Genomic DNA, 57,671 nt, shown 5'->3' with positions numbered 1-57,671 from the left:
TAATTTTTCCGTATATGAATATCCCATTTTCCCTTTGTAAATACCCCTTAGAGATAAATTCTCTTCCTCTGCTACCACATATTTTTCTAACTTACCTTCATATATGTTAAAATCTATGGATGAATCCTTATTGATATAGACTTCTACTTCCTCAATATTATACGCTTTAGCTTTTTCAAATAATATCTCTATTAATTTATCTCTATCCATATCTATTCTTCCCTCCCACCAACAGTCATGGTCTTAACCCTAAGGGTAGGCTGTCCTGCACCAATGAATAATGCTCCACTACCTGCATAACAATATCCTTGTCCTATTTCGAGATTATTTCCTACCATATCTACATCCTGAAGTATTTTATTGCCATTTCCTATTAGAGTTGCTCCCTTAACAGGTTTAGTTATTTTACCATTTTTAATTAAATATGCTTCTGATAAAGAGAAGTTAAAATCACCTGTAGCTGGGTTTACGGAACCTGCAGAAAGATATTTGGCAAATAATCCTTTTTCCGTATTTCCAATTATTTCTTCCTTTGTACTAGTACCCTTATCTATATAAGTATTAGTCATGCGTGACGTAGGAGCAAATCTATAGCTTTGTCTTCTTCCTGAAGCTGTAGGGTTCATATTCATTCGTCTAGCATTTAATTTATCTATCATATATCCCTTTAGGATACCATTTTCAATAAGGATATTTTTCTGTGTTCTCATACCTTCATCATCTACTCCAAGGGAACCCCAAGAGTTGACTATTGAACCATCATCTATTAAAGTAACTACATCAGAAGCTATCTTTTCTCCTATTCTATCTGAAAAAACTGAAAGCCCCTTAGCTACAGATGAAGCCTCTAAGCTATGTCCACAGGCCTCGTGAAACATTAGTCCACCAAATCCATTATCTACAACAACTGGCATATTTCCAGCAGGACAATAATCAGCCATTGCCATGATCTTAGCATTTCTAGCTGCTTCCCTTGCATAATCTTCTATACTAATCTTGTCATAGAATTCAGTACCCATTAAAGCACCAGGTCCAATATATCCAGTTTCTATTTGTCCGTTATGTTCAGCTGCGGCAATAATTAACATTCTTGTTCTTACTCTTTTATCTTCTACATAGACACCTTCTGTATTGGCTATAAGTACGTTTTGCTCTTGATCTAAGTAATTTACCGTCATTTGAGTTATTTTCTCATCATAATCCATTCCAGCTTGGTATGCCCTCTTTGTAAATTCCATTTTCTTAGATAAATCAACTTCAGAAGGAAGATTTATATAGGGATGATTTACTGAATCAATAGCTTTATCCAAGTTTAATACAGTCTCTTTTTTATCACCTTTAAAGGATTTTGTTATTCTTCTTGTAATATTTATAAGATTTTCCTTAGATAAATCGTTGGTATATCCATATACAGAACTTAACCCCTTAAAGACTCTAATACCTATACCAAAGTCTCTTCCACTCATACCTCTTTCAATATTACCACCAAGAGTGGCAATTTCTGTAGAAAAGTTATCTTCCATAAATACTTCACAGAAATCACCACCACATGATAGTGCTTCAAAAAATATATCTTCAATTATTGATCTATTTAACATCAAATTCCCCCTTTCTAATATAAGTGACAGGCAACAAAATGGTTCTTTTCCACCTCTTTTAATACAGGGGTTTCCTTGTGACAGATATCTTTTGCATAGGCACATCTCTTAACAAATTTACATCCAGGTTGCGGATTAATAGGTGAAGGTACTTCTCCTTCTAGTTTTATCCTATTTCTTGTTTCCTCTGCACTAGGGTCTGCCACTGGTATAGCAGATATTAGTGCCTTTGTATATGGATGTAATGGATTGTCATATAAGGCATCATTACTTGCTAATTCTGCCATGGAACCTAAATACATTACCCCTACTCTATCTGATATATGTTTTACCATGGAAAGGTCATGGGATATAAACAAATAAGTTAAACCCATTTCCCTCTGTAATTTTATAAGAAGATTTACTATTTGAGCTTGGATAGATACATCAAGGGCAGAAATAGGCTCATCACACATAATAAACTGTGGTTCTACTGCTAGAGCCCTTGCTATACCTATTCTTTGTCTTTGTCCTCCTGATAGTTCGTGGGGGAACCTAGAACCATGTTCAGGATTTAAGCCTACCTTCTTTAGCAAATCATGTATTCTTTCTTGTCTTTCTTTATTACTTAATTTTAAATGGACATCCATACCTTCATCTATAATATCACCTATGGTCATTCTAGGGTCTAAGGAAGCATATGGGTCTTGGAATATAATTTGTGCATTTTTCTTAAACTCAAGTTTTTCTGCTCTGTTCATTTTATGAACATCTTTTCCATTAAATAAAACTTGACCTGATGTGGCTGGATAAATACCTAAAATTGTTCTACCACAAGTAGTTTTTCCACATCCAGACTCACCAACTAAACCTAAAGTTTCACCTTTTTTTATATTAAAGCTTACATTATCTACAGCTTTAAGAGTTGCATTTTTTCCTACTTGAAAATATTTTTTCAACTCTACTACTTCTATGAAATTATCCTTACTCATTTTTTCCACCTCCTAAGTTCCTTACTCTGTCTACTTTAGGAGCATCTGGGTGCTGCAGCCAGCAATTTACTTTATGTGTACCTGAAAGACTAGTTTCTTCTGGTCTCATTTCCTTACATATTTCCATTGCATGCTCACATCTTGAAGCAAATGGACAACCTGGTAATGGAAGAATTAAATCTGGTGGTGTACCACCTAAGGAGTAAAGCTCTTCCTTACTCTTTGTATCTACACTTGGTACAGAGCTAAGTAGTGCCCAAGTATATGGATGCTGGCTATTATAGAAGATTTCTTCCTTAGTTCCAGTTTCCACAATATTTCCTGCATACATAACCTGAATTCTATCTGCAAAGTTTGCAACAACTCCAAGGTCATGAGTTACAAGAATAATGGCAGTACCAAATTTATCTTTTAATTCCTTTAATAAATCCATAATCTGAGCTTGAATAGTTACATCAAGGGCAGTAGTTGGCTCGTCTGCAATAAGCACTCTAGGATTACAAGATAAAGCTATGGCTATCATAACCCTTTGTCTCATGCCACCTGATAGTTCGTGGGGATATTGATTTATTCTTTCTTCTGCATTTGGAATATTTACTAATTTAAGAAGTTTTATTCCCTCTGCTTCCGCCTCTTTCTTACTAATCTTTTTATGAATCTGTAAAGTTTCCATTATTTGCTTACCTACTGTCATAGTAGGGTTTAAAGATGTCATAGGGTCTTGGAATATCATGGCTACTTCTTCCCCTCTATAGGAAAGTAGTCTCTTTTTATCCATTTCTACAACATTTTCACCATCAAATAAAATCTGTGAACCTTTTTTTATTTCCGCTGGTGGAGTTTTTAATAGTCTTAGAATAGCCTTTGCTGTAACAGTTTTTCCACAACCTGATTCTCCAACAATGGCTAATGTTTCTCCCTTGTGAACGTCAAAACTAATACCTCTAACAGCCTTTACCTCCCCTGCGTAGGTATGAAATGATATATTTAAGTCTTTAATTTCTAGTACCTTTTCCATTTTTCTCCCTCCTATTGTCTTAGTTTAGGATCTAGAGCATCTCTAAGTCCATCACCTAGTAATGTAAATGACAACATGGTTAAAGCAATCATAAGAGCCGGGAAAAACAATTGATGAGGATAAAATATAAAGTTTTGCTGTGCAGCTGATGCTAAAGCACCCCATGAAGTTGCCGGTGGCTGAGGTCCAAGTCCAAGATAGGATAGGAATGACTCAGCAAAGATATACCCTGGAATATCAAAGGTAATAGATACTATAACTATACCTAATGAATTTGGGATTAAATGCTTTTTGATTATTTTCCAAGGACTAACCCCTAATGCTTCTGCTGCCATAATATATTCTTGTTGTTTTATTTGTAGCATCTGTCCTCTAACAAGTCTTGCCATACCGCACCAACCAGTTAAAGTTAAAGTTAAAAGTAGAGTTCCTATATCTCTCGATTCTGTAACTATAGAAATTATAATAACTATTATTAAATATGGAATAGAAGTTAAAACCTCAACTATTCTCATCATAATATTATCTACTTTTCCACCAAAGTATGCAGCAAAAGCACCATAAATACTTCCCACTATTGTAGAAATAAATGCACCTACAATACCTATTATCATAGATGTTCTACCTGCTTGCCATACTCTTGAGAAAACATCACGTCCTAATTCATCTGTACCAAACCAGTGCTCACTATTTGGCTTTAGGTTAATCTTTGATGAATCTATTTCTTCATATTTGAAGCCATTTATATGTGGTCCTATTACAGTCATTATACATATGGTTAAAGTAATTACAATGGCTAACATTGCAACCTTATTAGTTTTAAGTCTTCTCCAAGCATCTTGCCAATAGCCAACTCTAGGACGTGCCATGGCTTCATTTGAAGATGGATCTATACCAATTTTTTTAAATTTATCTTTTGAAATGCCTTCCATTTTGGAGCCTCCTATTTGCTATTTTTTGAAACCCTAATTCTAGGGTCTGCAACACCGTAAAGTAAGTCTACTGCTAATTGAGCTACTACAAATAATGCTGCATAGAAAACTGTAGTTCCAATAATCATAGTATAATCCCTATCATTAATGGAAGTAATATAATATGAACCTAATCCTGGAATACCAAATATCCTTTCAATAACAAAAGAACCTGTAAAAATTCCAGCAATCTGTGGTCCAAGTATAGTAATAACTGGAAGTATTGCATTTCTAAGCACGTGTTTTCTTACAACGTTAAATGGACTAACACCTTTAGCTTGAGCTGTAAGAATATAATCTTGGTTTATAACTTCTAGTACATTGGAACGCATATATCTTCCATAAGTAGCTATGGAACCAAAGCACATAGCTATTGTAGGAAGAATAGTATGTTTAAATTTACCCCATCCAGTAGTTGGTAAGAGCTCAAACTTAACTGATAATGTATATTGCAAAAGTGCAGCAATAATAAATACGGGAACAGTAATACCTAAAATAGCTATAAACATAACTAAATAATCTGGCCATTTATTCCTATTTAAGGCAGCTATTATTCCAAGGGTAATACCAATTACAATACCTAAGCTAATTGCTTGCATACCTAATCTACCTGATACCTTTGCATTTGTTAGTACAGTTTCTGTAACTAATCTACCTGGATATCTTAGAGACTCACCTAAATCTCCCTTTGTAATTAGATTTTTCATAAATGTTCCATATTGAACTATAACAGGTTTATCCAATCCATACTTTTGATAGTAATTTAACTTAATTTGTTCTGGCAAATTCTTAGCCATATGAGCTAAGGGATCTCCTGGTATACTATGCATCAAGAAAAAAGTGATAGTTACAACTATCCATAAAGTAAGAAGCATATATCCAATTCTTTTCATTATATACTTACCCATAATCTTCCTCCTTTGCTTATTTAGCAATATAGCAGTCTATAGATATATCTATAAACTGCTATATAAATTTAACTATCTACCTTGAGTAAAGCTATATTTATATCCTTGAGTACCAAATGGAGTAACTCCTAAATCATGAACATATTTATATCTAAATACATTTTGTCTTGGATATACTACTGGAGCTACTGCTGCTTCTTCATATAATAATATATTTTCTGCTTCTTTAAAGTACTCTAAACGTTTAGCATTATCCATCTCTGAAGAAGCTAAAGTTATAAGTTCATCAAATCTTTCATTTACCCAGCCAGTACCTATAGCTGGTGCATCTGATTTAAATAAGCTTAGCATATTAATTGGGTCATTGAAATCTGCTCCCCACTGCATATAACCAATTTGGAAATCTCCCTTTTGTACATTACTATCAAATACTGGCCATTCCATTTGCTCTACTTGGAAATTAATTCCCAATGTTTTAATATAAGTTTGTTGTAAATATTCTCCATAAGTTCTGAACCATTGATCAGTTCCACCTAAAGAAATCTTTACTGTTAATTTAGATGGATCTGTATCCATTCCTAATTCTTCTAGACCTTTGATTAAAAGTTCCTTTGGATCTTTGTTTTCATCAGCTAATTTCTTAATTGGTGATTCTGCCACTTGTCTATATTCGTTATCACCTATATTTATACTTGGTGGTACCCAACCATAAGCTGGAGCAGGTACTCCATAGAATACAGTATTAGCTAATTCTTCTCTATTTAAAGCTATTGTAAAAGCTTTTCTTATATTAGCATTTTTAAATACCTTATCTTGAGTATTGAAGAACATGAAGTTAATACTTGGATTAATTATTTCTATATGATTTAAGTCCTCATCCTTCATAAACTTTTCTTTCCATTCTCCCTTATTAGCCGTTGCTGAATCAAAAGAACCATTTGCTAGGGAGTTATAAATAGCATTTTCGTCTGAAATAACTTTCAGATTTATATTTTGTAATTTAACAGTATCTTTATCCCAATAGTTATCATTTTTAGTTAAAATCAATTCACTATTGTGAACCCAAGTCGTTAAAGTAAATGGTCCATTATATACTAAAGTATCAAGTTCTGAACCATATTTATCACCATTAGCTTCAACTATATCTTGTCTTTGAGGGAACATTACTCTTTGATAAGTTAATTGCTCAAAATATGGAGTTGCTGACTCTAAAGTTATTTCAAGAGTATTATCATCTAAAGATTTTACTCCAAGTTCATCAACTGTAAGCTCCCCATTATTTACCTTTGACGCATTTTTAATTGGCATCAAAATCCACGCATAAGGTGATGCTGTTTCTTTAGCTATTGATCTTTTTATACCATATTCATAGTCTTGGGCTCTTACTTTAACTCCATCTGACCATGTATTTTCTCTAATTTTAAATGTCCATACAGTACCATCTTCACTATGTTCCCAGCTTTCTGCTCCCGCTGGTGCTAGGAAGTTATCTTGGTTCTCATCTTCTTCTAATCTAGTAAGTGGCTCTAATATATTATTAAGTACTGCATTTGAATACATATCGGAACCTTTAGAAGAGTCTAAAGTACTTGGTTCTGCTACTAAATAAAGATTTAGATATTGTTCCTTATCAATAGTTGCTTCACCATCATTTTGATTACCTTCTGTTACTGGTACTTCACTGTTTTCTTTTTTTCCACAGCCTGCTACACTAAGTAAAATTAACATTAATGCAAGTGATAATGCTAAAAACTTTTTGCTTCTCATCTGTGAATCCTCCTTTTGTTATTAAGTATATTAATTTTATAATTTCAGTATAGCATATTTTTAACACAAGTCAATGAATTGTCTAACACTATGTTAGAAATTTTTCTAACATAGTCTGTTATAAGTATTGAATAATTTTTTTGTATAATGTATCATTAACTTAATACTATTATTAGGAGGATAAAATATGGAATCTAATCTCCTTTGTGAAATTCAGTACAATAAGGCAGTAGAGTTCATTACAGCAGTTCTAAAGTATAGGAACAATAAATTACAACAGGTTCATTGGAACACTCCAGAGCTTAAAAGAGATATTGCCAAAGAAATTATGGACTTTTCTCCAAATGAAAAGGTGAAGGAATGGTTAAAATATGTTGACACTAATATTTCCCCATTTTTACGAAATGATATTATATTTATAACGGATGAAATCTATAAATTATTAGACATTTGTTTTCATGTGGTTTTAATGAAAGATATAAAAGAGCCTTTAGAATTAATAGAAGCTTTAACATCCATCGACACATCCACTATGGTAAAAATAGCCTATAAATATTATGAACTTGATGTTCCATTAGACAATGAGGAGAAATTAAAGCTTGCTTTAACTGAAAACTATTCCGACAAAATAGCCTCCTCTTTTTTACACTTTAAAAATCATCCAAATGAATACAAGAACAGAGCAAGAAAAGTACTCTTAAACTTTTACAAAGAATTTTATAAACCCTTTGAAGAGACAGTTTACAGTTATATGGAAAAAAGATGGGATTTCCACAATGAGGTCTTTAAAAAGAACCCTATCTATTTTATAAATACTATAGGAATGGGTGATTATTCTAAAGCAATTGAACTTCATAATAAAGTAGTTATATATATGAGTTTTTTTATTGATGTAGGATTATTTTATTTTACCTATGAAGATACCTTAGTTATGTACTGTGGTCAAACCATTGAGCATAGATTTGAATCTAGAAAAACATTAGATACTTATAAGGCATTATTTAAAGCATTGTCTGATGAGAAAAGAATTGAAATCTTAAAAATGACATCTAAAAGACCATGGTATAATAAAGAACTAGCAGATTATTTTAATCTCACTACTGCTACCCTTTCTTATCATTTAAATCTATTGTTAGACTTAGAAATACTAAATTTTGAACCTAGTATTGTAAATAACAGATACTACTATACAACAAATAAAGAAAACCTTAAAAAACTATTTGAAGCAGCTTTAAAAGATTTGTTAGAATAAATAACTTCAGTTTTTGGTGCCAGGCAGTTTTTGGTGCCAGGCACCAAAAACTGAAGTTATTTTGTCTCCTATATCTTAAACTTACTGATAAGAACCTGAAGTTCTTCTGCAATATGTGCTAATCCTTGACTAGCATTTGAAACTTCTTCAATAGCTGCTGCTTGCTCTTCCATAGAGGCTGAAGCTTCCTCTGTCCCTGCTGCATTTTCTTCAGCAATAGATGATAAGTTTTGCATTAAATTTACTAAAGTATTTTTATTTTCCTGCATAGTTTCTACTGATTTAGTAATCTTGTCAATTACATCTCCCGTAATTTCTATAGAAGATGCTATCATTTGGAATTTTCGTTCTGTCTGTTTAACACTTGCTGATTGGGATTCTGTAATCTCTTTTGCTTCTTCTATACTCTCTACTGCATCTTGAGACTTTATCTTCAATTCTTGGATAACTTCTTTAATTTCATTTGTAAAGTTATTAGACTGTTCTGCAAGTTTTCTAATCTCCTCTGCAACAACTGCAAATCCTCTACCATGTTCTCCTGCCCTAGCAGCTTCAATAGCTGCATTCAGTGCCAACAAATTAGTCTGTTCAGCTATACTTTGAATCATAGTACTAGCACTGTCTATCTTTTCTGCACTTTCATTATTACCTAAGATAATATTATAAACATTTTCTGTTGTTTCATTGGTTCTTTTAGTTTTTTCTATTAATTCTTTAAGTATAAGAAAGCCTTCATCCTTTTCTTTATTGATTTCTTCTGCTGCCGCATTTAACTCCATAGTATAATTCCCATTTTGTTCTAATAATCTTCCCAATACCTCTACATTAGATGCAGAAGTTTCTGTTTCTTGTGCTTGCTCTCCAGCTCCTCTTGCAATTTCTTCAATAGTCCTTGCCACTTCCTCTGAAGCAATTCCCGTTTCTTGAGCTGTTGCTGTTAGTTCCTCTGCTGTTGCAGATACTGTCTGAGATGCTTGAGTAATATTGGATAAAAGCTCTACTATATTCTGTTGCATTATATTCAATGCCTCAGCAGCAACTCCAATCTCATCTTTTCTCATTGAATATTTATTTACATTATTATTTTCATCAAATGAAAAATCATATTTAGATAATCTTTCTAAAGTCTTTGTAACATCAATGATTGGTTTTGAAATAGTTCCACTAACAAAATAAGTAATAATGGCACCAATGGCAATTCCAATTAAGGATAATAAAGCTAACTGTTTTTTCATAATATTTACTTCGCTTAATATCTCCTCTGCTTTAATACCTATTACCATAATCCATGGAGTGCCTTCAATAGGGGCAAAGCCTACTATTTTTTCCACTCCCGTAAAAGTTTTATATTCTCCACTACCTATTTCCCTCATTAGCATCTTATTTGCTGTAAGTTCTGCTAATTCCTTGTTTTCATCACCATGTTCTATAAAGTTAAATTGTTCAATAACCAAGTCTATATCTTCATCTGCTACAACTGTTCCCTCATTATTGATTATATAGCCGCCACCTGTTTCCAAATATTTAATTTCATCTGTAGCTTTACTTAATCCAAGGGCGTCCATTACTCCCACTAATACCCCAGTTTGTTTACCTTCTAAATAAACTGGCGATGCAAATACAACAACTGGCTGACCCGTATCCTTACTCATAATAACATCAGATACTATACTTTCACCTTTCATTGCTCTTGTAAAATAGTCTCTGTCACTAATACTATATTTTGTACCTTTGCTATTTAATTCACTGCCATTTCCATCTCTGTCTGCAAAAACAAAGCTAATATAACCTGTTCTCTCGGCTTCCTTTTCCCAAAATGAAATTCTTCTCTCTAAAGAGATTTCTTCATCAAATATTATTGGATTCTGTGCAAGACCTTGAATATATTCAATTTCCTCATCCATCTTTACTTTTATGTATTTCGCATTTACCTCTGCTATATTTCTTAAACTATGATGAGCATTTTCTATTAAATTATCACTCATTGTTTTTATTGATATAAATCCTAACCCTATTGTTAGTATAAATATAATTGATGTAAATATAATTACTAATCTTGATTTTATTGATTTCATCCTATTGCCTCCTATTCTGTAATTTAATTTAAGTTTTGATTTAATGGTTGTCTTTTTATTGTATTAAATCAAGATGAATCTGTATAAAACCTTACTATAATAGTATCGACAACTTTTTCTTTTACTTTATATAATAATTTCCAATAATATATTCTTTACTATTTAAATATGTATTTATATGGTAAAATAGTAATACATATAATCAGGAGGTGCCTATCTTGTTAAATTGGCTAGATAGATATGATAATAGATATGCAAGGTTTTTAAAGGAACTTTTATTTCGAATGAAAGATGACAGTGTAACTGCAATAGGTGCACAGTTATCATATTTTTTAGTATTATCTGCTTTTCCGTTTCTTATTTTTTTTCTAAATATATTAAGCTATACACCTATTGCTAGGGAAGATGTATTACATAGTATAATAGTATTATTGCCATTAGATACCCAAAGATTAATTTCTACTTTACTAATTGAAACAATAGTAACCAGTAATGAAACATTGCTTTCCTTAAGTGCTATAACTGGTATCTGGGCTGCATCAAAAGGTATCATGGCACTTATTCGAGTTCTAAATAAGGCTTATGATGTAGAAGAAACTAGATCTTATCTTGAATTAAGAGGAATAGCCATATTATTTACCATAGCATTATTAGTTTTACTTGTTATGGTACTTCTTACTTTAGTTTTTGGTGAAGTTTTAGGTAATAGACTATTTGATTTCCTTGGTATTACCCAAACATTTATCTCTTTTTGGAAATACTTTAGGGTTATTATATCTCTATGTTCTATGATTTTTATATTTACTTTATTATATAGATTTGTCCCTTCTATCAAAAATAGTAATAAAATTAGTCTTAAACATTCATTACCTGGTGCAATATTTACATCTCTAGGATGGATAATTACATCCACTATATTTTCTTATTATGTAAATAATTTTGGTAACTATGGGAAAACCTATGGCAGTTTAGGCGGTATAATAGTTCTACTAATATGGCTTTATATAAGTAGCATAATTATAATTATGGGCGGAGAAATAAATGCCACATTAAAATTTTTAGATAATTAATAAAAAACTATTAAATCTATTTCTTAGGGTATGGCACAAAGTGCATTATCTGAACTGTCTAATATGCTTACAGCCAATGCCAGCATTGAATTTTCTAATATGAATATTAATATGAATATTTCAACTCCAACTCTTATGTATGGAGAAAATATCAGAACAGCCTTCAACACATCTAAAGTTTTATGCGTAGAGATTTTAGTAGATAATATACCAATAGAAGTAATTATATCAATCAATTAAGATAAAGGGGCATAGATTTATCCCCTTTATCTTAATATTTTAAAACCTCCCTATCAATATGTTCTATTGCTCAATTATTCTTTCTTATTTACTATTCCTAATATAATAATCAATAAAATCCTCTATTGAAACAATTCCTACAACAACATCATTATCTAATACTGGTAAAGCTATAATATCATGGTTTCTCAATCGCTTAGCTACCTCTAATATATCTTCTTCTACATGAGCTTTTATAACCTTTTTAATCATTACCCATTCTACAGGACAACTTTCATAATGTCCTGGTTCCATTAAAAAACGATAAATATCTGCCTTAACTATTATTCCCATTAAGTGATTTCCTTCATCAACAATAGGTGTACCATTTACATTTTCATTTTTCATTATTTCTAATACCCTACTGATAGTATCACTAGGTTTAACCGATATTACCGGTGATTTCATTATCTCTCTAACTTTCATAGTCTTATCCTCCTTTCAAATTTTATTATTTGATATTTACCCATTTATTCTATTATTCTTCTTCCATGTACTATTTTCTAAGGAATATTATCTATACCTAGACTCCTTTTATCTAATATAAAAATCATTGGGTAGTTAATTTTTTCCAGAATATGTCGATAAATATAGTAGAGGTGATGATGATGAAAATTGAAAATACACAACCAACTAAGCCTATAGTTCAATCTGAAAAAGTAAAGCCTGTGGAAAAAACTCAGGTAAAATCTGAAGTAAAAGAAACTCCAGCAGCAATTTATGAAAAGACAGAAAATAAGACATCTCATGTTTACGATAAAAATACAATTACTAAATTAAAAAGAGATAGCCAAGAGGCTCATGCTCAATTAATCCGACTAGTACAAGAAATGCTTAGACGCCAAGGAAAGACCATTGACCTACTAGGTAAAGATGACATTGTAGAAGTAGATGAAACTGCAAGATTAGAAGCACAAGAGTTAATTGGACCTAATGGCTCTCTTGGTGCAGAAGCAGTAAGTCAAAGATTGGTAGATTTTGCAATAGCATTATCAGGTGGAGATAAGTCAAAAGCAGATACCCTTAAATCTGCCATAGAACAAGGCTTTAAGGAAGCAGAGAAAATTTTAGGAGAACTACCTGAAATATCAAAGGAAACCTATAAATTAACTATGGAGAAATTTGACGCTTGGGTAAATGAAGAGTAATAGTATATAATAAAGGGACAGATTTTCCGTTTCATAATTTCAACGGAAAACCTGTCCCTTTATTTCAATTTTTATAAAATACATTATATCCTTTATATGTCATATATACATCTGCCTTGCTTGCGATTTCATAGGGAGCGTGTACACTTAGTAGAGGTACTCCACAGTCTACTACTTCCATTCCATATTTTGCAAGGATATAGGCAATAGTTCCTCCGCCGCCTTGGTCAACCTTACCTAACTCTCCCATTTGCCATACTATATTGTTATCATTGAATATCTTTCTAATTTTACCTAGATATTCAGAGTTAGCATCATTACTTCCACCTTTTCCCCTAACACCAGTATATTTTACTAAGGTTATTCCATTACCTATGAAAGGTGAATTCTTTTTATCTAAAACTTCAGGATAGTTAGGATCAAATCCAGCCAATGTATCAGCTGAAAGCACACAAGAACTTGCTAATGCTCTTTTTACCATAAGCTCGGAATACTTTTCTTCTGTAAGATCTATTAATTCTGAAACCATATTTTCAAAGAACATTGATTCCATACTTGTATTTCCTACACTTCCTATTTCTTCCTTATCTACAAATAAAGAGACTGCTGTTTTGTTTGGAAGCTCTACATCTAATATTGCTTTTAAGGAAGTAAATACACAGACTCTATCATCTTGTCCATATCCTCCAACCATAGATCTATCTATACCTACATCTCTTGATTTACCTGCAGGAACTATTTCAAATTCTGCAGTAGTAAAATCTTCTTCTGTTATTCCATATTTTTCGTTAAGTATATTTAGTACATTTAATTTAACTCGTTCCTTTAATTCTCCATCTTTATATGGAATACTTCCAATTAAAACATTTAAGCCTTCTCCCGTAATTCCTTCATCCATTTTCTTTGCCATTTGATCTTTAGCTAAATGAGGAAGTAAATCTGTTATAAAAAACACTGGATCATTTTCGTCTTCCCCTATAACAATATTAATTTTTTCTCCATCTGACTTTACTACAACTCCATGTAAAGCTAGTGGTAATGTTACCCATTGATATTTTTTAATGCCGCCATAATAATGGGTTTTAAATAATGCAAAATCTGATTCCTCATAAAGTGGGAATTGTTTTAAATCTATTCTTGGAGCATCTAAATGTGAACCAATTATATTCATTCCTTTTTCAAGCTTTTCTTTTCCTAATACAAATAATGCAACAGCCTTATCTTTATTATTTGCATAAATTTTCATTCCAGGAGTTGGTTTGATACCTTTTTCTCTTATTTCATCTATTGATATATATCCTTTTTCTTTTGCTATTTTAATGATTTCCATTGCCCCTTCTCTTTCCGTCTTGCTTTTATCCAAGAAGGTTTTGTATTCTTCATTTATAGCAAAAGCCTTTTCCTTTTCAACTTTATCTAGGATATCCCAGACATTTCTCCATTTGTGAGTTAGTTTTTCTTGCAACTTTTTTCCATCTGATTTATTAGACATTTTAATCCTCCCATTATTTATATTTTAAAATAATTTTAATCTTAATATTGGGCATCTATATTACTTAACTTTATTCCAAATCTCTACTTATATGGAATTTGCTCTTAGTACCTACTATTTTACCAACGGCTTCAGAAAGCTTTTCATTATCTATTTTTTTCAATTTATTTTCTACATAAGAAACATAACCTTCCTCTACTAGACAGTTAATACTTTTTAATGTAACTCCAGTTTCTGTTATAATATCTAAAATAGTAGCATCAGGATATTTCCTAACATAATCTATTATTAAATCATGTTCTTTTTCAGTTTTCTCAAGACAATCTTCACAATAAGATTTGCCATTTTTCTTAAACATCTTACCACATCTTTTACATATTTCATATGCCATAAAAAACACCTCAGCTAAATTATACCATATAATGAAAAACAAGGATACTAACTTGTTGAATTACTTTTATTAGACTAAAATATATTTTCATGAAAAGTAAAAAAAGAAATGAAACTCAAGGATATTTCTATCCTCTTATTTTATTTCTTTTTTGTTAACTTAATAGTCCAACCTGCACCTGAGCTTACTTTATACTGTGTTATAAAGTTTTCATATTTATATATGCTTATTAAATAAAGTATCAGCTTTTTCTTTTGAATAAGAAAATTAAGCCTTTTTTCCTATTCTCTCTCCCATTTTCACTACCGTTTCTATTTCATTTTTGGAGTTCTCTAATATATCTTCATCTATAGTAACTCTTCCTTGCTCCACACAAACAACAATTGTTGAACCTCCAAATTCAAATCTGCCTTTCTCTTGACCACGCTTAACTTTAGATTGTTCATGGTAATTTACAATTTTTCCCACAAGTAATGCTCCTACTTCCATAATAAGTAATTCTCCAAAATTGTTACTTTTCAAAATAGAAAACTCTCGAGTATTCTCTTTGTAAATGGGAAACATCTCATTAGCAATAGGATTTACTGTATGAAATACACCTCTAATATGATGATTTTCACTCTTGATTCCATCATCTATATAACAAAATCTATGATAATCATCTACTGTTAACCGAAACAATAAAAGCAAACCACCTTCATATCTATCAGCGAGCTTCTTATTTCTTAATAAGCTTTCAATTGTATAAGAAGTATTCTTTATAACAAAACAACTATTTTTATCAATACTATATACACTGAGTTTACCGTCACATGGTGCTATAAAATGCTCTGGTTCTTGATCAATTTTTCTTATATCTGCCTTTATTTTTCTGATAAAAAAATCATTATATGAGGAATATTTCTCTACTTCATAATCTGACATATTAATCTTATTTTTTTTGATAAATGGTTTAATCAATATTTTGGAAGCTGGATGATTAAGTACCTTTCCCATCATTATTGAAAATTTTGGTTTAATAAGCTGTACTAAAATCATTCTTCCTATTTTACTGTTATATAAAAATCTTAGTACTCTATCTTGAGATTTATTTTGTTTTATTATTATACCATTGCGATTTACGCATTTCATCAGCTCTACCTCTACTTTAATATTTGCTCTATTAGGGGCTCCTCCTTAATAAATCTATGCTTTATATGGTATTCTGAAAAAAGAAGTATATTAATTACAGCACAGGCAACTATTATAACCATTAAAGCAAATTGCTTGTTTGTTGGCTTTTTAAGTTTAAAATTTGTAATAAACAAAGTTCCAACTATACAAAGAGTCACCATTAAAACATATTTAATTGTTCCTTGAGGCATTAAAAAGTCAAGAAGAAATACCATAGGCAATATTATTGAAATTGATGTAACAGGAAGACCAAAATAAAACTTATTAGCTCCTTCTTCCTGCTGTTGTCGATTAGTTTCAAGAACATTAAAAAAACCTAATCTAATAACGGCAGCAACACAATAATAAGCGATGATAATTCCACCTAAAACACCTTGGACACCAAGCACATAGCTTATCATTCCTGGAAAAACACCAAAACAAACAACATCACTTAATGAATCAATTTGAATTCCAAACAATTTCTGATCAGAGGTTCGATCCTTCTTAGTTCTAGCAACCTTTCCATCAAACATATCACATAGTCCTGATATGGCAAGACATAATATAGCAGTTCTAAATCTACCATCAATGACTTGGGTCATTCCAAAAATAGAACTCATCAAACCTATGTATGTTAATATAACCGTATAATCATAAAACCCTATCATTTCATCTCTTCTTTCATAATCCATAAGGTAACTACCTCAAAATAAACAAGGTAATTATCTTATTATAATTTTAAAAATCAATTATTAAACAATATCTTATTATGATACCATCTTGTCCTAATTTTTTCAAGTGTTTATTGAAATGATGATAGTGAGTTATTAGATAGGCAAATTTATGAAATGTTTTCTTTTTTAGTTTATCTATGTTTAAATATTTTTAATATCTTATTGACTAAGACATCTTTAAATTGTTGCTATTATATTATTAAAATCTTTCATTATATTTTTGATTTTTTCTTCTCCTATTTCCAATATACTTTTCCCCATTTCCAAATAATATTTATTGAGAAATTCATCTATTCTTTCCTTAAAACTTCCATCTACCTTATTATAAAAGTTACCTAGTACAATAGCTATGGCAATAAAGGGATTTTTTTCTATAAAATTAGCATCTGCTATGCCACCAAGCTCGTATTCTTTACAGTTAAATATAGCCCTTACTGTTACCTCTATTTGAAAAGCATAATCATAAGGTTTAAACATAGAATCACTCTCCAATTCCTTCTTTATTTTTAATTATCTTCTTTTCTTACTTATATTCCTATATTTATTATTTATCCTTTTCCTGCTTTTTATATCTGATATAGTTTATTATCTTGAAATTCTTTATAATTAAATGAATTTAAATGAATTTAAATCAATTATATCTTTTATTTTACCACAATATTTGAACTTTGAAATTATCTTTCAATCAAAATCAATATGTCATACTTCAAAAAATTGTTTTAAATATATTTATATTCCATACATAAATATAAACCCCTTCCTTTTTTGATAAAAAAGAAAGGGGTTAGTTGTTATTTTATTTTTGTTAGCTTAATAGTCCAATCTGCACCTGAACTTACTTTATATTGTGCTGCAAAATTACCCATATTTATAGCAGTGGAAACATTTAATAAACTATTATAATAAATCATAGGTTTGCCTTCATCTACATCTCCAAAACTTTCAACAAATGGCATATTGCCTTGATATACTAATTTATCTCCATTAAATATCTCAACTTTAAACATATCTCCAAACTTTGGTTCTAACTTCTCAAATAACTCATCGGAAATATTTGACCAAATATTTCCATATTGAATATCTAATACTGGAATATTACCCATTACAGCATTATCTTTAATAGTTGCTTCTTGATAAGGTATAGTAACTATTTTACTTTCAAGTTTTGGTCCTACATCTTCAAATTTAAGCTGTCCTGATGCAAGTCTTGCCCCTACATAAGCAAAAATATCTCTTCCATGAAATGTATAGGATTTTTCTGAGCCTTTAAGTCTATTTTTAGTTTCATCTATTCTTCTTACTTCCTCAATGCCCATGTCCTCTGCAACTAATCCAAATAGTCCATTATCTGGCCCTACAAAATAATATCCCTCTTTAGTTTTTAATACTATGGAAGCTCTTTCTGTACCAACACCTGGATCTACAACTCCAACAAATACTGTACCCTTTGGCCAATAACTGCAGGTTTGTTTAAATCTATAAGCTCCTTCCCAGATATCATAACTTGGTATATCATGAGTTAAATCAAACATTTTAAGTTCAGGACTAACTCCAAAAGAAACACCTTTCATAGCAGAAACTGCTCCATCTTTAAGACCAAAATCCGTTAAAAATACTAATGCAGATTTTTTAGAATCAACATTAGAAGATGCTTCAACTTCATTTCCAAAGGAAAAACTAATAGCTGAAAAGGCCAATACAAAAGCAATAAATAAACTTGTTAATTTAGTAAATCTGTACATTTTTGATTTTAACATAAAAATTCCTCCTTGTACTTATTTCAATATTCTTCCAGTCCATTATATCATATAATTCATATTCATTCTCAATCTTTTTAGTTCTAAACTGTACTAAATATCCCAACCTCAGTTTAAAACTCATCGTATGCGATTAAAATAAAAGTTTCTCAATAACTACTATATGTTAAAAAAAAAGGACATTTCTGTCCTCTATCTAAATTTCTACTTAACCCTTCTCAAAATTATTTCTTCATGCTTAGATACTTCTTTTTCAATTCTATCTAATTTATCGGCGTTTTGCTTATAGCCATCAAATAATGCTGTTATTTTAGGCATGAGATCATGTTCGATTTTTGTATTTATTTTTGTTACATCTGTCTTTAGACTTCCTACATCCGTCTTTAAGCTTCCTACATCTGTCTTTAAGCTTCCTACATCTGTCTTTAAGCTTCCTACATCTGCCTTTAGACTTCCCACATCGCCTTTTAGATCTTTAATATCTTCTTCCATGTTATCAAATCTTTTACTAAATTCAATATACATCTTTTCCATTAAATCAAATACTTTCTCATCCAACAGCATCGCCTCCTTTTTTAGATATTATAACATAATCTTCATAATTTATGACAAAAATATTGTCTTTTATATTAATGTTCTATAATAGATTATAATTTAATATCTATAGTTTTTCCTAAATGAGGATTAATGGACTGCTCCATTATTTTTGTATTCAATTCTAACATTTTAGTTAAATCTAAAGCTTGTAATTCTACCGTATTCATCGCCAGTTTCATGACTGAAACACTAGATTGTTGGGCTACATTCATTTGATTAAGATCCATTGATAATGCTCCTATGTCCATGATATTGAACCTCCTTTATGATAGTTTCCTATTCTTACGAATATATTACTTTTACTTAATTAAGTTTAGCTTTTTGCAACAATAATTCTAGCTAAAAATGGATCTTCATCTTTATAAATAGAGAATCCCGTACCTTTCTGAAATAATAGTATTTTACTAATATTACATATTTCCTTTAATTGTCGAAGTAAGTCCTCCTCATCTATAAACCTTCTGTAGTGGTTAGAATATATTTTTTGCCTTTCTTCATCTTCCTTAGTTCTAAACTCAGCAACAAAGATATCTCCCTTATCAACATGGCTTGATATCGCCTCTAAAAATGTTCTCTGATTACTCTCATCTATTGAATGCAAGAAAAATCTTGAGTAATACATTATGTTTTTTTGTTTTTGTTTAGCTTGCTCTTTTGCTTTTTTAAATATTTCCGACATTAATATTTTATCTGATATATCAGCTTTTTGAAAGGTTATATTTTTATACCTCTCTTCTTTTATCAATGAATTTGCAAATAAAATTGCTTGTTCTGACCTATCCAATCCTATAACTTCATGTCCCTGTTGCACAAATTCAAAAGAGTCTCTAGCCGATCCACATCCAATATCTAAAATCAAATATTTTTCTTTAATAAAATCATTTATAAAAGAGCAGAATGAAGAAGGTTTTTGTAGCTTTGAATCTAAATAATATTGCTCCCAATATATTTCATTCATATCACTATCTTCCAAAAACCCAATGCTTTTATTTAGTGTTTTCCACTCAAATCCAAAGTCTGGTATCTCCCATCTTTCTCCATATATTTGTTTCAAAACATCTTTATAGCTTTTAGGTATTAAAACATTACTTCCTTGTATAGTTCTCGTTTCTATTTCAAATTTATTTTTCTTACTAATAATTTCTTTACCTATATAGTTGAAAGAAAGCAAAAATTCTAAGTTATCGTTAAACCAAGAGCAATAAATATTAATACTAGCATCTGATTTTGTATTACTTACTTGAATATGTGACTTAAAAATTTTTAACTGATATCCTTTCTTTATTAATAACTTTGATATTATTTTAAATTCCTCAACTACTTTATCTTTATTATTTTCCTTAGATAAATATGCACAATCAAAGTTTCCATCATTAGAAATAAAGTTTTTCTCTCTAACAATCCCCAATAAAGTTCCATAACATGCATACAGATCATATGATAAATCATTATTAAATATATCCCTTAGCTCATCATATAGCTTGATAATCTCTTTCCTTAACTCTTCGTTTTCTTTCAAAGATAGTTTTAACTCCCCATTTATATCGAAAACATAACCTTCATTTAATCTCTCTAATAATTTATCAATACTAGAATTACCAGTAGTATCACATTTATAACTCAATCCATATTTATAAATTGGTAAGATATCATCATAAACTGAGATTGTAATCTCATCATTCTTGTTTAAATAATCAAATAAATCCTTTATTAAGAATTTAAAGCCACAATGATTACTGATTATACTCTCGTGTTCAATTTTTCTTACAGCAAAAGTTATTGCTACGGTTTCACCATTTACTTTTAATTCAACCTTTGGAGCTTCTATTATCCCCTTCCTATCATCATTAACAATTACCCACCCTGCAATGGATTCATTAGTTATTTGCTCTACAATCCCTTTAATTTTCATTAGCATTGCCTCCACTTTATTATAATTAGATATTTGACTGTTTTAAATAATTTATTATCTTTAAATAGGACTCATCAATGCTTTCTTCTTTTGTATTTACTTCTATGTTACTATTCTCTGGAAATTCATATTCTTCATCAATTCCAATAACATGCTTTTCTCTCCCAGTTAAAGCTTTCATATAAAGTCCTTTAGGATCCCTTTTTATGCATTCTTCTATTGGACAATTAACATTTATCTCAATATAGTTTTCAATTCTTTCTCTATTTTTCCTTCTAATTTCTTCATATGGAGATATGGCTGCAATCACAACATTTATACCATTATTGTTTAATAACCTTGCCATTGCCCTATATATATTTGCTGCCTTTATTCTTTCTTCTCTAGTGTATCCAAACATTCCACCTATTTCTTCTCTCATAATATCTCCATCTATCAACTGTACCTTTTTCCCACTATCAACCATATACCTTACTATTTTTTCTGCCAATGTACTCTTTCCAGACGCACTTAATCCAACTAGCCAAATTGTATTTCCTATTCTCATGGTGCCTTATCTCCTTAATCTACTAAATTTTCAAAAATGCTGAAATATGAGAAATTATTATGTCAAAATATTTAGCCACTTTTTCAGTATTTTTATTTATTTCATTTTCTTTTGTCAAGTTATTCTCTAATATAATATGAAAATCTCCTAATACAAATCTGCCATCCTGCTCTACATTACCTTCTGATTCAAATACTAGCGTATGCTCCAAATCCCTAATAATAGCCTTATATGTTTTTCCTGGATATATAGATTCAGAATAAACATATTGTTTTCCTTTACCACCTAAAACCATTGGAACTCTTCCATCAAATTCACTAAAATCAAATTCAATAGAAGTTTTATCTAAAATAGTAGGTAGAATATCCACATTTTCCATTAATTCATCAGATATAGTGGAAGGAATACTTCTTCCCCTAATCATAAAAGGTACTCTCGTCCTAGCATCTCTTAAAATATGATTTCCTTCATCTATGTAAGATTGTCCATGATCTGAAAATAACGATACTAAGATTTCATCATTTGTATACTTGTTTTCAATAAAGTCATAAATTATTTTAAGATAATAGTCTATTCTATTTATTTCATTAACATATCTTTCTATTTTCTTTTCATCATAATCTTTTACCACTGATTTCTTCTCATCTCTATTAATTCTCTTAGAATCTATACTATTTGAAATTTGATTGCTAAAGTTTGGTGTTATATTATCCTCAACATTATGCAATTCAAACAGTGTCAGCCAAATAAAATGATCTCTTTCTTCAAATGCTCTCATTTGTTCTAAAAAAGAAAAAATAATTTCTTCTGCCTTAGACCCCATTGTAGCTGATTGATAAATCATTCTATCAAAACCTTTTGTATATCCGTAAGAGGGTGCCTTTCTCCAATTTCCACAAGATTGGAATGTAAAATAGTTATCTTCTTTAAAATAATTCCCCATTGATTTACAACTATCACTTATAGTATGCAATAGTTCTGGATGAAAAATTTTATGATTAGCTTGATATTTTCCTGTAAATATAGTAGGTACACTAGCTAATGTCCATTCCGCATTACTGTAGCAATTATTGAATATTGTTCCTTGCTTAAAGAAATTATAAGTATTTGGCATAAGCCTTTCTAGTGAATATTTATCTATTAATTTCTGAGATAAGCCATCTATAAATAAATTCAATATCAATTTTACATCATGTTGCTTATATTGATTTAAATCTAAAGCTTCACCTATTATAAACTTATTACTACTTTTAATCTTAACCGTTCCTTCACTTCTAATAGGTATATAATAAAATCTATTAGGAGTAAAATCATTGAACTTATATTCCTTGTCGTCTAATATTATAGTTATTGAAGTATCTTTTTCTAAAATAGCTAATGGTAAAACTGATTTGTTTAGATTGCCTAAAATAAATTCTCCACTTTCGTATATTTTTCCCCTCAATGTCTCTGTCTTATACAAGTTCCATAATTGAATAGGATAACTCTCTATTATCTCATCATAATACAAGGGAATATACCCCTCCCCATTTTTATCTTCAAATAATGGCTTTCCAATCCAAGTATCATCATTGGTTTTTAATGGAAATAACTTGTAATTAGGTTGATTAATTTTGGATAAATCAACCCTTTCATCTATCTTTTTAATCCCATTTATTGCGTCCTGTATAATTGTTTCTTCCTCTTTAGTAGTTGCTGCTGATTTTGCAATAATAAAAGCATTAGCTGCTTCCTGATATTTTCCCTTTTCTTGACATATAAATCCTAAGTTATAATTTAAGTCAAAGTTAAAAGGCACCTTATTTAATCCATCTAATACATGTTGTTCTGCTCTATCCATTTCACCTTTTATCATTAACATTACAGTTTCAATAGATATAATTTCTATATCTTCAGGAAAAAGTACTTTATATTCAGCTATTTTTGCTTCTGCATTAACAAAATCCCCTTTTTCAACAAGGTTTCTTATTATCTTTTTTAAGTATTGTGCTTTTTCTATTTTATTAGAAAATATATCCTTGATACTTGATATATTGTTTGAGTTCATTATCTACACCTCTTTATTTTAAAACTTCTTCTTTATTCTAATAACGTCTAAATATCCAATACGATTATTTAGCTTATTATATCAGTATCATTAATTTTAAGTATTTATTCACCTTTATCTAAGGTCGAATATATATTTGATAAATATATATTCTTAATTGATATGACTACTAGTACTCTCTAAAATTTTGAATCATTAACAAATTTAGATTGTCTTATAAAATGTTCAGTTTTGTATCTATTTGCTACATAATCTATAGTTAAAAAACATTTATCCTAAAATACCAATAAACTAACTATTATTCATGATTTTTCAACTAATATCATCAACGAATATATTGCTTTTCTACTATACACTCATTATTTATAGATCTCTGATATTAATATCTTAGCAACTGTTTTTGCTCCATTATTATTTAATAAATTAATTATTTTATCCTTGGTATTGTTCTGATTATCTTGACATTGTATAATCATTTCAGTTAATCTAGAATAATCAATATTTGGATATTTCCCTAAATATTTAATTCCAATATCACTTAATTCTTTGCATACTAAATCTTGATTATCAGCCATACTAAAGATAATAGGTATAGTTTGTTGTGATAATACTTCATATATAGTACTTCCTCCTGCCGTAATCACAACTTTAGAGTCATCTATATATTTTTTCAAACTACTTGGTTTATATATTAATTTCATATTATTAGTCTTTATAGTCTCAATTTCTTTAATATAATCTTCTTTATATCCTGGACCAATAATCACCCTTATATTTATATTTAACTCTTTTATTTCCCGTACTATGTCTAATGCAATTCCATATTCATCAGTTCCACCTGTTGTAATCAAAACTCCATCTTTAGAAGATAAATTAACATCATCACTCCAATACTCTTCCTTCATTATTAAATATTTGGAGCCTAATAACTTTATTTGCCCTTCTACATATTTATAACCTAACCTCTCGGCATATATATTACCATTGTAGATAATATTTGGTATAGATGAGTCATATATATCATTATTATCATCTATAATCATTAATTTAGATATTTCTTTAATATTTTTTAGGTATCCATTATCTGCCAAATATGAATCGTTTATAAAAAGGTCTACCTTTAAACTCCTAACTATCTTTATATCTTCTCTTAAATCATTGTTAATAATGATTTTAAAATCAGTATTATGGGTTAAACTAGCTAGTTCATCATTAATTAGAAATATAATATCTATATTACTATCTATTAACCTAATAGCTTTGCCCAAAGAAATACATCTAAAATAATGTCCATATCCGATCCCATTTCCACCTAATGTCCTAATTACTATTCTTTTCATTCTATTAAACTCCAATTAATGGGAGTTCCTTTTAAGATATCTTTTCTAGCCCTTTTACCTAATATGTCTTTAATATATTTAGTTGGCAATCCAAATCCTGGCCTAATGCTTTTAATATTCTCTTCTGTAAATATTTCTCCCTTTTTAATATCTTTGACGATAAATAATGACCTAGAATGTTCCCTACTTTTCTTTTGACTATCTGTTAATTCATAAGTAATGTATCCAAGAGCTTTTTCTAATTCTCTAATCCTAGTTACCATTTCCTTAAATTCATCAGGTTCCATGGAAAAACTGGCATCTGGTCCTCCATCAGCTCTATTTAAGGTAATATGTTTTTCAACTATTTTAGCCCCAAGGGCAACTGCTCCTAATGCAACTGTATGTCCTAATGTATGATCTGAAAGGCCTACTACTGTACCAAATGTATCTTCCATATTTGGGATTACTCTTAAATTAATATCTTCTAATGCAGATGGATATGCTGAAGTACACTTAAGTAAAGCTACTTGATTATTTCCCATCCTTATACATGCATTCAATGCTTCCTCTATATCTGATAATGTAGCAATCCCAGTAGAAATTATAATTGGCTTTCTCTTAGAAGCAATATATTCTATAAGTGGAATATCTGTTATTTCAAATGACGCAATCTTATACGCTGGAACATCCATCTTTTCTAAAAAATCTACTGCAGTAGTATCAAAAGGAGATGAGAAAAACATAAGTCCTTCTTGTTCAGCAATTGTCTTTAACTTAGGTTGCCACTCCCAAGGTGTAAATGCTTCTTGATATAGTTTGTATAAAGTAGTACCATCCCAAATAGTACCTTGATTTACTTTGAAATATTCTCTATCACAATCTAAAGTTATAGTATCTGGAGTATATGTCTGGAGTTTTATAGCGTCTGCACCAGCCTTCTTAGCTTCTTTAATTATTTTAACAGCGTTATCAAAACTTTGTAAATGATTGGCTGATACTTCTGCTATTATAAAAGTTGGAGAATTTTCATCTATTATTTTATTTGATATCTTTAATTTTTTTTGCATTTATTTCACCTCACTCATCATTGTTTCTAAAAAGTTTCCCACTATATTTTATAAAAAATATAATTAATTTCCCAAAGATAGGTTTCAATTCTTTTAATTATATAATTTTTCTATGAAACAACATAATTTTTTCGTTTTCTTAATTTGTTTTATATCGTTCCATTATCAACATGTATAACTTGTCCTGTTATAGACCTTGATTCTTTAGATAATAAAAATTTGACGGTTGAAGCAACTGATATGGCATCTGTTTCTTTCTTCAGTGAATTTCTTTTATAAATTCGTTCTTTTTGTTCCTCTGATAATGAAGAACTCATACTTGATTCCATAAATCCTGGTGCAATACAGTTTGATCTAATACCTCTTTTTCCCCATTCTCTTGCAATAGTCCTTGAAAATGATTCGATTGCTCCTTTAGTGGCTGCATACATGCTCAACCCCTTATATCCCGTATGTGCACAAATTGAAGATATATGAACTATTGACCCTTCTGTATCATTCAACAACATATTTCTAATAACATATTTAGTTAGCACCATTGGTGATGTTACATTTATAGTTAGCATTTTTTCAACATTTTCAATTTTAGCATTAGTTATAATATCATCATAGGCATAAGCAGAATTATTAACCAACCCATAAATTTTTCCAACCCCTTGTATTTCCTTTTTAAATAAAGATTTTATTTCTCTAGAATTAGAAAGGTCATAATCTATATGAAAATACCTGTTATCATACCTATTTTTAAAATCATTTGTTATTTGATTTTCAGATCTGCTAATTCCTATAACTCCATAATCTTTTTCCTCAAGGATCCTACTTGCTATACTACTTCCTAGCATACCCGTATCACCAGTCAATATTATCCACTTCATCTACGCACCTTCTTTCCAGTTCTAGTTTTATCTATTTCTTTTACAAATTTAATTATTCTTGGAATTTTCCATTTTTGTAATTTAACATTTAAATTGTTAATAATTATAGTTTCTAGTTCATTTTCATCAACATCTGATGATTTTACAATTTCTGCTACAATTACATTACCTATAAGCTTATTTTGTCTGCTAGTAATCAGAACATCTATGATACCTTCTATTTTTTTTATCTCTTCTTCTACTTCATTAGGATTAACTTTATATCCTCCAACATTTATCATCTCTGTATTTCGCGAAATAATCTTAAACTTATTTTCATCAACTAACTCTACTATATCTCCAGTATGATACCATCCATCTTTAATCAAAAGTTCTTCTGAACTACCAAGAAGTTTTTCATTTATTAAAAGTTCACCTTTTGCATCTATTTTTATATATTCTGAAAAACTCTTATCAATTACAAAATAATCACTATCACTTGAAAAAATCGAACCTGCCTCTGTTGATGCGTAAATATTTCTTATTTTAGCATTTGGAAAAATATCCTTTAATTTGTCTACTAAGTTTTTATCAAATCTTTCTCCACCAAGAGTAACATATCTAACACTCTGTATTGCATCATTAAAATTAAATATATTGGTTCTATAAAAGGTTGGTGTTGCAGATATATTAGTAACATTATTATCTATTAATGTTTTACATAACTCCCTCTGTATATTATCAAAAATATATATAATAGTATTCATATTAAGCAGTGCTTGAAAAAAAACTTGCATACCTGCAAAATGTGTAGGATTATAACAAAATGCCCAAACATTATCACTGAATTTATTTGAGATCTTAACTGTTCTAATAAGCGTTGATAATTGATGTGTTATTTTCTTAGGCCTACCTGTTGTTCCCGATGTGTACATAGTAATTTGCCAATTCAATTTATTTTCTTCTATAATTTTTAATAAATGTTCGTAGCTTTTTACTTTTTTATTTCTATTGCTAATCTTAATTGCTAGGTCATTTGAGCTTATACCCATAGTTACTAATTCATTCGCTGATAAATCCATGTCTAATAATTCTATACTTTCTCCAATTACTAAGCTAGAAATAATATCCACAAATATCTTATATACATTTCTTTCATAGATATATTTATTAAACTCACCATTTAAATTTATATCATTTATCAAATCGTTATATGTCTTTCTTATGTTTCGCCTTTCATCAATAAAGAAATATTCCATATTATTCTCTCCTAATAATATCTACTATTTCTCCAATAGTATTTATAATTCCATACTCAAAAATATCAACATCAAATTCATCCTCTAGTCTAACTGTCAATTCAGCTAAATCTAGTGAATCCAAATGCAAATCATCTCTAAGGGATAGTTTATAGTTCATTTCTTGTAAAGTTTCTTTTCCATTTTTATCAAGTACATAATTCAGTATTTCCATTACCTTTTCTTGCATTCTTTCCACTCCTTAAATCTTATCTTTATATTTCAAAATAAGCCTCATACTTATCATATCTTTTATTTGCTTTTTTCCAATCTTCTTTAGTTAACTCCAATAAATATAAATCATAAAACTTGTCATTTTTATAAATATGTTTTTTAAATACACCCACTTTCCTGTAACCATGAAGCAGATTTAATTTCATTACATTTTCGTTCCCTTCTAAAACCTCTGCGTTTATTTTATTTAAGCAAAGGGTTCCAAAAACATAATTATATAAATAATGTGGAATAATACCACCATATATTCGATATTCTTCTTCTCCTATATAATATCCCCATCTAGTATGTTTATTTTTGTAATCAATATCATTTAAACTTATTAATCCTATTTGCACACTATTATAACAAATAATCCAATATTTTTCAGAAGGGTTATTTGTTATCTGATTAAACCATTTTATTTGCTTATCTAAATCATATTCAATATCAGTAATCATGTATCTGGTAACATCTTCCTTAGTCCTCCAATTAAGAACCTTCTCTAAATGTTCTTCTCTCAATTTAATAAATTCAAACATATTCCTACCTCATTTTTCTATATTATATATAGTATTATTCTGCATTCTTTAATTCCTTTTGCTTAATATGAGCATTTATGTTAAATAATTCTGGCTTTCTTTGAAATAACTCTATAATATCTTTAAGAAAAAAATCATGAGAACCTTTATATAATTCATCATAAATTTTGCATATTAATTCAAAGTCTTCTTTTGTATCTAATGTCCATCTATGTTTTGAATAATCTATATTATTTTTATAATAAAATATATTATCATTATTTTCGTAGATAAATGGTGTCACATGCTCTCTTTGATACTTTTCATCAGCATTAGTAAAAGCAATTTCTAATTGATCAAATGAAAATATCTCTACATCCAATCCTCTTGGGAATGTTCTCTTGCTTAAGTCAGAACTTGCATTTACTACCATTGCATATTCATGCTCTTTATAGAATTTAATAACTTCATCAACTATCTTTGGATCTATTAAAGGACAATCTGATGTTATTCTTGCAACTATATCTGCTTCATTTTCTTTAGCTGCATAGTAATACCTTGAAAGTACATCTTCTTCAGATCCCCTAAAGAATTTAACTCCTAATCTATTTACTTCATCTACTATCTGATTGTCATTTTCTTTAATAGTTGTTGCGATTACTATTTCGTCTACTTCTTTCGATTGTTTTATTCTAGCTATTACATGATCTAATACAGTTTTACCTCCAATCTTCATCATGACCTTTCCTGGAAGTCTTGCTGAACCCATTCTAGCTTGTATTATTGCTATTGTTTTCATACTTACACTCTACTTTCTATAATAGTTAATAATTTTATAAAATCCGTTTATTACATCTTCCATGTCCCTATCTGTCATTGCTGGAAATAATGGTACTGTTAGTATTGAATTATATAATTCTTCTCCTTTAGGACATAATCCCTTTTTATATCCTAACTTCTGATAATATGGATGCCAATAAACTGGTATATAATGTACATGCACTCCGATGTTCTCTGCTATCAAACCATTAAATATTTCTTTTCTATCCACCTTAAGTTTATCTAAATCAAGTTTTAACACATATAGATGATTTACAGTATCTGAAAAATCCTGATTTCTTTGAAGAATCACTCCATCAAGTTCTCTAAATGCTTCATTATACCTATCTACAATCTTTTTTCTCCTTTCAATAAACCAATCTATCTTTTTCATTTGGCTTATTCCTAAGGCTGCTTGAAAATCTGTCATTCTATAATTAAAACCAAGGTCTAATTGTTCATAATACCAATTACCACTATCTTTATTTGCAAGTTGAGCAATATCCCTAGTAATGCCATGAGATCTAAAGCTGACTAATTTCCTATAATATTCTTCATTGTTGGTAGTGATAATACCACCTTCACCAGTTGTGATAGTCTTTACTGGATGAAAGCTAAACATTGTCATATCAGCAATAGAGCCTACTCTCATCCCCTTATATTTAGTTCCTAAAGAATGTGCACCATCTTCTATAATTGCTATCTCTTTACCTTTTACTAAATCTTTGATTGCATCTATATCTACTGCTTGCCCTGTATAATCTACTGGAATTATTGCTTTTGTTTTATTAGTAATCTTTCTTGCAATTTCATTTACATCTATATTGAATGTATGTGAATCAATATCTCCGAATATAGGAGTTCCCCCCATATATAACACACAGTTTGCTGATGCTGCAAAAGTAATAGGAGTAGTAATCACTTCATCTCCTTCATCAATGCCAGCAGCATAGCAAGCTCCATGCAATGCTGCTGTACCATTCGAAAATGCTACTGCATATTTAGCACCTACATAATTAGCTATTATATCTTCAAATTCCTTCACTTTAGGCCCCGTTGTTAAAAAATCAGATTTCAACACTTCATTTACAGCAAGACAATCTTCATCATTTACATATTGTTTTGCATATGGTAATGGCTTATTTCTAATAGGTGTCCCACCTAATATTGCTGGTTTCATATTATCATCCCCCCCTCTTTGCTATTCTTTAGTCATAGCTACTTCTTTAGTATAATCATATATAAATGGCATCATATTTAATTGAGCTAATAATTCTTTCAATTCTTTAATATCTAACCATTTTTCATTAGATCCTGAATTATATTCAAATCCATCTTCTATAGGTTGTCCACCTTCTGTAAAAAAGCGTTCAGAATTCCACCAATCAAAATGTGGATATACTATATAATGATTTTTGTATTCATAAGTCATTCTTGAATCATCTTTAGTTACCATTACTTCATGTAATTTTTCACCTTCTCGAATACCTACCTCTTTTAATTTACAATCAGGTAACATTGCTTTAGCCAAATCAGTTATCTTAAACGATGGTATCTTTGATATATAAGTTTCTCCACCCTTTGATTCTCCCAAGGCTTTAAATACTAATTCAACTCCTTCCTCCAAAGTAATCCAAAATCGTGTCATTCTAAAGTCTGTTATTGGAAGCTCTTTTTCTCCCTTCTCGATTAATTCCTTAAAAAAGGGTATAACAGAACCTCTACTACCAGCTACATTCCCATATCTAACTACTGAAAAAATTGTACCCTTCCCTCCAGAATATGCATTTGCTGATATAAATAACTTATCTGATACCAATTTTGTCCCACCATATAGATTAATAGGATTTACAGCCTTATCTGTTGATAAAGCCACTACCTTTTTAACCCCGCAATCCAAGGCAGCATCAACAATGTTTTGTGCTCCATTGATATTTGTCTTTATAGCTTCAAAAGGATTATATTCACAAGCAGGAACCTGCTTCATTGCTGCCGCATGTATTACATAATTAACTCCTTTAAGTGCTCTATATAACCTATCTTTATCTCTTACATCACCAATAAAAAATCTTAACTTTGAAAATTGTTCTTTGGTCAATTTAGATGAAAATTTTCTTTTAACCATATCCTGTTTAAATTCATCTCTTGAATAAACAATAACCCTAGAAGGGCTATACCTATCAAATATCATTTCTATAAATTTCTGACCAAAAGAACCTGTACCACCCGTTATTAAAATAGATTTGTTATTTAACATATTTATACCTTCTTCTTATTATTTATTTAGTATGTTTTTAAAAACCTGTTATTAAATTAAATCACTCGTTAAAATCAACTCCAACTTTAAACTTTGGAATCCATTTTTTTAGTTTTTCATCTTTGTAAAATAACTTTTTATTAACGAATTTATCAACCACAGACCAAAACTCGTCATTAGTTATGTTAATATACTCACAAAAATAATCAATATATTTCTTACCACATTTTCCATCATATTCATTAACTAACCATATAGCTTCATCCCTATCTATTCTTCCTTCCCTAATATCATAGCATGCTTCATCGGTAGCAAATCCAAATCCAAATTTATAGTACTTTAACATTTGATTCACAATTTGCAAATCAGAATCTAATGCACTATTTCTTCTATAGCGTCCAATATCATGCAATTTATCATTATACCTACCTATCAACCCTCTAGAAATTGAAAAATCAGCATTATAAACTTGTGACCATTCTTTAAGATAGTACTGTAAATAAATTGCTCTTATACCTTTTTGTTTTAACTTTTCCTTATTAGGAAATTGATACATATATAATTGTTCTATCTTTATATCTTCTGAAACCCAATCCGAAGCATTTCCTCCAGCTAATGTATTACCTTCATTAACATTCAAAGCATTATCATCTTGTCCAAGTCCAGTATTAGTAACGCCTAATGTAAGAGCTGCATTTTCCCCTTGAATTACTAAAGGTATATCAAATTTATCCGCTATAATATAGGTTGAAGCATATAAAGAGTATTCTGATGGTTTTAATATATTTCCAAATTCATAAAAAGATTTTTTTACTAGCTTTTTTAAAATTTTAGGATTTGGTCTAAGTTTTATTATGTCGAATCCATAATTAATTAAATTTTCAATATTTCTTCTTCCTATTTCAGTTATTTCATCAGGTTCAGAATTCACTAATAAAATATTTAGCCCTAATTTTTCTTTGGCATATAAAGCCTGAAACATACTGTCTTTTCCTCCACTAACTCCAATAGCACATTGATATGGTCCCTTAGCATTCTTCTTTGCCCATTCTGCTATGTTTTGTAATTGTAATTTTCTATCTTCCCAGTTAATATTAACCTTGCTTTCTTCATATAAACATGCATTACATATACCTTCATTATTAAACTCAATCCCTGGCCTAGTATTTGGCTGAACACACTTTTTGCAATATTTCATATCGTCATACCTCCCAAATCTTTAGTACTTATAGTGACTAACCTAAATGAATCAATATATCTTTTTTCATTTCTTCATATATAGGTCTTATTAGATCTATATCTAAGCTACACTTAGTAATAAATCCTTTGTAATTATTTAATAAATCCATATGTTTCTTATAAATATCTTTCTCCATCTTAAAAATCTTTACAGCATTAGCAAGTAATTTGTGTTGAACTCTGTTCATTTGTAAAATAAATGTATTAAAAAATATATTAGATTCTAATGCTGTGATGCTTATATCTAATTTATTATACATAATTTCTAATTGTTTAAAATTTCTATTTCTAACTAACTCTAGCATTTTGTGTAAGTTTGTATTATATTCTCTTATCCATCTATATGACTCCTCTAAAGCCATATCCATGACTTCGACCCTCTTTTTTAACTCTTCTTTATTATAATTAGTTTTATACCCATCCAGCCAGTTGTCTATTACAACTGTTTCCTGTAAGTCATTATCTATCAGATCTTTTAATTCTCTAAATTCAGCACCATATATTTTTGCTCCTCCTTTTGTAGTGTTAATTACTCTTCCTCTTTCCATGTTAGAAATATATAACTCTAATTGCTCTCTCATACTATTAAAAGCATCCGTAGTCAATATTTCATTTCCATATACATCATCAACAAATATATCTGTTCCTCTATCATCAAAAGGTATATCAGGATTGTAATGTACTCCTTCAGCATAATAGTTTTTATTTCTGTATCCTAAATTTTGACCTACTAGTACAATTGGACTAAATCCTAAATTTGCTAATAATTGCAAAGTAACAACTGCGATACTAGCTGCATCTAAGACTATATCAATTTCCATATCTGAAGTTGATTCTAAGTAATAATTTGCTATTTTATCCTGAGAAGTTATCATATGATACTTTTTCCCTGGATAGTTTTCCAATGTTTCATATCCTACTGATGAGCCAAATATCATAGGAATATTCTTTATATCTCTTTCCTTAATTTTCTCAAATACTTTTTGATTATGTTCAGTTGGATCATAGGTAGTTGCTGCATGGGGATAAATATTGTGATATATAAGAGTATTTATAGAAGAACCTACACTAAATATATAAGCAAGACCATTTTCCTTAATGTATCTAATATTCTCTATTTCTTCATTTAATGATGGACCAGCTGCTACTAATATGGCTGGTTTATTCTTAAACTCACCCTTTTTTTCCATCAATATATTTGGAGTAGATAAAACTTCTTTAAAATTCATCATGCTATTTATTATCCATCTTCTTTGAAAGGAATAATCAGTCGCTACGCTACTTCTCTTAGCCTTTATTATATCTAAAAATGTCTTATTAAATCTTTTAAATTCCTCTTCAAAAACTTGCTTATGAATTGGTAGTTCAATTATTATAGTCTCTTTTCTATTTAGTTCTAAGAATTCACTAATATCAGATTCGATACTATCTAATCCTAGACTTATAGCTCTTAAATTTTTATATTCTGTTTTAGATAAATCTCTAACAGATAAAAATTTCTCCATTAGCTCTGGTATTGGTTCAAATATATAGAAATTATTATTTAGATTTTCTTTTACAAATAAATCTATATGATATCCTAAACCTGTTCCATAGAATATTACATTCATATCTTTTATATCCTTATATTCTTCTACAATAGTTTGTGCTTCTCTTATTGGATCATATTTACTATGAAGATATATCTTTTTATTGTCTTTGTTATATAAAAGTGTCTTGTCTCCTTTTCTTGTTTCCTCTATTAAAAATTGTTTATCTTCACTTTCTCCTACTAATTTTAATTTCTCTCTTACTAATGGAAATTTTTCTCTTAGGTAATTAATATTATCAATTAAGATCATCTAACTTTCCCTCCATCTTAACTAATTCTAATAATCTTTCTCCTATTTCATTAAAGATTGGTAATATTTCATATAAAAGTATATCTGCTATTGTAACATTATCATTATTTTCTAATGCTATTTCTAAATCTGGTAATATCTCCTTTAATGCAAATATTTCTTTAGCATATAAATTCCAAGATTTATAGTTTGACACTACATCTTTAAGTCTTTTATCTTGATCTATTGAAAAAAAGGTGTTAATTATCCAAGTTATTCCACCTAATAAATCATTCAAGTCATTCCATGTCTGTCGTTCTGAATTCTTATAGAATTTATTTGCAAGCTCTTCTATTTTTTCTGGGACTCTTTTAATATATTCAAAGGCAGATATTAATATATCATGAACTAATTCTTTATATGTCAGTGCAATTACTTTTACTTCTTGTATTACCCTAATATTTTCTAAAAAATAATCATAAAAATCTTGATATACTTCGAAATTATCTATAATCATATAACTTAAAATCTTAGATGATTTGTTAATTATATTATCTATTTCACTAAAGATATTATCAATTTCTTTTATATCATTTCTCGACTCTAATACTTGATCTTCTATATAAATTTTCAACATAAAACCCCCATTCTTCACTATGTATATATTATCGGCAAAATCTGATATATATTTACATGATACAATATTTTACTAAATAATTACATAAAAAAAGATAATCAGAAAATTTCTGACTATCTTTTTTATTATATTGTTAACTATCTTAATAATTGTAATACAGTTTGAGGTGCTTGATTTGCTTGAGCCAACATAGCAGTTGAAGCTTGTTGTAATATGTTTTGTTTAGTTTGCTCCATCATTTCTTTTGCCATGTCTACGTCTCTAATTCTTGACTCAGATGCTTGTAGGTTTTCAGCAGAAGTATCTAAGTTCTTGATAGTATGCTCTAATCTGTTTTGAATAGCACCAAGTTTTGATCTTTCTTTGGAAACTGTTTCTAATGCACTGTTAACTATAGTTATTGATTTTGATGCTGCTGACTGGCTTGAAATATTTATTCCTTTTCCAGATACTGCAGTACCAGTTCCTAAAGATTTAGCTGCCACTGCTTTTGATACACTACTACCTCCACTTTTACCTTCTGCATAATTAACAGTAAGTCCAAGACCCTCAAGTGCTGATTTAACTTCACCTGCCGTTGCTTTTATTGTCTTTGCTGTCTTCTCAGTCCCTAATGTCACTACGTAAACATCACCTGACATTTTTGCTGAAGTAATTGTTCCACTTGTTTTACCAGAAACTGCAGCTATTTTTATATCCTTATCTCTGCCAACTACTTCTAGACCACTAATAGCAGCTAATGTATATTCTTTACCATCTACTTTTAAAGCCTTTGCAGCCATATCGTTAACTTTTATTGTTACATCTTGTCCTTCATTTGCACCAATGTGGAATTTCTTACCTTCAAATGAACCATCTAATAAATTCATTGTATTGAATTGAGTTGTTGTAGCTATTCTAGTAATTTCTTCTGATAGTTGGTCAATTTCATCTTGAAGATTGCTTCTATCTACTCCTGTATTTGTATCAGTTGCTGATTGTACAGCTAATTCTCTCATTCTTTGAAGGATTGCGTGAGTTTCATTTAAAGCACCTTCAGTAGTTTGAATTAAGGAAATACCATCTTGAGCATTTCTTGATGCTTGAGTAAGTCCTCTGATTTGACCTCTCATCTTTTCTGATATTGCTAATCCTGCTGCGTCATCTCCAGCTCTATTGATTCTAAAGCCTGATGATAATTTTTCCATTGATTTTGCACCAGCAGTATTTGATATGCCTAGTTGTCTATGAGTGTTTATTGCTAACATATTGTTATTAATTCTCATTATTTATTCCTCCTTGATTTTCGTTGTTGGCATCCTTGCCAAAATATTTTAGTACCTTTGGCCAAAAGGTTTATTAACTTTCATTACTATTATCGGATGGTATTTATATTACTTTAGTGTTTTTTGGAAATTATTTTTGTTTTTTCATCTGAATATTTTTCTTTTATTTCCAAAAACTCATCTAAATTATCAAATAGTATGTCCACTAATACTGGGTCAAAGTGTTTGCCTCTTTCTTCTTTGAAATACTCTAATATATCATTCATACACCAGGGCTTTTTATATACTCTAGGAGAACCTAGAGCATCAAATACATCAGCTATAGCCGATATCCTTCCGTAAATATGGATTTCCTCACCTTTTATACCCCTTGGATATCCTTCACCATCATACCTTTCATGATGTTCGTGAGCCACTATAGATGCTGCCTTTAAAATTTCTCTTTTTGAGTTTTTTAAAAGATTATATCCTATTGTTGTATGGGTTTTTATTATGTTAAATTCCTCTTTAGTTAGCTCTCCAGTTTTTAAAAGTATCTTATCCGGTATGGCAACCTTTCCTATATCATGTATTGGGGAAGCATGTGTTAATAACATGATTTCCCTTTGAGATAAACCATATTTTCCCCCTAACAACTCACAATATTTGGATACCCTTTTTACATGATATCCTGTTTCTTCTGATCGAGCTTCAGTTACTTCTCCTAATGTATATAATATTTCTTTTTGAGTTGCTTCTATTTCTAAATTCAAACATAGGTTATCAAAGGTTGCAGCTATACTTTTATGAAATATATTTAATAACTCTATATCAACACAATCCATATTATCGTAGCGTTCAATAAATATAATGGCTTCACTTCCAGCTGTACTTTTATATCTAGCTATATAGCAGTTATCAAAAAGTTCATGCTCCCCACCGTTATATATCTTAGCTACCTTTATTAAATCATCTTTTAATATGGTTTCTCTAACTTTATTATTTATAGAAGTCTTATAATTACCAGTTCCACCAATTATTCTAAATATATTGCTCTCTCCTTCTTTTACTGCTGCAAAAGAGTTTGTAGGACAATTTTCTTTTCCAAATCCTTTACATTGATTAATTAATGAACTAAGATGATATAAACTAGAAGTTAAAAAATCATTAAGTGCATCTTTTTCATATAATTTAGATATAGATGATACTACTTTTTCCATTGATTCTTTATGATTTTTTATTCTATTAATGTCCCTAAAGGATCTTAAAGATGAAAGAATAACTGTATTCATCTTTTTAGAAAACAGGTCTGATTTATTTTCATATCCATTTATATCATAATTTAATATTATCTTATCTTGTAGGATAGCTGAATCCTTTCCTGTCATTAAAACTATCCTAATATTAACATCCTTTATATCTTCTCTAATATATCTTACTAAATTTAAGCCAGTATCTTCTTCTTCCAAAAATACATCTAACAGCACTAATGCTATATTTCTATTTTCCTCTAATACCTCAATAGCTTCTTTCGATGTATAAGCACTATAAAATATTATTCCTTTATCCTCAAATATGAGATCTTGGTTTGCTTTCTTTAACATTCTATGTATAAAATTATCATCATCAACTATTAATACATTCCAAAAATCATTTTTGCTAATGCAAGTTCTGGGTAAATCCTTCATATTATAACAATTCCTCCTTGAATAATTGCAATATTTAAGTAGTTTTTTTATTGAAGAGTCTTTTTACGTCGTCTAATTTAGAAGTATTGTTAAGAGCTGCTAAGTTTTCATCCTGCATTTTTTTATATAATTCTTTTCGAATAATATCTATATCTCTTGGAGCATCAATTCCAATTTTAACTTTACCATCTTCCATTTCCAGTATCTTTATCTCAATATTTCCATCTATAATTATTGATTCATCTTTTCTTCTAGTTAGGATAAGCATTTTACTCCCCTCCCATTTCGGAATCTTGGTTAAATATAAAATGCTTGGTTGTATATCTTTCATCATCTAAAATTACTTGTTTGCCTAACATTTTCTTCCTATTAATAACTATTGGTCCTGACAAATTAGTTGTCATCTTTTTAATATCTTCTGGTATCACTACTATTGTATATATATTCAAATCTTCTTCTTTTTCTATTTTCAATTTATTGATTGCTATATCTGGAAGTAATATATCATAATCATCAAATATTTCAAATGGATTTACAACAATAAAAGATAACTCCTCTTTATTAACGGACTGTAATGAGTGGAAGGGACTTTCTTTATCTTCATTCAATATAAGTACAAATTCTTTTTCTTCCTCAAAAGCTGGAATTCCTTCTTGAAAATAAATTATTTTATCTTTTTCTATCTCTACTTCTCCGAAGTTTTTGGTTCTGATCTTCATTTATATTACCCCCTTATCGTAATTGAGAATCAAATGGTAATCTCTGGTGACTTATGTATTAATTACATTATAATACAATATGTAAAATTATTATATATTAATTTCTAGTCTTCTTCTAGAGTATTTATATTTGAAAAATAATAAGGGGCGACCAAAAGGCACGCCCTATAATTATCTTAGAAAATCCATTAAACTTGGTTGTATAATTCTTGTGCTTACTCCTAGACTTGCTCTATAGGCATTTTCTTCTATGGCTAATCTCATCATAGCATCTGGTAAGCTAACATCTTCATTAAAGGAAAGTAAATCCTTTAAATTTACCAATTGATTTTCTAACTTATTTCCTGTCATTTCCAACCTATTGGCTTTAGCTCCTATTTCTGCAGTAACTGATAGGACTTGATTCATTGAACCCTTAATATTACCTAAGGCTTCTTGAATTTTATCAGGATTTGATGGAGCTGATAATGCATTTTCTAATTCATCAAATACTGCTATTAAATATGGCTTATCTCCCTTAGATATTTCAGCTGAATAGCCTGGATTATCGGTTTTCAAATTTGCACCATCATACTCAGCCTTTCCGAAAACCTTATTCCCCAGAGTATTAACATCTACAGTTTCTGCAACTCCAACATTATATACAAATATCTCATCTTTTTGTTTTCCATCTGCATCTGTATACTTCTTTAAATCAACATTATATGTTCCATCGTCATTTAATAATTTCTGATCAGTTTTAAATCCTGTAAATACTGACCTTCCTGCATAGGTTGAGTTTCCTGTTTGTATCAAATGACTTTTTAATTCTTTTATTTCATCTCTTATTTTATCTAAATCCTCCGTATTAGTACCATTGGCTGCTTGTACTGTTAGTTCATTTGCCCTATGGAGTATTTGGTTGATTTCCTTTAAAGCTGATTCTGTTTCCTTCATCCATGCAGCTGCATCCTTGGTATTTCTAACATATTGTTCTACCTTTGAAATGTCCGTATTAAACTTTAATGATTTACTTGCACCTATCGGATCATCAGAAGGTACTCTAAACTTCTTTCCTACTGTAGATTCATATTGTAATTTCTCTAACCTTTGTAATGTATTATTTAAGTTATATGTCATATTACTTACAAGCATATTATTTGTTATTCTCATTAGTTTTTCACTTCCTTCTGTTAATTAATCGGACTATCGTCCTACCATTCCCAATCTATTTACTGTAATATCTATTATCATATCCATTGTTGATATCATTTTTGATGATGCCACATACACATGTTGAAATCTTATCATATCTGCCATTTCTTCATTTAGTTCTACTCCTGATATGGATTTACGTTTTGTTTCTATGTTTTTTTGCATAAGCTCCTGAGTTTTATAGAACCTTTCAGCCTGAAGGCTATCTACTGCCATAGATGAAAGCATAGCTTTAATAAAATCATCAGGTGTTCCTTGGGATAATCCAGTTGGAAAGAAACTCTTATCCTCCCTTTGTTTTATTAATCTTAATAAATTGGTATTATCTTCTGATGCTCCACCTGGATTTCCTGCTGCTGCTATTTTTTTAACATCTTTAACAATTTCACTATTTATGGTTAATGTTGCAGCTGTAATATTATTTGAATTATTTCCAGCTCCTACAAAAAAGTTAATTCCTTCATCACCTGCTGCACGTGTTTCTCCTTCTCCATATCCCTCTTTATGCAATTCATTAAACTTCTCTGCAAACCCCTTTGCAAAATCGTCTAGTTGCTTTTGAAAATAAGGTATACCCCTATAAGAATTTCCTTCTCCATCTCCTTGAACCATATCTAGTAGCCCTTTTAATTCTCCTGATTTAATATTTACTTCTCCACCATTTTCCCAATGAATTGTATATTTGTCTTTTCCATTATCATTAGTAATTTTAAGAGACATTTCATTTGTATGTAAATGGTCTACTATTGATATACCTCCAACAGAAACATTGTACTTCCCATCTGGAGATTCACTTACCTTTACATTTACAATCTTAGATAACTCGTCCACTAGCAATTCTCTTTTATCTCTTAAATCATTGGCAGGCTTCCCATCTATTTCCGCTGAATAAATTTGTCTGTTTAATTTTGCTATTTGATCACTTAAATTATTTATATTCTTTATTTTTGTTTCTATTTCATATTCAGTTTCTTTCTTCATCTCTTGTAATCTTTGTGCTGTTTCATTAATATGTTTTGTCAAAGCCATTGAATTTTGAAGCACAGGTTCTCTAAAGGCCAAATCCGAGGGATTTTTACTCATTTCATCTAAGGATTTATAAAAATCATCCATATACTTTCTAAAACTATTATTAGATGGCTCTCCCATTAACTTTTCTATTTCTGTTAGGGAATTATTCTTTATTTGCCACTCTCCCATTGAACCTGTTTCATTCCAATATTTAAAATCCACAAAGGAGTCTCTTACTCTCTCAACATTATAAACTTCTGTACCAGTTCCTAAGAAACCTACACCTGGCATTTTATATGGAGATGTGGCTCTTTGCTCTATTTGTTGTCTTGAATATCCCTTTGTGTTTGCATTATCTATATTATGATTTGTAGTATATAAGGCTCTTTGAGATGCAAGAAGTCCTCTTACTGCTGAATTAAATCCGAAAAACATTTACTCTACCTCCCCACTAATCCCACTCTAGTCACTACTGTTTCTATCATCTCATCTATTGCATTTATTACTCGTGAGTTTGCTGAATATGAATGTTGAAAACGAATCATATCTGCCATTTCTTCATCTAAGGATACATTTGATATACTCTTTCTCTTATCATCTATAGCCTTTATTAGAAATCCTTGATTCTTCGCTATGGACTGTGAAGCTTCTCTTTCTATGCCTAGTGTAAGTATTATATTCCTATAATATCCTTCAATATCCATATCTTTCTCACCATTTCTATCTCCATAAAGCTTTTTATCTCTAAGTTTACAAATTTCCTTAGCTATCTCTCCATCTCCCTTAGCACCATTGGTAGATGATATAGCTATTTTATTATAATTAGAAAGCTCTGGATTTACTTTTATATTAGCTGCAGTTATCTTCCCACCTGAACCTATAAAGAAAGGTATTTTATTGTTATTTCTCTCTAAATCAAATCCCCTTTCATGAAGTTTATTTACTTCATTAGCAAATTCACCAACCAACTCATCTAATTTATTCATATATGTTACCATGGAACTATCTCTTACATCTATGAACCCTGCCAATTCTCCTTGTCCATTTAGTTCTATTTTCTCATTGGAATTTTTCCAATAAATATGCCCCAAACCATTTTCATCGTTTTTTATATCTATTGTACTAATATAGTTTCCATTTATTAAATCCCTACCTTGTAAAGATACTACTGTTTCTCCGTAAGCATTTTCATAGGAGGTAACTGGTATTAGTTCTGACAACCTATCTAATAAAGCATTTCTCTCATCTCTAAAATCATTTGCCTTTATCCTGCTGCCTTCACCTTCTACTAATTTAATATTATTATTTAACTGTCCTATTTCATTTAATATATTATTTACTTCGTCTACTTTTACAAGAATTTCCTTATTTAAATTTTGTCTTATATCATTAAGCTGTCTTGATATATGATTTGCAGTATCTGTAAAGGCAACGGAAGATTCATGTACAAGTCCTCTTATAGTTAAGCTATCTGGCTCCTTAGATAATTCATTCCAATTCTTCCAAAATCCATGCATCACCTTTTGTAAACTACTATTGCTTATTTCATTAAATACACCTTCCAAATCCTCAAGGATTTGAGATTTAGCATAATGGTATCCAAATGTAGTTATCTCTCTCCTTACTTTTATATCTAAGAATTCATCTCTTATTTGTCTTACTTCAATGACATTAACCCCTGTTCCCTTCTGAAACCTCCCATCAGTTGTATATGGATTATTTGCATGTATTGCCGATTGCCTTACATAATTTGGATTGTTTGCATTAGATATATTATGTGAAACCGTATCTAAAGACATCCTTGATGCCTGTAAGCCTGTTATTGAAATATATAGACCTCCAAATCCCATATCTACACCTTCCTATCAAATATATTGTTTCTACTGGATTTTTTACTTTCATTGCCATATCCTGGCTCCATATGAGCACTGGTAATTAAATTCATATTAAAATCAATCCAATCCAAGTTTTCTCTTATGATATCATTGTTCAATTTATTCCTAAATGAAAGTTCTTCCATTATATTATGCATTTTATCTGTAATATCTATTAGTTCCTCATTGTCTTCTGGTAATTTTTCTATAATACTAGAAATGGGGGTGTTTACAGCTAACCCCCAAGTATCTAAGAGTTTTTCCCTTTCTTCTTCTAATGTCCCTATTTTGTTTATTAAAATTTCTTCTTTTCTTGTAAGTTCTTCTAAATCATTTATAAGATTATCTATAATAATATCTGTTTTCCTAAAAGAAAGTTCCTTTAACTCTACTAAAATATTCATTTCTTTTTCTAAAATTAGCATCAATTCTTCTGCAAAAGTCATTTCTATCACCGACCGCTAAATTTTTTTGTCAAAATTAACTGTTTCCAATATCTTTTCAGCTATTTTCTTTCCATCTACATGATAAGACCCTGATTGAACTTGCTCCTTTATATATTCAACCTTATCCATACGTATATCTTCTACATCCTTAAGCTTTTGTAATGCATATTGAAATTCTATTGCCTTCTCAGATATCTTGAGCTCATCTGTATCTTTTCCTCTATTATCTGATTTAACCTTTTTAATCCCTGAATTTTTGTTATACACTTGGAAAATATTATCCAGCTTATTTATTCTCATAAAAAACACCCCTCTTACCTATTCATTATTATTATCGGTAAAAAAGGGGGTTTCTTTAATGTTTTATCTTCTTTTTTCATATCTATCTATTAATCTGAATTTTTCCTCTACCTTTTTATCTATTGTTGTCTTTTTAGATCTCGCAGAGTCTACTACTTGATTTAATTCTCTTTGCAAATCATTAGAGCATTTATCACAGAACCTTCCAGTCTTAATGCTTATTCCACATTTTTCACATTGGAGTATTAAATTGCTGCCGTCTGCTACTTCAAGTCTTCCCTCCCTTAAATAACTTATTATCTTACTTGCCTCTACACCTGTTGCTTCTTCAACCTCAACCATATTTGCTCCTGGATATTCATATAAATATTCTTTTACCTTTTGAAAATCCTTCTCGTCATCTCTTCTACAACTAGGACATATTTTAAAACCATCATAATTATAGATTTTCCCACACCTTATACAATTTCTTATATTCATAATTTCACATCCTTTAATTATTTTTACTTGATGTCAAAGCAAGTCCAACTACTTCCTTTGCACCAGCATTTATAAGCACCTTACTGCATTCTTCCATGGTTGCACCTGTTGTTATAATATCATCTATTAAAAGAATTCTTTTATTTTCTATAATATTTGAATTTTTTACTTGAAATGAATTTTTCAAATTTATTATTCTATCAATTTTATTTGAATGGCTTTGTTCCTTTGTCCATTTTATCTTTATTAAACTATCTCCAAATAAAGGTTTAGATAATTTTTTTGATATGTATTTTGCTAGTAATTCTGCTTGATTATATCCTCTTAGGGCTTCCTTTCTCCTATGAGTTGGAACATAAATAATTCCATCTATATCATTATCCATGTTTTTATTTTTAATGGTTTTAATCATGATTTCACTAAAGGGTTTATATAGATAGTTCTTTCCATTATATTTATAATCCTTAATCTTTTCTCTAACAAATCTATTATATGAAATGGAATAATAGACCCTTTTAATATAAGGCGAGTCTATATCTATCTCTTTATCTAGTATTTCTAAATTTCTATAACAATCTTTACATATGTATCCCTCTCTATTTTCACTTTTTTCTTTACATAAGAGACAGATATGTCTTGTTGGAAAAATTAAATTATTTAAGGTTTGAAGCAACTCTATCACCCCATAAATATGGACATATAATTTCTAATCTTCTTATCTAATGCTGAATATCTTTTGGTTATCCTGTTGTTTTTTATCATCATAGACAAATATCTTTCCTCTCCTACTAATACAACCAGGTCTTTTGCTCTTGTAATGGCTGTATATAATAAATTTCGAGTTAGAAGCATTGGAGGTCCCCAGCTAATTGGCATAACAACTATTGGAAATTCAGAACCTTGAGATTTATGTACTGTTGTGGCATAGGCTAACTTTAATTCATCTAATTGATTAAATTCATACTCCACTTCCTTTTCATCATCAAATAAAACCTTCATTATCCTATCTTCTTCATCTATCTCTATTATAAAACCAAAATCTCCATTAAAAACTCCTTCGCCAGTAGTTATTTCTATACCATCTTTTATTATTTTCCACTCAGTTGTATAATTGTTTTTTATTTGCATCACCTTATCTCCAACTCTAAATATATCATCCCCTATGGTTTTTTCTGCTTTAGTGCTGTCCTTTGGATTTAAAATAGACTGCAAATGTTTATTCAACGAATTAATACCTATATCTCCTTTTTTCATAGGAGTTAGAACCTGAATATCCTTCAGTCTATCCACTCCATAAAAGCTAGGAAGTCTTTCAAAACAAAGTTCCAATATAGTCTCTAATATTCTATTGCTGCTTCCTCTTGTTAAGAAAAAAAAATCCTTATCCCTTTTGTTTAAAATGGGTTCTTCCCCTTTATTTATCCTATGGGCATTTACTATTATCATACTTTCTTCTGATTGTCTAAATATTTGATCCAATCTTACAATTTTAATTACTCCCGATTCAATAATATCCTTTAATACATTTCCTGCACCTACTGATGGCAATTGATCTATATCTCCTACTAAGATTACACGAGTTCCTGGGTTTATAGCCTTGAGTAGTGAATTCATAAGCAGTATATCTATCATAGAGGATTCATCTATAATTATTAAATCTGCATCTATAGGGCTATCTTCATCTCTTCCAAATGCCATAGATTCTTCTTCCATAAAAGAATATTCAAGTAGTCTATGTATGGTTTTTGCTTCTCTTCCTGTGGTTTCCGTCATTCTCTTAGCTGCCCTCCCCGTTGGTGCCGCAAGAATTACTGATAGATTTAAATCTTCACAGATTTTTATAATGGCATTTATGGTCGTAGTCTTTCCTGTACCTGGTCCTCCTGTAATGACCACTAAACCATTTTCTAAGGACTCTTTTATAGCAAGAACTTGTTTCTTGGCAAAATTAATATTTTCTTCTTTCTCTATTTTCTTTATTTCATTCTCTATATCTATGTCTAATTCTTCCAATTTAACTTGAGATAATTCTACGAGTTTTCTACTAACATTGTTTTCTGCCATATGAAATGGAGTATAGTATATAAGTATGTCTTCATTATCTGTAATTAAATGAATATTTCCCCTAAGCCCTAGATTTCTTATTCCTTCTTCTATTGAGCTTTCTTCTACTTCTAATAATTTAGATACATTAGATATCAACTCTTCCTTTGGTACATAACAATGTCCATTACCTGCAAACTCCATTATTATATATTTAATCCCCGCTTCTACTCTATAAATTGACTCTTTATTTATACCCATTTTTGATGCTATTTTATCAGCAGTTTTAAATCCTATTCCATAAATATCTTCCGATAATCTATAAGGATTCTCACTAATTATATTTATAGTGTCTTTTCCATATTTTTTAAATATTTTTATACCATAATTCACTGTAATACCATACCCCTGTAAAAACACCATAATATCCCTTAACTCTCTTTGTTCTCCATAGGCTTCTATTATTTTTTCAAGCTTTTTCTCACCTATGCCAGATATTTCCTTTAATCTTTCCGGATTATATTGTATGATTTCAAGTGAATCTAATCCAAATCTTTCAACTATTTTTTTAGCTGTCTTAGGTCCAATATGAGGAATTAAACCAGAGGATAAATAGTTTTCTATTCCTTTTAAGGTGGAAGGTACTACTGTAGAAATACTTGTAAAAGCTAGTTGCTCTCCATAGGTTGGGTGATAAATCCATTCTCCCTCAACCTTTACGGTTTCTTCTAAACTTATAAAGGGAGTGTTGCCTACTATGGTAATATCTCCATCAGATGTATTAAGTTTTGCAACTGTATAGCCATTAGATTCATTTCTAAATCTTATTTCCTCAATAACCCCTTCTAGCACCAACATTTTATTCACTCCTGTTTGTTCAATTAACAATTGTTCTGATCCAGCTATATAATCCTTTATACAAATTTCCATAGCCATACTTATAATTGTTAACTGTTAATTGTGCATTGGAGAATTATTGAGAGGATTATCCCCTCAATAATTCCACCTTGTCTGTTTTTTCCCATGGTAAGTTTAACTCTTCTCTACCAAAATGTCCATAGGATGCTAATTGTCTATAGATTGGTCTTTTTAAATCTAAATTCTTAATAATAGCTGCTGGTCTTAGATCAAAATGTTTTTTCACCAGTTCTTGGATTTCTTCGTCAGATTTCTTTCCTGTTCCAAATGTATCCACATAAATAGATAATGGTCTTGCTACTCCTATGGCATATGCTAGTCCTACTTCACATTTATCTGCTAATCCTGCTGCTACTATGTTTTTAGCCACATATCTTGCAGCATAAGCAGCTGATCTATCTACTTTAGTTGGATCTTTGCCTGAAAATGCTCCTCCCCCATGTCTTGCGTAGCCACCATAGGTATCTACTATTATTTTTCTTCCAGTTAATCCTGCATCTCCCATAGGTCCCCCTATTACAAATCTGCCTGTAGGATTTACATAGTATTTAGTGTTTTCATCTAATAATTCATTAGGTATTATTTCCATTATTACATGTTTTATTATATCTTCTCTTATGGTTTCTAAAGCTACATCTGGGCTATGCTGAGTAGATACTACTACATTTTCTATCCTTATGGGCTTATCGTCATTGTATTCTACTGTTACTTGAGTTTTACCATCTGGTCTTAGATATTCCAATGTGCCATTTTTTCTTATATCTGCTAACCTTTTAGCTAATTTATGAGCCAAAGATATAGGTAATGGCATTAGCTCCTTAGTTTCATTGCATGCATAACCAAACATCATACCTTGATCCCCAGCACCTATTAAATCCAGTGCATCATTAGAGTCAGTTTTTTGCTCTAATGCCTTATCTACTCCCATGGCAATATCACTTGATTGTTCATTTATAGAAGTAAGAACAGCACAAGTATCACCATCAAAACCATACTTTGCCCTTGTATATCCTATTTGTTCTATTGTTTCCCTCGTTACTTTAGGTATATCAACATAACATTTTGTAGTAATTTCACCTACTACAAGTACCATTCCAGTTGTTACTGTGGTTTCACAAGCAACCCTTGCATCTGGATCCTTTTTAAGTATTTCATCTAATATAGCATCAGATATCTGGTCGCATACCTTATCTGGATGTCCTTCTGTTACTGATTCAGAAGTAAATAACCATTTTTTCATTCATTTGCCTCCCATTTTTTAAATTTTAAAACTCGCTAAGTTAGGTCATAAAAAAAACCTTTTTAGGAAAAGGTTTGAGCATTCGCTTTACCTCATCTCTCAGAACCTGGTTCTGTGGGATTTAGCACCTTGTATAATACTGGTTGCTGGATTTCATAGGGCCCATACCCTCCATCACTCTTGATAAGGAACTATATTTAGTTTTTATCTAAGAAACATTTTATCATAGCATAAAATACTAGTCAATGATGATAGGATTTAAAATAATGAAAATACCCCATAGGATATGGTGGCCACAATAATACCTGCTGTTATTATACCTAGAGATATTGATAGTAAAGTTTTTTTGAAATCCAGTTTTAATATAGATGCTATAATAGAACCTGTCCACACACCTGTAGTTGGAACTGGTATAGCTACAAATATAAATAATCCTATTAAACTATATCTTTTTATAATACTAGCCTTTTTCATGGCTCTTCTTTTTACCCAGCCTATTGTATTTGAAAAAACTATAGTCTTTTCAAAGTATTTCATAATAGGTTGAAGTAATTTTAATAAAAATGGTACTATGGCTATATTCCCTATTATGCTTAAGATTGTACTATGTAATGGACTAAGACCTAAAGATATACCTAAAGGTATAGCACCTCTAAGCTCTACTATAGGCATCATTGAAAAGAATATTACCATAAGTTCTATTTGTAGTTCTTCTATTAACTCCCACATATAATATTCCTCCAATCTTAATAATAATTATAAGCTATCTTAAACTATTGTTCAATTAACTTATTTAATTATAAATAATATAAGGTAATAAATAATAATGAAAGAATTCATTATCTTATAAAAATAAATCTTCTATAACTAGCTATATAAAAATTTATATGTATGAAATAAATTCATACTATGAAATTATTTCATACATATTTTTTATTATATCTTTAAATAAAAACATTCATAATGCCACTAAGGGGCTAATATAGGTCTATGAGAAAAAGCAGAAACCATGGCATGCTATTTGCATAATTATATTTAGAATATAAAATCAATGTTAAAATTGCTCCTATATATAAAAAGAAAGGGGCATTATTTTTATTTAAAGGTATTGAACAGCATTTATTATACAGAGTATAAATCTATTAATTATATATGGGTTTACACTAATAAAAATAGGAGATGAAAAGATGAATAACTTAAAAAACAAAAAAACTGGAACCATCAAATTCAAATTAATTGTAGTACCATTAGTCTTAGTATTTATTACAGTTTTAAGTATAGCCCTAGCTAGTTCTTACTTATTTAAACAAAGCTTATTGAATGCAAAGAAACAGAGCGGTTTTGAATTAGTAGATCAAGTAATAAACAGAATAAATGATAATTCAAATGCAATTCTAACTATTAATCAAATCTTAGAAGAAAATATGAGAGCTGCAGCAAACACTACTATTAAAAATCAGGGTAATTTAAGTAATGAACTTTTAGATAGTATTGTAGAAAACTCAACTATAGATGCCATCTACTGGTATGATAATAATATGGAAATAATATATTCTACAGTTCGAGGAGATATAGGTTGGATAGTCCCAGAGGAACATCCTTTAACTAAATTTATGAAAAGTAATGATACTGAAGTTATGGAAGCTATAAGACAAGATAATGCTTCGGAAAATGGAGATTATTTTAAGTTTGGAGCAGTTAAGGCAAAGAATGGGGAGTTTGTTCAAGTTGCCATTCTTGCTAATAAGATCCAGGAATTAACAACAAAATATGAATATCAAAATCTTGTTGAAAATTTATCTCATAGAGATAATGTAATATATGCAGAATTTATTGATTCAAACTCTACTATTGTAGCCCATAGCAATAAGGATATGATAACTACAAAGGAAACAGATAATAATATAGTTGCAGCTATTACGAATCAAGAAAAATATTCTGCTCTATATGATAATAAAGGTAATAAAGTCTATGAAGTATTAGTCCCTGTTAATCTAGATGATAAGTATATAGGCTCTTTAAAAGTTGCATTTTCTATGGATGAAACTTTTAAAGCTATTAATAGAAATATTTATAATATTACATTAATAGGCCTCTTATTATTTGTTGTATTAGGATTTATTTTGCTTTCTATTTCTAAAGGTATAGCAAAAAGCCTTTATATTACAAAGGAGCATTTAAATATTATGACCTCGGGGGACTTTACTGTCCATATTCCAGATGATTATCTTAAACAAAAGGATGAATTCGGAGAAATTGCTAATGCCATAAAAAGTCTTCAAATTTTTATTAGAAATACAACAGAAAATATAGGGAACTCGGCAAAAATGCTAAAATCTGCATCAGAAAAATTAACATCTGCCAGTAAAGAATCTACAATAGCATCAGAAGAAATAGCAAATACAATTCAGGAAATAGCAAAAGGAGCCAATGAGCAAGCTAATGATACAGAACAAGGTGCAATAAGCATTAATGTTCTAGGAGACTTAGTAGAAAAAAATCAAGAATTTATTGAGAAATTAAATACATCTACTAAAAAAGCTAACTCTCTAAAAGATGAAGGAATTGAAGCCATAAAGAAATTAGTTACCAGTACTAAGATGAATCAAGATTCTGTAAAAGAAATAAATGAAATAATTATAAATACAAATAAAAGTGCAGAAAAAATAGAAACTGCCAGTCATATGATTCAAAGTATTGCAGAACAAACTAATCTATTAGCATTAAATGCAGCAATAGAAGCAGCCAGAGCAGGAGACGCAGGAAGGGGTTTTGCTGTTGTGGCAGAAGAAGTACGAAAATTAGCTGAAAGCTCTAATGAATTTACAAAAGAAATAGTCACTATAATAAAAGAATTAACTACAAAAACAGAATATGCTGTAGATAATATTAAAAAAGTTGAAGAATGTACAGAATCACAAGTAACAAATGTAGAAATAGCTAATAAAAAATTTGGGGGTATTGCATCAGCCATAGAAAATATGAAAGTATCAATAGATAATGTCAATAACTCCGCAGCACAAATGCAAATAAAAAAAGAAGAAATAATAACAATTATTTCAAATTTATCTGCAATATCAGAGGAAAATGCTGCTGGCACAGAAGAAACCTCGGCAGCTGTAGAAGAACAAATGGCATCTATGTTAGAAATAGAAAATTCATGTGAATTTTTATTAGAGCTATCAGAAGAAATGTATAAAAGTATTTCTAAACTTAAATATTAAATTAATATCTGCACTTTATATAAAACATCTAGATATTCAAAGATAACCCGAGATTTATTTTGATATTGTGTGTTTTTATTGTATATATACACATTATAACTGTTTTTTAACAAATATAGCTCATTTTACACTATTGCATTTTTATCCATTCCATCGTATAATGTAATAGTTGAGTGAGCGACGGGGTGTAGCGCAGTTTGGTAGCGCACGTGGTTTGGGACCATGGGGCCGGGGGTTCAAATCCTCTCACCCCGACCATCGACAGTACAAAGATGAAATCGAAATAATAAATCTTTGGACTAAAAAAGATTAACCTATAGGTTTTCCTATAGGTTTTTTAATTTTTTGACGTCAAAGAATAATATCCTCAACTCTATATCATTACATCCTTGCCCAATTCTATTATTGTTACAACTATAATCCTTTTCACTACACCAATTATATAGTCTCTTTCATCTTCTGTAAATTCCATAAGGTCTAAAGAACATAATAAATCCCTAGCTATAAATAATAGGCTCTCTACCATTATTTATCACCCCTTACATTGAATTTTACTTATATAGTTCTATATTTATTTAAAGAATCCTTCTTTTTGGGAGAAATAAAAAAGACCAGGATTAAACTCCTAGTCACAGCGTTTTAATTGCTTCTTTTACCTTATCAATATTACATAAGATATAAATTCCTATAAAACTAAGAACTATTATTGAAACCGCATATACTCCCCAATATATCCAAAAACTTTTTACACTTTCCTCCATTGTTCCTCCAGAATACTTAGGAATATCCCTAGGTATAAGTATTTTACTATACATTTCAATATGTTCATCATAGTCTTTTTTTATCACCTTATATCTTCTTCGATAGAAGAACAAGTTAATAGTCCCCATAACAGAAATATATATAATATATATAATGATTGATAATTTTATAATGTTTATGCTCTTATTGCTAGAATACGATACCGCAGCTGCTAATATAATACCAGCTGTACTCAATAAATTAGTGTTCATAGTTTGAATAATTAAATTAACTTCTTTTATTAGCTCATTAGACTTATTGCTAATCATTTCCTTCATTTTGTTTCTTTCGTGAAAATAATATTCTACATTCTCCTTCAAATATATTTCAAAATTTGAGTAAACCGATTCAGCTATCTCATGTATATTAATTAATAATGCTTTATAATTAGTTGTATTGCATTGTTCACATAGAAATATAGTAATAATATTTCTTAATATTGTTAATCTGTCTAAAGTTTCTTCCTTATATGCCCATTGATATAAATTAAATAGTGATACGATGTCTTCATTTGAATAAGTTGCAGTACTATCATATTCAATAGTAATCTTCTTTTGACCATTAATAACATTAAACTTTTTCCCTTCATTAAAATTCGAATAATTAGATATAAATGACAATATAATATCCATTGATTTTTCTAAAAAAACATTTTTTAATTCCGGAGAAAAAACAAATTGGGTATTTGAAAAATCAAAAGTTATATGCTGTGGAATTAGCCATGAAGTTGCATCTATCCAATGACAATTTTCATTTCTGATTCTAATAGTTCTATCAATTTTTCCGATATCAATGTTATGAGTATAATTCTGTTTAATATAATCATGTAACTCTAGTAAAGAGTCTCCTCCCCATACAAGCATAAATTCATTTTCGATAAAAATCGAATCGTTCAAAATTAAAATTATAGTTTTTTTATCTCTTGCAAGTAAGTTTCTTTCTATAGAATCTAATGTAGATTTATTTACTATTTCAATAAATGTTTCTTCATCACTATATAACATGCAATTAAAACGAGATGTAATATCGGTTCCGGAAAAAATTAAATCTAATAGTGCTGTTTTGTTTATATTTACTTCTATATTGATATCATCATATATATCTATCTTGTCTTCTAAATCATTTCTATGCAATGAATTACAAGTTTTATCAATATACACACTATCAGCGGGATCTCTGCTAGGCCAAAACCTAATAGTAAGAGAGTTTCCAAAGTGAATGTATATATCATTAAAGTCAAAATCAAGTAAATGACGTATTTCATTACTTTTAAATTCTTTTTCAAATTTAATATAATTATCTTTTTCGATATTTATTATGCTATCCCAATTCAATGAACTAAAAAAAGAATTCAATTTTGAAAAATACACATTCATTTTTTCTCACTCCCTTTGAATAAATTTGTTTCAATTATAAAACATCTATCTTTAGTTTCTTAACATTTTTTATTATGATGTCAACTACATTTGGATCCTCTTCATGTTGCTTAATCTCAAATTTGTCATCTTCCTCAGTGGCTTCCACTTTAGAAGTAATTTTAAATCTTGTATCTGTGGTATATGTCCTATTTCTAGTAGTCTTATTTACCGTTTCTTCATCTATATCAAAGGTATGATCCCCTATTTTACTTGAAATTATGTTTTTATAATCTTCTAATAATCTAGCATCATTTCCAAAAGCCTGCTCAGCAAAAGATACAACATTGACACTTTCACCTGTTTGCAAAGTACTTACTAATAATTGCTGCAATTCACTCGTTTTTTGTGGATTGTCAGAAAAATTGCTATATATGAATTTTTGTGTAATAGTTTTAAAATCTCTAGTATTATCTGAATCTGTACGAGCTAATTTACAATGCAAAAAACTTATTGCAAAAAAATCTGAAACTAAATTATCTTTCTTGCTTTTTATGGCTTGTTTATCTAATAAGATTATATCGTATTCGCTAGTTTCATCATAGCTTTTTATAAATGCACATTTTTGTATTTTTTGATTTTTGCTTGGAATGCCCATTCCTGTGCTTATAATTGATATTTTTATCTTTCCTTCAATATCTTCTACCTTGGTTTGGAAATTTTCGTTAAAGTCCATTTTTAGCAAACTAATAAACTTAGTTCCTTCAGTTATACACAAACATATTACAAAATTTGCTGGTGATATATTTGGTCTAGATTTCATTGAATCATATAGATAGCTGGCTATTATTTTTGAATTGTTAATAAATTTATGATCATCAGCAATTATTTCTTGACAAGCTTCTTTGACTATGTTTTTTTCCGACTCAAACTTTGCTAACCTTCTAAGATCCTCATTTATTGACTTAATAATGTGTGTAGTTAATAATGTATTTATTTTTTCCCCCATCTCTAACTCAAAGTCATTAAATATCTTTATATCTTCTTCATTGTCTAAAATATGTACTATGGCCTTTAATATTCTTGTTTCTTTTATATTCCTTAGCATGATAATCCCCCTCATATTTCTACTAATTATTTAGTTCGACACATGAAGGTAAAATCCTTTATTTATTTTTCGACATTTTTCGATATTAAACATATTTTATTAATTTTACTATACTCATATTACCATTAATATTCCTCAAAAATAAAAAAAGACCCTAGATTTTACTCTAGAGCCTTATCTTTTATCATGTTTAATTCTTTTACTGCTGCCTCAATCAATACATCTGATTCTTCCATAGTTATATCTATACATTTGCTTGTAAGGAAATCCACTACATATTCTTTCTTTAGTTTACCTTGCCCCTTTTCTCTGTAAATCTGTTCAGCAGCCTCAACAGCTACTTGAACCCAAAACTTAGCATTGTCCCTTTGTTTTTCAGTAGTTTTGGACTTAATAAAAGGAACTATCAGATAAGTTAAGATAGCTCCTAAAATAGGTATTATTACTTTTACAATTATATCAATATTCATTTTCATTCTCCTTTACTTTCTTCTTTTTAATGCTAGATAACATCCATAATTCTCCAGTGGTAAAAGCAAACCAGGCACCTATAAGGATCTGTGGTTCATTTCCTACCTGTAGAAATATATAGAGAACTGCGGATGTAAAAATAACATTTAATAAAATTACCAATGTCACTATAAACTTGGAAAATCTATTTTTCTTTTTTTGTTTCTTTTTTAATTTAAGTAGTTCCTGTAAATCCTTTTCAGTTAGGTTGTCCATCATTTAATCACCACCATATTATTTTCCCAGGTGACTGTTAACCCCATGGCCTCGAACATGTCTCTTATTGGAATGTCCTCTCCTTTTACATTGATATAATTAGTGTTATCCTTGAACTTTCCTTTGACCGCAATTATTCTCCCTGGTAGATTTATCTTGATGTCTTTAGAAAACGGTTCTACTGGTTTAATGGGAGCTACTGTTTCCTCAACTTCCTTTATCATTTTAACTATTTCGGTTCCATAACTAGTGCTAGGTGCCCACTTCCCCCCTAGACTTTCAACTGTAGGAGCTGTGCCTTTAATGAATGAAAAGTGTCTTGGATCTGGTGTGCCTGTTTTTGGATATCCTGAAGCTCCTGCATACAATGCCAAGTGGTCTACTTGAGCTTGGATTCCTTCCTTCCAGCTAGTAAACCTTTTATGTGCATTAGGATCCTTATCTCCACCTCCAGAAGATACTTTCATTCCGCATGGATTATTGAAACTAGCATTTAATACACCACCAAATTTCATATATCCCGTTTCTTTAGCACTTTGGCAATATGTGACTAAAGGATTAACTCCAGCCTTTAATGAAATGTCATAAAATAAAGGTGCTAAATCAATAAATAACTGATTTGCACCTTTTCTTTTTGCCCATTCTTGCATTTGTTCTACTGTAGCCTTCGTTTTGGATATTATCGGTAGTCCATTAATGGTATTATTATCAATATATCTAATTCCTAGATTTTTGAGAATTCCTTTAGCTACTGATTCAGCTATTTCTGATTGTTTATTTCTCAATATTTTTGCATCTTCGGAATTTGAAATAAAACCTAATTCTGCTAATGCAGATGGCATTTTAGTTAATCTTAGTACTGCAAAATTTGCTGTTTTAATTCCTCTATTAACAGTGAATATTTTATCCTGGATAATACTATCTTGTATATCTTTAGCTAGAATAGCTCCTTTTGAACTTCCTGTATGGCTGAAAGTTTCTACACCTCTAGCTGATGTATTAGTAGCAGAGTTGACATGTATTGATACAAATATATCTGCCTTAGCTTGATTAGCCATTTTAGCTCTATCAGATAGTTCTATAAATGTATCTGTTGTTCTAGAATATGATACTTCTACATTGTGCCTTTTTAGTATTTCTCCTATTTTTAATCCTACAGCCAATGTAATATCCTTTTCTTTTAACCCATCTCCCACTGCACCTGGATCCTTTCCCCCATGGCCAAAATCTATGTGTACTTTTACCATGAATTTCACTTCCTTTCTATTTAAATAATCCTTGTTGAACTGCATAAAAAAAGAAGGATACTATTCCTCCTAAAAGTAATCCCATGAACCATTTCATTGTGGAATTTAATGATGCTAACTGCTTGATTAATCCATCTAACCTTTCTTCTAATCTGCTATTTACTCTCTCTATTATATCTAGTCTTTCAGAATGATTATTTATTCTTCTTTCATGTACTGATATTTTTTCATCAATTCTTTTATGCCTTTCTTCACATATTTTATTTTCCACTTTTACACCTCCAAATTTGATAAAAAGGGTAATAAAAAAGACTATC

The 57,671-nt window shown here is 29.9% G+C and carries 58 protein-coding genes, 1 tRNA gene and 1 riboswitch (1 of these 60 running past the window's edge); of the genes, 6 read left to right on the top strand and 53 right to left on the bottom strand.

The annotated features are described in order from the left end of the window. The 7 genes from BUB33_RS10330 to BUB33_RS10300 all read right to left on the bottom strand — a co-directional run. Window positions 1-210: the start of a TldD/PmbA family protein gene (locus tag BUB33_RS10330; RefSeq protein WP_072976189.1), read on the bottom strand. The gene continues 1,140 nt to the left of window position 1, outside the view; only the first 210 of its 1,350 coding nucleotides appear in the window; the start codon lies at window positions 208-210; its stop codon lies beyond the left edge, outside the window. 2 nt (window positions 211-212) lie between these two features. Further along, a complete protein-coding gene (locus BUB33_RS10325; RefSeq protein ID WP_072976188.1) occupies window positions 213-1,598 on the bottom strand; it encodes a TldD/PmbA family protein in 1,386 nt (461 codons plus the stop codon). A 14-nt stretch (window positions 1,599-1,612) separates the two neighbouring features. Continuing rightward, the gene (locus tag BUB33_RS10320) at window positions 1,613-2,569 is read right to left on the bottom strand and encodes an ABC transporter ATP-binding protein (RefSeq protein ID WP_072976187.1); all 957 of its coding nucleotides are present in this window, start codon (window positions 2,567-2,569) and stop codon (window positions 1,613-1,615) included. Beyond that, window positions 2,562-3,587, bottom strand: coding sequence for an ABC transporter ATP-binding protein (locus BUB33_RS10315; protein WP_072976186.1), 1,026 nt, complete (start codon window positions 3,585-3,587; stop codon window positions 2,562-2,564). The genes BUB33_RS10320 and BUB33_RS10315 overlap by 8 nt, the downstream gene beginning before the upstream one ends. A gap of 11 nt (window positions 3,588-3,598) precedes the next feature. Next, window positions 3,599-4,519, bottom strand: coding sequence for an ABC transporter permease (locus BUB33_RS10310; protein WP_072976185.1), 921 nt, complete (start codon window positions 4,517-4,519; stop codon window positions 3,599-3,601). An 11-nt stretch (window positions 4,520-4,530) separates the two neighbouring features. Next, window positions 4,531-5,466, bottom strand: a complete 936-nt coding sequence (locus BUB33_RS10305; RefSeq protein WP_072976184.1) for an ABC transporter permease — start codon at window positions 5,464-5,466, stop codon at window positions 4,531-4,533. A 72-nt stretch (window positions 5,467-5,538) separates the two neighbouring features. Next, window positions 5,539-7,233, bottom strand: a complete 1,695-nt coding sequence (locus BUB33_RS10300; protein WP_072976183.1) for a peptide ABC transporter substrate-binding protein — start codon at window positions 7,231-7,233, stop codon at window positions 5,539-5,541. 187 nt (window positions 7,234-7,420) lie between these two features. Between BUB33_RS10300 and BUB33_RS10295 the strand changes: the two genes are divergently transcribed. After that, window positions 7,421-8,485, top strand: coding sequence for a winged helix-turn-helix domain-containing protein (locus BUB33_RS10295; RefSeq protein ID WP_072976182.1), 1,065 nt, complete (start codon window positions 7,421-7,423; stop codon window positions 8,483-8,485). A 68-nt stretch (window positions 8,486-8,553) separates the two neighbouring features. Here BUB33_RS10295 and BUB33_RS10290 read toward each other — a convergent pair whose 3' ends face one another. Next, window positions 8,554-10,560, bottom strand: a complete 2,007-nt coding sequence (locus BUB33_RS10290) for a methyl-accepting chemotaxis protein (RefSeq protein WP_072976181.1) — start codon at window positions 10,558-10,560, stop codon at window positions 8,554-8,556. Window positions 10,561-10,778: 218 nt separating this feature from the next. Here BUB33_RS10290 and BUB33_RS10285 point away from each other — a divergent pair, with 218 nt between their 5' ends. After that, window positions 10,779-11,630, top strand: coding sequence for a YihY/virulence factor BrkB family protein (locus BUB33_RS10285; protein WP_084725370.1), 852 nt, complete (start codon window positions 10,779-10,781; stop codon window positions 11,628-11,630). A 30-nt stretch (window positions 11,631-11,660) separates the two neighbouring features. After that, window positions 11,661-11,870 carry a chemotaxis protein CheC gene (locus tag BUB33_RS10280; protein WP_072976179.1) on the top strand — a complete coding sequence of 70 codons (210 nt, stop codon included), beginning with the start codon at window positions 11,661-11,663 and terminating at the stop codon, window positions 11,868-11,870. 84 nt (window positions 11,871-11,954) lie between these two features. On the opposite strand, the gene BUB33_RS10275 is transcribed toward BUB33_RS10280, so the two are convergent. Then, window positions 11,955-12,335, bottom strand: a complete 381-nt coding sequence (locus tag BUB33_RS10275; RefSeq protein ID WP_072976178.1) for a CBS domain-containing protein — start codon at window positions 12,333-12,335, stop codon at window positions 11,955-11,957. 182 nt (window positions 12,336-12,517) lie between these two features. Here BUB33_RS10275 and BUB33_RS10270 point away from each other — a divergent pair, with 182 nt between their 5' ends. Then, a complete protein-coding gene (locus BUB33_RS10270; RefSeq protein WP_084725368.1) occupies window positions 12,518-13,057 on the top strand; it encodes a hypothetical protein in 540 nt (179 codons plus the stop codon). Between the two features lie 64 nt (window positions 13,058-13,121). Here the strand turns inward: BUB33_RS10270 and BUB33_RS10265 are convergent, their stop codons facing one another. The 37 genes from BUB33_RS10265 to BUB33_RS10085 form a co-directional block, all read right to left on the bottom strand. Continuing rightward, complete coding sequence (locus tag BUB33_RS10265) at window positions 13,122-14,549, bottom strand: aminopeptidase (protein WP_072976176.1); 1,428 nt, start codon at window positions 14,547-14,549, stop codon at window positions 13,122-13,124. Window positions 14,550-14,619: 70 nt separating this feature from the next. Continuing rightward, window positions 14,620-14,940 (bottom strand): hypothetical protein, encoded by a 321-nt coding sequence (locus BUB33_RS10260; RefSeq protein WP_072976175.1) that lies wholly within the window; start codon window positions 14,938-14,940, stop codon window positions 14,620-14,622. A gap of 267 nt (window positions 14,941-15,207) precedes the next feature. Beyond that, window positions 15,208-16,071 carry a phosphatidylserine decarboxylase gene (locus BUB33_RS10255; protein WP_072976174.1) on the bottom strand — a complete coding sequence of 288 codons (864 nt, stop codon included), beginning with the start codon at window positions 16,069-16,071 and terminating at the stop codon, window positions 15,208-15,210. Between the two features lie 11 nt (window positions 16,072-16,082). Further along, a complete protein-coding gene (locus BUB33_RS10250; protein WP_200778184.1) occupies window positions 16,083-16,787 on the bottom strand; it encodes a CDP-alcohol phosphatidyltransferase family protein in 705 nt (234 codons plus the stop codon). Window positions 16,788-17,006: 219 nt separating this feature from the next. Next, on the bottom strand, window positions 17,007-17,306 hold the full coding sequence (locus BUB33_RS10245) for a hypothetical protein (protein ID WP_072976173.1): 300 nt from the start codon (window positions 17,304-17,306) through the stop codon (window positions 17,007-17,009). Window positions 17,307-17,620: 314 nt separating this feature from the next. After that, entirely contained in the window at window positions 17,621-18,586 is a 966-nt protein-coding gene (locus tag BUB33_RS10240; RefSeq protein ID WP_234950031.1) for an SAM hydrolase/SAM-dependent halogenase family protein, read from the bottom strand. A 204-nt stretch (window positions 18,587-18,790) separates the two neighbouring features. Beyond that, complete coding sequence (locus BUB33_RS10235; protein ID WP_084725366.1) at window positions 18,791-19,144, bottom strand: hypothetical protein; 354 nt, start codon at window positions 19,142-19,144, stop codon at window positions 18,791-18,793. An 89-nt stretch (window positions 19,145-19,233) separates the two neighbouring features. Next, window positions 19,234-19,431 (bottom strand): YjfB family protein, encoded by a 198-nt coding sequence (locus BUB33_RS10230; RefSeq protein ID WP_072976172.1) that lies wholly within the window; start codon window positions 19,429-19,431, stop codon window positions 19,234-19,236. A 65-nt stretch (window positions 19,432-19,496) separates the two neighbouring features. Then, entirely contained in the window at window positions 19,497-21,095 is a 1,599-nt protein-coding gene (locus BUB33_RS10225) for a class I SAM-dependent methyltransferase (protein ID WP_072976170.1), read from the bottom strand. Window positions 21,096-21,120: 25 nt separating this feature from the next. Continuing rightward, the gene (gene cysC, locus BUB33_RS10220) at window positions 21,121-21,642 is read right to left on the bottom strand and encodes an adenylyl-sulfate kinase (RefSeq protein WP_072976167.1); all 522 of its coding nucleotides are present in this window, start codon (window positions 21,640-21,642) and stop codon (window positions 21,121-21,123) included. Between the two features lie 22 nt (window positions 21,643-21,664). Further along, window positions 21,665-23,689 (bottom strand): sulfatase-like hydrolase/transferase, encoded by a 2,025-nt coding sequence (locus BUB33_RS10215; protein ID WP_072976165.1) that lies wholly within the window; start codon window positions 23,687-23,689, stop codon window positions 21,665-21,667. 359 nt (window positions 23,690-24,048) lie between these two features. Continuing rightward, complete coding sequence (locus tag BUB33_RS10210; RefSeq protein ID WP_072976162.1) at window positions 24,049-25,029, bottom strand: hypothetical protein; 981 nt, start codon at window positions 25,027-25,029, stop codon at window positions 24,049-24,051. Then, window positions 25,026-26,078 carry a pseudaminic acid synthase gene (gene pseI, locus BUB33_RS10205; protein ID WP_072976148.1) on the bottom strand — a complete coding sequence of 351 codons (1,053 nt, stop codon included), beginning with the start codon at window positions 26,076-26,078 and terminating at the stop codon, window positions 25,026-25,028. Before pseI ends, BUB33_RS10210 begins: the two co-directional genes overlap by 4 nt. A gap of 149 nt (window positions 26,079-26,227) precedes the next feature. Beyond that, window positions 26,228-26,953: an SDR family oxidoreductase gene (locus tag BUB33_RS10200; RefSeq protein ID WP_072976146.1), complete on the bottom strand. Its 726-nt coding sequence runs from the start codon at window positions 26,951-26,953 to the stop codon at window positions 26,228-26,230. Then, window positions 26,950-28,191 carry an AMP-binding protein gene (locus BUB33_RS10195; RefSeq protein WP_072976144.1) on the bottom strand — a complete coding sequence of 414 codons (1,242 nt, stop codon included), beginning with the start codon at window positions 28,189-28,191 and terminating at the stop codon, window positions 26,950-26,952. Before BUB33_RS10195 ends, BUB33_RS10200 begins: the two co-directional genes overlap by 4 nt. Window position 28,192: 1 nt before the next feature. Then, window positions 28,193-28,420: a phosphopantetheine-binding protein gene (locus BUB33_RS10190; RefSeq protein ID WP_072976142.1), complete on the bottom strand. Its 228-nt coding sequence runs from the start codon at window positions 28,418-28,420 to the stop codon at window positions 28,193-28,195. A 25-nt stretch (window positions 28,421-28,445) separates the two neighbouring features. Further along, on the bottom strand, window positions 28,446-28,985 hold the full coding sequence (pseH, locus tag BUB33_RS10185; protein WP_072976140.1) for a UDP-4-amino-4,6-dideoxy-N-acetyl-beta-L-altrosamine N-acetyltransferase: 540 nt from the start codon (window positions 28,983-28,985) through the stop codon (window positions 28,446-28,448). A gap of 34 nt (window positions 28,986-29,019) precedes the next feature. Continuing rightward, window positions 29,020-29,763 carry a cytidylyltransferase domain-containing protein gene (locus tag BUB33_RS10180; RefSeq protein WP_072976138.1) on the bottom strand — a complete coding sequence of 248 codons (744 nt, stop codon included), beginning with the start codon at window positions 29,761-29,763 and terminating at the stop codon, window positions 29,020-29,022. Between the two features lie 9 nt (window positions 29,764-29,772). Then, complete coding sequence (pseC, locus tag BUB33_RS10175; protein ID WP_072976136.1) at window positions 29,773-30,963, bottom strand: UDP-4-amino-4,6-dideoxy-N-acetyl-beta-L-altrosamine transaminase; 1,191 nt, start codon at window positions 30,961-30,963, stop codon at window positions 29,773-29,775. 21 nt (window positions 30,964-30,984) lie between these two features. After that, window positions 30,985-32,040, bottom strand: a complete 1,056-nt coding sequence (gene pseB / locus BUB33_RS10170) for a UDP-N-acetylglucosamine 4,6-dehydratase (inverting) (RefSeq protein WP_072976134.1) — start codon at window positions 32,038-32,040, stop codon at window positions 30,985-30,987. A gap of 61 nt (window positions 32,041-32,101) precedes the next feature. Beyond that, window positions 32,102-33,238, bottom strand: coding sequence for an N-acetyl sugar amidotransferase (locus BUB33_RS10165; RefSeq protein WP_072976132.1), 1,137 nt, complete (start codon window positions 33,236-33,238; stop codon window positions 32,102-32,104). Window positions 33,239-33,275: 37 nt separating this feature from the next. Further along, window positions 33,276-35,120: a motility associated factor glycosyltransferase family protein gene (locus tag BUB33_RS10160; protein WP_072976131.1), complete on the bottom strand. Its 1,845-nt coding sequence runs from the start codon at window positions 35,118-35,120 to the stop codon at window positions 33,276-33,278. Further along, window positions 35,107-35,733, bottom strand: a complete 627-nt coding sequence (locus tag BUB33_RS10155) for a hypothetical protein (RefSeq protein ID WP_072976129.1) — start codon at window positions 35,731-35,733, stop codon at window positions 35,107-35,109. The genes BUB33_RS10160 and BUB33_RS10155 overlap by 14 nt, the downstream gene beginning before the upstream one ends. 140 nt (window positions 35,734-35,873) lie before the next feature. Then, a complete protein-coding gene (locus BUB33_RS16845) occupies window positions 35,874-37,001 on the bottom strand; it encodes a flagellin N-terminal helical domain-containing protein (RefSeq protein ID WP_072976127.1) in 1,128 nt (375 codons plus the stop codon). 113 nt (window positions 37,002-37,114) lie between these two features. Beyond that, entirely contained in the window at window positions 37,115-38,668 is a 1,554-nt protein-coding gene (locus BUB33_RS10145) for a response regulator (protein WP_072976125.1), read from the bottom strand. A 34-nt stretch (window positions 38,669-38,702) separates the two neighbouring features. Further along, complete coding sequence (gene csrA, locus BUB33_RS10140; RefSeq protein ID WP_072976123.1) at window positions 38,703-38,936, bottom strand: carbon storage regulator CsrA; 234 nt, start codon at window positions 38,934-38,936, stop codon at window positions 38,703-38,705. Between the two features lies 1 nt (window position 38,937). Next, window positions 38,938-39,387: a flagellar assembly protein FliW gene (gene fliW / locus BUB33_RS10135; protein WP_072976121.1), complete on the bottom strand. Its 450-nt coding sequence runs from the start codon at window positions 39,385-39,387 to the stop codon at window positions 38,938-38,940. A gap of 171 nt (window positions 39,388-39,558) precedes the next feature. Continuing rightward, entirely contained in the window at window positions 39,559-40,539 is a 981-nt protein-coding gene (flgL, locus tag BUB33_RS10130) for a flagellar hook-associated protein FlgL (protein ID WP_072976118.1), read from the bottom strand. Window positions 40,540-40,572: 33 nt separating this feature from the next. Further along, window positions 40,573-42,027, bottom strand: a complete 1,455-nt coding sequence (gene flgK, locus BUB33_RS10125) for a flagellar hook-associated protein FlgK (RefSeq protein WP_072976116.1) — start codon at window positions 42,025-42,027, stop codon at window positions 40,573-40,575. A gap of 5 nt (window positions 42,028-42,032) precedes the next feature. Beyond that, complete coding sequence (gene flgK, locus BUB33_RS10120; RefSeq protein ID WP_072976114.1) at window positions 42,033-43,442, bottom strand: flagellar hook-associated protein FlgK; 1,410 nt, start codon at window positions 43,440-43,442, stop codon at window positions 42,033-42,035. Window positions 43,443-43,444: 2 nt separating this feature from the next. Beyond that, on the bottom strand, window positions 43,445-43,912 hold the full coding sequence (locus BUB33_RS10115; protein WP_072976112.1) for a flagellar protein FlgN: 468 nt from the start codon (window positions 43,910-43,912) through the stop codon (window positions 43,445-43,447). A gap of 15 nt (window positions 43,913-43,927) precedes the next feature. After that, the gene (flgM, locus tag BUB33_RS10110) at window positions 43,928-44,212 is read right to left on the bottom strand and encodes a flagellar biosynthesis anti-sigma factor FlgM (protein WP_072976110.1); all 285 of its coding nucleotides are present in this window, start codon (window positions 44,210-44,212) and stop codon (window positions 43,928-43,930) included. 63 nt (window positions 44,213-44,275) lie between these two features. After that, window positions 44,276-44,692 carry a TIGR03826 family flagellar region protein gene (locus BUB33_RS10105; protein ID WP_072976108.1) on the bottom strand — a complete coding sequence of 139 codons (417 nt, stop codon included), beginning with the start codon at window positions 44,690-44,692 and terminating at the stop codon, window positions 44,276-44,278. 13 nt (window positions 44,693-44,705) lie between these two features. Then, the gene (locus BUB33_RS10100) at window positions 44,706-45,365 is read right to left on the bottom strand and encodes a ComF family protein (protein ID WP_072976107.1); all 660 of its coding nucleotides are present in this window, start codon (window positions 45,363-45,365) and stop codon (window positions 44,706-44,708) included. Between the two features lie 5 nt (window positions 45,366-45,370). Further along, window positions 45,371-47,671, bottom strand: coding sequence for an SF1B family DNA helicase RecD2 (recD2, locus tag BUB33_RS10095; RefSeq protein WP_234950030.1), 2,301 nt, complete (start codon window positions 47,669-47,671; stop codon window positions 45,371-45,373). Between the two features lie 49 nt (window positions 47,672-47,720). After that, on the bottom strand, window positions 47,721-48,893 hold the full coding sequence (gene metK, locus BUB33_RS10090; RefSeq protein ID WP_072976104.1) for a methionine adenosyltransferase: 1,173 nt from the start codon (window positions 48,891-48,893) through the stop codon (window positions 47,721-47,723). An 89-nt stretch (window positions 48,894-48,982) separates the two neighbouring features. Continuing rightward, a riboswitch (SAM riboswitch) is annotated at window positions 48,983-49,083 on the bottom strand. Window positions 49,084-49,151: 68 nt separating this feature from the next. Then, window positions 49,152-49,622: a COG2426 family protein gene (locus BUB33_RS10085; protein ID WP_072976102.1), complete on the bottom strand. Its 471-nt coding sequence runs from the start codon at window positions 49,620-49,622 to the stop codon at window positions 49,152-49,154. Window positions 49,623-50,080: 458 nt separating this feature from the next. On the opposite strand from BUB33_RS10085, the gene BUB33_RS10080 reads away from it, so the two are divergent. Together BUB33_RS10080 and BUB33_RS10075 are read left to right on the top strand one after the other, a co-directional pair. Then, window positions 50,081-52,117 carry a methyl-accepting chemotaxis protein gene (locus BUB33_RS10080; RefSeq protein ID WP_072976099.1) on the top strand — a complete coding sequence of 679 codons (2,037 nt, stop codon included), beginning with the start codon at window positions 50,081-50,083 and terminating at the stop codon, window positions 52,115-52,117. Window positions 52,118-52,298: 181 nt separating this feature from the next. Continuing rightward, window positions 52,299-52,375, top strand: a tRNA-Pro gene (locus BUB33_RS10075). 115 nt (window positions 52,376-52,490) lie between these two features. On the opposite strand, the gene BUB33_RS16075 is transcribed toward BUB33_RS10075, so the two are convergent. From BUB33_RS16075 to BUB33_RS10045, 7 genes are all read right to left on the bottom strand, one after another. Beyond that, window positions 52,491-52,643, bottom strand: a complete 153-nt coding sequence (locus tag BUB33_RS16075) for a hypothetical protein (protein ID WP_159429184.1) — start codon at window positions 52,641-52,643, stop codon at window positions 52,491-52,493. 103 nt (window positions 52,644-52,746) lie between these two features. After that, entirely contained in the window at window positions 52,747-54,294 is a 1,548-nt protein-coding gene (locus BUB33_RS10070; RefSeq protein WP_072976097.1) for a hypothetical protein, read from the bottom strand. Between the two features lie 34 nt (window positions 54,295-54,328). Further along, complete coding sequence (locus BUB33_RS10065; protein WP_072976095.1) at window positions 54,329-55,381, bottom strand: nucleoid-associated protein; 1,053 nt, start codon at window positions 55,379-55,381, stop codon at window positions 54,329-54,331. 161 nt (window positions 55,382-55,542) lie between these two features. Next, window positions 55,543-55,851 (bottom strand): phage holin, LLH family, encoded by a 309-nt coding sequence (locus tag BUB33_RS10060; RefSeq protein ID WP_072976093.1) that lies wholly within the window; start codon window positions 55,849-55,851, stop codon window positions 55,543-55,545. Then, on the bottom strand, window positions 55,841-56,110 hold the full coding sequence (locus BUB33_RS10055; RefSeq protein ID WP_234950029.1) for a hypothetical protein: 270 nt from the start codon (window positions 56,108-56,110) through the stop codon (window positions 55,841-55,843). Before BUB33_RS10055 ends, BUB33_RS10060 begins: the two co-directional genes overlap by 11 nt. Then, window positions 56,107-57,354: an N-acetylmuramoyl-L-alanine amidase gene (locus BUB33_RS10050; RefSeq protein ID WP_084725372.1), complete on the bottom strand. Its 1,248-nt coding sequence runs from the start codon at window positions 57,352-57,354 to the stop codon at window positions 56,107-56,109. Before BUB33_RS10050 ends, BUB33_RS10055 begins: the two co-directional genes overlap by 4 nt. A gap of 16 nt (window positions 57,355-57,370) precedes the next feature. Continuing rightward, a complete protein-coding gene (locus tag BUB33_RS10045; protein WP_072976210.1) occupies window positions 57,371-57,625 on the bottom strand; it encodes a hemolysin XhlA family protein in 255 nt (84 codons plus the stop codon). Between the last annotated feature and the right edge of the window lie 46 nt (window positions 57,626-57,671).

Origin of the sequence: Tissierella praeacuta DSM 18095 (genome assembly GCF_900128955.1) — a bacterium.
GTDB lineage: Bacteria > Bacillota > Clostridia > Tissierellales > Tissierellaceae > Tissierella > Tissierella praeacuta.
The sequence above is the reverse complement of the archived record's forward strand: the minus strand, read 5'-3'. Positions and strand labels throughout refer to the sequence as shown.

Bases quoted from the DNA above. Each gene is read 5' to 3' on its own strand.
- BUB33_RS10325 (WP_072976188.1), bottom strand. From the start codon at position 1,598: ATGTTAAATAGATCAATAATTGAAGATATATTTTTTGAAGCACTATCA.
- BUB33_RS10320 (WP_072976187.1), bottom strand. From the start codon at position 2,569: ATGAGTAAGGATAATTTCATAGAAGTAGTAGAGTTGAAAAAATATTTT.
- BUB33_RS10315 (WP_072976186.1), bottom strand. From the start codon at position 3,587: ATGGAAAAGGTACTAGAAATTAAAGACTTAAATATATCATTTCATACC.
- BUB33_RS10310 (WP_072976185.1), bottom strand. From the start codon at position 4,519: ATGGAAGGCATTTCAAAAGATAAATTTAAAAAAATTGGTATAGATCCA.
- BUB33_RS10305 (WP_072976184.1), bottom strand. From the start codon at position 5,466: ATGGGTAAGTATATAATGAAAAGAATTGGATATATGCTTCTTACTTTA.
- BUB33_RS10300 (WP_072976183.1), bottom strand. From the start codon at position 7,233: ATGAGAAGCAAAAAGTTTTTAGCATTATCACTTGCATTAATGTTAATT.
- BUB33_RS10295 (WP_072976182.1), top strand. From the start codon at position 7,421: ATGGAATCTAATCTCCTTTGTGAAATTCAGTACAATAAGGCAGTAGAG.
- BUB33_RS10290 (WP_072976181.1), bottom strand. From the start codon at position 10,560: ATGAAATCAATAAAATCAAGATTAGTAATTATATTTACATCAATTATA.
- BUB33_RS10280 (WP_072976179.1), top strand. From the start codon at position 11,661: ATGGCACAAAGTGCATTATCTGAACTGTCTAATATGCTTACAGCCAAT.
- BUB33_RS10275 (WP_072976178.1), bottom strand. From the start codon at position 12,335: ATGAAAGTTAGAGAGATAATGAAATCACCGGTAATATCGGTTAAACCT.
- BUB33_RS10270 (WP_084725368.1), top strand. From the start codon at position 12,518: ATGAAAATTGAAAATACACAACCAACTAAGCCTATAGTTCAATCTGAA.
- BUB33_RS10265 (WP_072976176.1), bottom strand. From the start codon at position 14,549: ATGTCTAATAAATCAGATGGAAAAAAGTTGCAAGAAAAACTAACTCAC.
- BUB33_RS10260 (WP_072976175.1), bottom strand. From the start codon at position 14,940: ATGGCATATGAAATATGTAAAAGATGTGGTAAGATGTTTAAGAAAAAT.
- BUB33_RS10255 (WP_072976174.1), bottom strand. From the start codon at position 16,071: ATGAAATGCGTAAATCGCAATGGTATAATAATAAAACAAAATAAATCT.
- BUB33_RS10250 (WP_200778184.1), bottom strand. From the start codon at position 16,787: ATGGATTATGAAAGAAGAGATGAAATGATAGGGTTTTATGATTATACG.
- BUB33_RS10245 (WP_072976173.1), bottom strand. From the start codon at position 17,306: ATGTTTAAACCTTATGATTATGCTTTTCAAATAGAGGTAACAGTAAGG.
- BUB33_RS10240 (WP_234950031.1), bottom strand. From the start codon at position 18,586: ATGTTAAAATCAAAAATGTACAGATTTACTAAATTAACAAGTTTATTT.
- BUB33_RS10230 (WP_072976172.1), bottom strand. From the start codon at position 19,431: ATGGACATAGGAGCATTATCAATGGATCTTAATCAAATGAATGTAGCC.
- BUB33_RS10225 (WP_072976170.1), bottom strand. From the start codon at position 21,095: ATGAAAATTAAAGGGATTGTAGAGCAAATAACTAATGAATCCATTGCA.
- cysC (WP_072976167.1), bottom strand. From the start codon at position 21,642: ATGAGAATAGGAAATACAATTTGGCTAGTTGGATTAAGTGCGTCTGGA.
- BUB33_RS10215 (WP_072976165.1), bottom strand. From the start codon at position 23,689: ATGAACTCAAACAATATATCAAGTATCAAGGATATATTTTCTAATAAA.
- BUB33_RS10210 (WP_072976162.1), bottom strand. From the start codon at position 25,029: ATGAAAAGAATAGTAATTAGGACATTAGGTGGAAATGGGATCGGATAT.
- pseI (WP_072976148.1), bottom strand. From the start codon at position 26,078: ATGCAAAAAAAATTAAAGATATCAAATAAAATAATAGATGAAAATTCT.
- BUB33_RS10200 (WP_072976146.1), bottom strand. From the start codon at position 26,953: ATGAAGTGGATAATATTGACTGGTGATACGGGTATGCTAGGAAGTAGT.
- BUB33_RS10195 (WP_072976144.1), bottom strand. From the start codon at position 28,191: ATGGAATATTTCTTTATTGATGAAAGGCGAAACATAAGAAAGACATAT.
- BUB33_RS10190 (WP_072976142.1), bottom strand. From the start codon at position 28,420: ATGCAAGAAAAGGTAATGGAAATACTGAATTATGTACTTGATAAAAAT.
- pseH (WP_072976140.1), bottom strand. From the start codon at position 28,985: ATGTTTGAATTTATTAAATTGAGAGAAGAACATTTAGAGAAGGTTCTT.
- BUB33_RS10180 (WP_072976138.1), bottom strand. From the start codon at position 29,763: ATGAAAACAATAGCAATAATACAAGCTAGAATGGGTTCAGCAAGACTT.
- pseC (WP_072976136.1), bottom strand. From the start codon at position 30,963: ATGAAACCAGCAATATTAGGTGGGACACCTATTAGAAATAAGCCATTA.
- pseB (WP_072976134.1), bottom strand. From the start codon at position 32,040: ATGTTAAATAACAAATCTATTTTAATAACGGGTGGTACAGGTTCTTTT.
- BUB33_RS10165 (WP_072976132.1), bottom strand. From the start codon at position 33,238: ATGAAATATTGCAAAAAGTGTGTTCAGCCAAATACTAGGCCAGGGATT.
- BUB33_RS10160 (WP_072976131.1), bottom strand. From the start codon at position 35,120: ATGATCTTAATTGATAATATTAATTACCTAAGAGAAAAATTTCCATTA.
- BUB33_RS16845 (WP_072976127.1), bottom strand. From the start codon at position 37,001: ATGAGAATTAATAACAATATGTTAGCAATAAACACTCATAGACAACTA.
- BUB33_RS10145 (WP_072976125.1), bottom strand. From the start codon at position 38,668: ATGAAGGATTTACCCAGAACTTGCATTAGCAAAAATGATTTTTGGAAT.
- csrA (WP_072976123.1), bottom strand. From the start codon at position 38,936: ATGCTTATCCTAACTAGAAGAAAAGATGAATCAATAATTATAGATGGA.
- fliW (WP_072976121.1), bottom strand. From the start codon at position 39,387: ATGAAGATCAGAACCAAAAACTTCGGAGAAGTAGAGATAGAAAAAGAT.
- flgL (WP_072976118.1), bottom strand. From the start codon at position 40,539: ATGAGAATAACAAATAATATGCTTGTAAGTAATATGACATATAACTTA.
- flgK (WP_072976116.1), bottom strand. From the start codon at position 42,027: ATGTTTTTCGGATTTAATTCAGCAGTAAGAGGACTTCTTGCATCTCAA.
- flgK (WP_072976114.1), bottom strand. From the start codon at position 43,442: ATGGGATTTGGAGGTCTATATATTTCAATAACAGGCTTACAGGCATCA.
- BUB33_RS10115 (WP_072976112.1), bottom strand. From the start codon at position 43,912: ATGACTTTTGCAGAAGAATTGATGCTAATTTTAGAAAAAGAAATGAAT.
- flgM (WP_072976110.1), bottom strand. From the start codon at position 44,212: ATGAGAATAAATAAGCTGGATAATATTTTCCAAGTGTATAACAAAAAT.
- BUB33_RS10105 (WP_072976108.1), bottom strand. From the start codon at position 44,692: ATGAATATAAGAAATTGTATAAGGTGTGGGAAAATCTATAATTATGAT.
- recD2 (WP_234950030.1), bottom strand. From the start codon at position 47,671: ATGGCTATGGAAATTTGTATAAAGGATTATATAGCTGGATCAGAACAA.
- metK (WP_072976104.1), bottom strand. From the start codon at position 48,893: ATGAAAAAATGGTTATTTACTTCTGAATCAGTAACAGAAGGACATCCA.
- BUB33_RS10085 (WP_072976102.1), bottom strand. From the start codon at position 49,622: ATGTGGGAGTTAATAGAAGAACTACAAATAGAACTTATGGTAATATTC.
- BUB33_RS10080 (WP_072976099.1), top strand. From the start codon at position 50,081: ATGAATAACTTAAAAAACAAAAAAACTGGAACCATCAAATTCAAATTA.
- BUB33_RS16075 (WP_159429184.1), bottom strand. From the start codon at position 52,643: ATGGTAGAGAGCCTATTATTTATAGCTAGGGATTTATTATGTTCTTTA.
- BUB33_RS10070 (WP_072976097.1), bottom strand. From the start codon at position 54,294: ATGAATGTGTATTTTTCAAAATTGAATTCTTTTTTTAGTTCATTGAAT.
- BUB33_RS10065 (WP_072976095.1), bottom strand. From the start codon at position 55,381: ATGCTAAGGAATATAAAAGAAACAAGAATATTAAAGGCCATAGTACAT.
- BUB33_RS10060 (WP_072976093.1), bottom strand. From the start codon at position 55,851: ATGAATATTGATATAATTGTAAAAGTAATAATACCTATTTTAGGAGCT.
- BUB33_RS10055 (WP_234950029.1), bottom strand. From the start codon at position 56,110: ATGATGGACAACCTAACTGAAAAGGATTTACAGGAACTACTTAAATTA.
- BUB33_RS10050 (WP_084725372.1), bottom strand. From the start codon at position 57,354: ATGGTAAAAGTACACATAGATTTTGGCCATGGGGGAAAGGATCCAGGT.